Annotated in this window: 48 protein-coding genes and 4 tRNA genes (2 of these 52 only partly in view); 44 read left to right on the forward strand and 8 right to left on the reverse strand. The window is 33.6% G+C overall.

The window, feature by feature from the left end; translation table 11 throughout:
- The 10 genes from istA (Q1W72_RS12160) to Q1W72_RS12205 form a co-directional block, all read left to right on the forward strand.
- A protein-coding gene (gene istA / locus Q1W72_RS12160) for an IS21 family transposase (RefSeq protein WP_158730039.1) crosses the window boundary here: on the forward strand, positions 1-695 show its final stretch. The gene continues 853 nt to the left of window position 1, outside the view; only the last 695 of its 1548 coding nucleotides appear in the window; its start codon lies beyond the left edge, outside the window; it ends in the stop codon at positions 693-695.
- Positions 696-712: 17 nt separating this feature from the next.
- Positions 713-1450 carry an IS21-like element helper ATPase IstB gene (gene istB, locus Q1W72_RS12165; protein WP_113667236.1) on the forward strand — a complete coding sequence of 246 codons (738 nt, stop codon included), beginning with the start codon at positions 713-715 and terminating at the stop codon, positions 1448-1450.
- Positions 1451-1886: 436 nt separating this feature from the next.
- On the forward strand, positions 1887-2666 hold the full coding sequence (locus tag Q1W72_RS12170) for a ThiF family adenylyltransferase (RefSeq protein ID WP_302135563.1): 780 nt from the start codon (positions 1887-1889) through the stop codon (positions 2664-2666).
- The gene (locus Q1W72_RS12175; RefSeq protein ID WP_302135565.1) at positions 2663-3139 is read left to right on the forward strand and encodes a Mov34/MPN/PAD-1 family protein; all 477 of its coding nucleotides are present in this window, start codon (positions 2663-2665) and stop codon (positions 3137-3139) included. Before Q1W72_RS12170 ends, Q1W72_RS12175 begins: the two co-directional genes overlap by 4 nt.
- An 11-nt stretch (positions 3140-3150) precedes the next feature.
- A complete protein-coding gene (locus Q1W72_RS12180; RefSeq protein WP_302135567.1) occupies positions 3151-3783 on the forward strand; it encodes a hypothetical protein in 633 nt (210 codons plus the stop codon).
- Positions 3784-3789: 6 nt separating this feature from the next.
- The gene (locus tag Q1W72_RS12185) at positions 3790-4239 is read left to right on the forward strand and encodes a hypothetical protein (RefSeq protein WP_302135569.1); all 450 of its coding nucleotides are present in this window, start codon (positions 3790-3792) and stop codon (positions 4237-4239) included.
- Positions 4240-4256: 17 nt separating this feature from the next.
- Positions 4257-4967, forward strand: a complete 711-nt coding sequence (locus tag Q1W72_RS12190; RefSeq protein WP_302135571.1) for a DUF3800 domain-containing protein — start codon at positions 4257-4259, stop codon at positions 4965-4967.
- A complete protein-coding gene (locus tag Q1W72_RS12195; protein ID WP_302135573.1) occupies positions 4967-5452 on the forward strand; it encodes a hypothetical protein in 486 nt (161 codons plus the stop codon). The genes Q1W72_RS12190 and Q1W72_RS12195 overlap by 1 nt, the downstream gene beginning before the upstream one ends.
- 1634 nt (positions 5453-7086) lie before the next feature.
- Positions 7087-7509: a hypothetical protein gene (locus tag Q1W72_RS12200; RefSeq protein WP_302135575.1), complete on the forward strand. Its 423-nt coding sequence runs from the start codon at positions 7087-7089 to the stop codon at positions 7507-7509.
- Positions 7510-7538: 29 nt separating this feature from the next.
- Positions 7539-7718: a hypothetical protein gene (locus Q1W72_RS12205; protein ID WP_302135577.1), complete on the forward strand. Its 180-nt coding sequence runs from the start codon at positions 7539-7541 to the stop codon at positions 7716-7718.
- A gap of 245 nt (positions 7719-7963) precedes the next feature.
- Here Q1W72_RS12205 and Q1W72_RS12215 read toward each other — a convergent pair whose 3' ends face one another.
- From Q1W72_RS12215 to Q1W72_RS12225, 3 genes are read right to left on the reverse strand one after another with little or no spacing between them, the layout of a single operon-like run.
- Positions 7964-8191 (reverse strand): hypothetical protein, encoded by a 228-nt coding sequence (locus Q1W72_RS12215; protein WP_302135581.1) that lies wholly within the window; start codon positions 8189-8191, stop codon positions 7964-7966.
- Between the two features lie 9 nt (positions 8192-8200).
- Complete coding sequence (locus tag Q1W72_RS12220) at positions 8201-8596, reverse strand: DUF5675 family protein (RefSeq protein WP_302135583.1); 396 nt, start codon at positions 8594-8596, stop codon at positions 8201-8203.
- Between the two features lies 1 nt (position 8597).
- Entirely contained in the window at positions 8598-9353 is a 756-nt protein-coding gene (locus tag Q1W72_RS12225; protein ID WP_302135585.1) for a hypothetical protein, read from the reverse strand.
- Between the two features lie 708 nt (positions 9354-10061).
- On the opposite strand from Q1W72_RS12225, the gene istA (Q1W72_RS12230) reads away from it, so the two are divergent.
- Together istA (Q1W72_RS12230) and istB (Q1W72_RS12235) are read left to right on the forward strand one after the other, a co-directional pair.
- Positions 10062-11609, forward strand: a complete 1548-nt coding sequence (gene istA, locus Q1W72_RS12230) for an IS21 family transposase (protein WP_158730039.1) — start codon at positions 10062-10064, stop codon at positions 11607-11609.
- A 17-nt stretch (positions 11610-11626) separates the two neighbouring features.
- On the forward strand, positions 11627-12364 hold the full coding sequence (gene istB / locus Q1W72_RS12235; RefSeq protein ID WP_113667236.1) for an IS21-like element helper ATPase IstB: 738 nt from the start codon (positions 11627-11629) through the stop codon (positions 12362-12364).
- A gap of 145 nt (positions 12365-12509) precedes the next feature.
- On the opposite strand, the gene Q1W72_RS12240 is transcribed toward istB (Q1W72_RS12235), so the two are convergent.
- Positions 12510-12806, reverse strand: coding sequence for a DUF3874 domain-containing protein (locus tag Q1W72_RS12240; RefSeq protein WP_367881683.1), 297 nt, complete (start codon positions 12804-12806; stop codon positions 12510-12512).
- Between Q1W72_RS12240 and Q1W72_RS12245 the strand changes: the two genes are divergently transcribed.
- The 7 genes from Q1W72_RS12245 to Q1W72_RS12275 all read left to right on the forward strand — a co-directional run bounded on the left by Q1W72_RS12245 (position 12758) and on the right by Q1W72_RS12275 (position 25060).
- The gene (locus Q1W72_RS12245; RefSeq protein WP_170066872.1) at positions 12758-12907 is read left to right on the forward strand and encodes a hypothetical protein; all 150 of its coding nucleotides are present in this window, start codon (positions 12758-12760) and stop codon (positions 12905-12907) included. The genes Q1W72_RS12240 and Q1W72_RS12245 overlap by 49 nt on opposite strands.
- A gap of 1459 nt (positions 12908-14366) precedes the next feature.
- Positions 14367-17396, forward strand: a complete 3030-nt coding sequence (locus tag Q1W72_RS12250) for a SusC/RagA family TonB-linked outer membrane protein (protein WP_302135590.1) — start codon at positions 14367-14369, stop codon at positions 17394-17396.
- Positions 17397-17407: 11 nt separating this feature from the next.
- Positions 17408-18841: a RagB/SusD family nutrient uptake outer membrane protein gene (locus Q1W72_RS12255; RefSeq protein ID WP_302135592.1), complete on the forward strand. Its 1434-nt coding sequence runs from the start codon at positions 17408-17410 to the stop codon at positions 18839-18841.
- Between the two features lie 298 nt (positions 18842-19139).
- Positions 19140-20825 (forward strand): S8 family serine peptidase, encoded by a 1686-nt coding sequence (locus Q1W72_RS12260; protein WP_302135594.1) that lies wholly within the window; start codon positions 19140-19142, stop codon positions 20823-20825.
- 127 nt (positions 20826-20952) lie between these two features.
- Entirely contained in the window at positions 20953-22911 is a 1959-nt protein-coding gene (locus tag Q1W72_RS12265) for a putative porin (protein WP_302135596.1), read from the forward strand.
- Positions 22912-23116: 205 nt separating this feature from the next.
- On the forward strand, positions 23117-24478 hold the full coding sequence (locus tag Q1W72_RS12270) for a pyridoxal-phosphate dependent enzyme (RefSeq protein WP_302135598.1): 1362 nt from the start codon (positions 23117-23119) through the stop codon (positions 24476-24478).
- 99 nt (positions 24479-24577) lie between these two features.
- Positions 24578-25060, forward strand: coding sequence for a 3'-5' exonuclease (locus Q1W72_RS12275; protein WP_099714535.1), 483 nt, complete (start codon positions 24578-24580; stop codon positions 25058-25060).
- A 44-nt stretch (positions 25061-25104) separates the two neighbouring features.
- On the opposite strand, the gene Q1W72_RS12280 is transcribed toward Q1W72_RS12275, so the two are convergent.
- Positions 25105-26778 carry a GLPGLI family protein gene (locus Q1W72_RS12280; RefSeq protein ID WP_099714536.1) on the reverse strand — a complete coding sequence of 558 codons (1674 nt, stop codon included), beginning with the start codon at positions 26776-26778 and terminating at the stop codon, positions 25105-25107.
- 162 nt (positions 26779-26940) lie between these two features.
- Between Q1W72_RS12280 and Q1W72_RS12285 the strand changes: the two genes are divergently transcribed.
- Together Q1W72_RS12285 and Q1W72_RS12290 are read left to right on the forward strand one after the other, a co-directional pair.
- Positions 26941-28212 carry a DUF2851 family protein gene (locus Q1W72_RS12285; protein WP_099714537.1) on the forward strand — a complete coding sequence of 424 codons (1272 nt, stop codon included), beginning with the start codon at positions 26941-26943 and terminating at the stop codon, positions 28210-28212.
- A gap of 67 nt (positions 28213-28279) precedes the next feature.
- A complete protein-coding gene (locus tag Q1W72_RS12290) occupies positions 28280-28507 on the forward strand; it encodes a PspC family transcriptional regulator (RefSeq protein ID WP_099714538.1) in 228 nt (75 codons plus the stop codon).
- 73 nt (positions 28508-28580) lie between these two features.
- Here the strand turns inward: Q1W72_RS12290 and Q1W72_RS12295 are convergent, their stop codons facing one another.
- On the reverse strand, positions 28581-30032 hold the full coding sequence (locus Q1W72_RS12295) for an amino acid permease (protein ID WP_099714539.1): 1452 nt from the start codon (positions 30030-30032) through the stop codon (positions 28581-28583).
- A gap of 497 nt (positions 30033-30529) precedes the next feature.
- On the opposite strand from Q1W72_RS12295, the gene Q1W72_RS12300 reads away from it, so the two are divergent.
- The 20 genes from Q1W72_RS12300 (at position 30530) to Q1W72_RS12395 (ending at position 48621) form a co-directional block, all read left to right on the forward strand.
- The gene (locus Q1W72_RS12300) at positions 30530-31198 is read left to right on the forward strand and encodes a ComEA family DNA-binding protein (protein WP_367881661.1); all 669 of its coding nucleotides are present in this window, start codon (positions 30530-30532) and stop codon (positions 31196-31198) included.
- A gap of 17 nt (positions 31199-31215) precedes the next feature.
- Positions 31216-32358, forward strand: coding sequence for an acyl-CoA dehydrogenase family protein (locus tag Q1W72_RS12305; RefSeq protein WP_099714541.1), 1143 nt, complete (start codon positions 31216-31218; stop codon positions 32356-32358).
- A gap of 263 nt (positions 32359-32621) precedes the next feature.
- Positions 32622-32816 (forward strand): 30S ribosomal protein S21, encoded by a 195-nt coding sequence (rpsU, locus tag Q1W72_RS12310; RefSeq protein WP_035670421.1) that lies wholly within the window; start codon positions 32622-32624, stop codon positions 32814-32816.
- Between the two features lie 70 nt (positions 32817-32886).
- Positions 32887-33783 (forward strand): tyrosine-type recombinase/integrase, encoded by an 897-nt coding sequence (locus tag Q1W72_RS12315; RefSeq protein ID WP_302135604.1) that lies wholly within the window; start codon positions 32887-32889, stop codon positions 33781-33783.
- A 35-nt stretch (positions 33784-33818) separates the two neighbouring features.
- On the forward strand, positions 33819-34121 hold the full coding sequence (gene raiA / locus Q1W72_RS12320; protein ID WP_099716279.1) for a ribosome-associated translation inhibitor RaiA: 303 nt from the start codon (positions 33819-33821) through the stop codon (positions 34119-34121).
- Between the two features lie 90 nt (positions 34122-34211).
- A tRNA-Thr gene (locus Q1W72_RS12325) sits at positions 34212-34285 on the forward strand.
- Between the two features lie 33 nt (positions 34286-34318).
- Positions 34319-34399, forward strand: a tRNA-Tyr gene (locus tag Q1W72_RS12330).
- A gap of 79 nt (positions 34400-34478) precedes the next feature.
- Positions 34479-34550, forward strand: a tRNA-Thr gene (locus Q1W72_RS12335).
- A 54-nt stretch (positions 34551-34604) separates the two neighbouring features.
- Positions 34605-35792, forward strand: coding sequence for an elongation factor Tu (gene tuf / locus Q1W72_RS12340; protein WP_099714543.1), 1188 nt, complete (start codon positions 34605-34607; stop codon positions 35790-35792).
- Between the two features lie 59 nt (positions 35793-35851).
- Positions 35852-35922, forward strand: a tRNA-Trp gene (locus tag Q1W72_RS12345).
- A 17-nt stretch (positions 35923-35939) separates the two neighbouring features.
- A complete protein-coding gene (gene secE, locus Q1W72_RS12350) occupies positions 35940-36137 on the forward strand; it encodes a preprotein translocase subunit SecE (protein ID WP_039109059.1) in 198 nt (65 codons plus the stop codon).
- 11 nt (positions 36138-36148) lie between these two features.
- Positions 36149-36700: a transcription termination/antitermination protein NusG gene (gene nusG, locus Q1W72_RS12355; protein ID WP_099714544.1), complete on the forward strand. Its 552-nt coding sequence runs from the start codon at positions 36149-36151 to the stop codon at positions 36698-36700.
- 68 nt (positions 36701-36768) lie between these two features.
- On the forward strand, positions 36769-37206 hold the full coding sequence (gene rplK, locus Q1W72_RS12360; protein WP_035639405.1) for a 50S ribosomal protein L11: 438 nt from the start codon (positions 36769-36771) through the stop codon (positions 37204-37206).
- 13 nt (positions 37207-37219) lie between these two features.
- A complete protein-coding gene (rplA, locus tag Q1W72_RS12365; RefSeq protein ID WP_039111376.1) occupies positions 37220-37909 on the forward strand; it encodes a 50S ribosomal protein L1 in 690 nt (229 codons plus the stop codon).
- A 22-nt stretch (positions 37910-37931) separates the two neighbouring features.
- Positions 37932-38444: a 50S ribosomal protein L10 gene (gene rplJ, locus Q1W72_RS12370; RefSeq protein WP_099714545.1), complete on the forward strand. Its 513-nt coding sequence runs from the start codon at positions 37932-37934 to the stop codon at positions 38442-38444.
- Positions 38445-38534: 90 nt separating this feature from the next.
- A complete protein-coding gene (rplL, locus tag Q1W72_RS12375) occupies positions 38535-38903 on the forward strand; it encodes a 50S ribosomal protein L7/L12 (RefSeq protein ID WP_035670434.1) in 369 nt (122 codons plus the stop codon).
- Between the two features lie 274 nt (positions 38904-39177).
- Complete coding sequence (gene rpoB / locus Q1W72_RS12380) at positions 39178-42990, forward strand: DNA-directed RNA polymerase subunit beta (RefSeq protein WP_099714546.1); 3813 nt, start codon at positions 39178-39180, stop codon at positions 42988-42990.
- A 293-nt stretch (positions 42991-43283) separates the two neighbouring features.
- Positions 43284-47597, forward strand: a complete 4314-nt coding sequence (rpoC, locus tag Q1W72_RS12385) for a DNA-directed RNA polymerase subunit beta' (protein WP_099714547.1) — start codon at positions 43284-43286, stop codon at positions 47595-47597.
- A 3-nt stretch (positions 47598-47600) separates the two neighbouring features.
- Entirely contained in the window at positions 47601-47912 is a 312-nt protein-coding gene (locus Q1W72_RS12390; protein WP_073354716.1) for a DUF3467 domain-containing protein, read from the forward strand.
- Between the two features lie 349 nt (positions 47913-48261).
- Positions 48262-48621, forward strand: coding sequence for a hypothetical protein (locus Q1W72_RS12395; protein WP_099714548.1), 360 nt, complete (start codon positions 48262-48264; stop codon positions 48619-48621).
- An 83-nt stretch (positions 48622-48704) separates the two neighbouring features.
- Here Q1W72_RS12395 and Q1W72_RS12400 read toward each other — a convergent pair whose 3' ends face one another.
- Entirely contained in the window at positions 48705-50294 is a 1590-nt protein-coding gene (locus tag Q1W72_RS12400) for a peptide chain release factor 3 (protein WP_099714549.1), read from the reverse strand.
- Positions 50295-50481: 187 nt separating this feature from the next.
- The gene (locus Q1W72_RS12405) at positions 50482-51924 is read right to left on the reverse strand and encodes an alpha-amylase (protein WP_099714550.1); all 1443 of its coding nucleotides are present in this window, start codon (positions 51922-51924) and stop codon (positions 50482-50484) included.
- Positions 51925-52684: 760 nt separating this feature from the next.
- Between Q1W72_RS12405 and Q1W72_RS12410 the strand changes: the two genes are divergently transcribed.
- From Q1W72_RS12410 to Q1W72_RS12420, 3 genes are all read left to right on the forward strand, one after another.
- Positions 52685-54115 (forward strand): peptidylprolyl isomerase, encoded by a 1431-nt coding sequence (locus tag Q1W72_RS12410; RefSeq protein ID WP_099714551.1) that lies wholly within the window; start codon positions 52685-52687, stop codon positions 54113-54115.
- 119 nt (positions 54116-54234) lie between these two features.
- The gene (locus tag Q1W72_RS12415; RefSeq protein WP_302135632.1) at positions 54235-55188 is read left to right on the forward strand and encodes a MoxR family ATPase; all 954 of its coding nucleotides are present in this window, start codon (positions 54235-54237) and stop codon (positions 55186-55188) included.
- A 397-nt stretch (positions 55189-55585) separates the two neighbouring features.
- Positions 55586-57671: the 5' portion of a bifunctional aconitate hydratase 2/2-methylisocitrate dehydratase gene (locus Q1W72_RS12420; protein WP_099714553.1), read on the forward strand. The gene runs 686 nt beyond the window's last position; only the first 2086 of its 2772 coding nucleotides appear in the window; it begins with the start codon at positions 55586-55588; its stop codon lies off the right edge, out of view.

Raw genomic sequence — 57671 nt, forward strand, 5'->3', positions numbered from 1 at the left:
TAAACCAGCAAATATGGGATTTATTGGATGCTCATAACAGTCGAAAACTCACAGGACGTCCGTACTCTCGGATAGAATTATTTTTAGAAGATGAACAACAAAAACTAAGTCCATTACCACAAGAACGTTTTGAAATCAAATACCAATCCTTTGCAACAGTAATGCAAAATGGGCATGTTCAATTAAGTCAGGACAAAAATTACTATAGCGTTCCGTATCAATATGTCAAGAAAAAAGCGAAACTATTGTATACCAAATCAACGGTAGAGATCTATCACAAATACAATCGAATAGCCATCCATCCAAGGAATTACAAACCTTATATCTATACCACAATCCCGGAACATATGGCTAGCACGCATCAATTTGTAGCTCAGTGGAGTGCTGCCCGCTTCATTGATTGGGCCAGTAGTATTGACGAGTCAGTAGCAGAATATATTATGCAAATAATTGAAAGTAGAAACCATCCTGAACAGGCTTATAAAAGTTGTTTGGGAATATTAAACTTCGAGAAAAAGGTAGGGAAAGAGCGATTAATAAATGCCTGTAAGCGGGCACTTGATTTTAAAATTTACAATTTTAAGACCATTCAAAATATTTTAGAAAACAACTTAGATCATATCGAATTTGAACAAGAACCTGAGCAGGAACTTCCAATTCACGCTAACATAAGAGGAAAACAGTATTATAATTAAATTAAAACACAGTAATCATGAATGAATCCACAGTAACAAAAATGAAACAAATGAAGCTTTACGGCATGCACAATGCTTTTAAAACAGCCATTGAAAGCGGAAAAACAGACCATTACACGCTCGATCAGTTTGTATCGATGCTTATTGATGCCGAATGGGATGAAAGGCACAATCGGCGTATTGCCCGCAGTATCACCAACGCCCGATTCCATTACAAATCAAATATTGAAAGTATCAATTTTGACCAAACCCGTAATCTGGATCGAAATACCATACTGCGTCTGGCAGAATGTGAATTTGTCGAAAAAAATGAAAACATTTTAATAACGGGAAGCACTGGTGTAGGCAAAAGTTATTTAGGCACAGCATTAGGTTATCAAGCCTGTATCCAAGGTTTTAAAGTAAGTTATTTTAATACTTCGAAGCTGTTTGCTAAATTAAAAATGGCCAAAGCAGATGGTTCTTACCTGAGAGAATTGGCCAAAATAGAACGGCAAGATGTTATTATATTAGACGATTTTGGACTCCAAGCTTTGGATAGCAGTAACCGAATTACCCTTTTAGAGATCATTGAAGACAGGCATAATAACGGTTCTATCATTGTAACCTCACAAATCCCAGTGCAAGGCTGGTATGACATCATTGGAGAAAAAACCATAGCTGATGCAATTTTGGATAGGCTGATACATCAATCTCATCGACTCGAATTACATGGAGAATCTATGAGAAAAAAAAGAGGGATAAACAAAGGATAATATTTAAGTATATTTGAACACTAATTAACAGATGAAAAAGAGTAGTTTTTAATGAAAAATGGGGTGGTCATTTTGCCCCGGAATTGGGTGGTCATTTTGAATTGGAATCAGGTGCTCACTTTAAATTGGAATTGGGTGGTCAATATCACTGGAATTTGCAGACACATTAGCTATTTTAAAGAAAGACAATAACAACTACAATAAATTCAAAGAGTTATGCAGAAACAATGATTTTGATTGTGTTTTAGTAATTTTTATAAACAGTAATAATTCTTCTAATGAATATTATGGTTGGACATATCAGAATGCAGAGATATTATCAAGAAAAAAAGGAGGTAGCAGAAATATTTCTTCAAAAATAGATCATTTATCAAATCGCATTAATGAAAAAAAATATGCAACAAGATTAACATTTGATAATATTAGCATAAATAGATTGCAATTAAGAACAACTGGTTACACCGAAACGCAAAATAGTGTTGCAATAAGTGGTTTAGGTAGTGTAGGTTCAAATCTCGCTTTTTTTCTAAAGAACTTACCAATCAACAAATTCAATTTAATTGACAAGGAATCTCTATCTTCTGAAAACATAAAGAGACATCTCTCCGGATTCTCACTTTTAAAAAATAATAAAGTTGATGCCGTAAAAAATGAATTGAAAAACACAAATCCTTTAATTGAAGTCGGAAATAGAATAAAATCGGTAACTACAATTATTCAAACTGAAACAGATTTTATAAATGATTGTGATTTTCATATTGTAGCAATTGGGAAAACTATGATTGAAGAGTTTATACTCAATGCAGTAATTCAAGGAAAATTAATAAAACCAACATTCATTTTTTGGGTTGAACCTTTTTTAGCAAGCGGTCAAATGTTATTTATAATGCCTAATGATGCTGAAAGAGCTTTAGCATTTATTAAAAAAGAAAATTATGATTATAGTGTTTTGTCGAATTCAGAAAATCAACAAGACAAAACATATTTGATTGAAGGGAGTTGTCAAACAGGTTATTTTCCTTATTCGGCTTCATATTTAATTCAATTCCTTTCATCTATTTTCCCATATTTAAAAGAACATATTACTAATAATGATAATGTTTCAAGGGTTTATTCTTGGATTGGAGATAAAGAACTATTAAATAGTAAAGGATTAGTAATAACTGAATTTGGAACAAATAACAACTCATACCAACTAATAATAAATGATTTATGATAGAATTTGAGTTAGGATGTTTGTCATTCAAAATATCTGAAGAAGTATTCGAAAAAATGAAATCTTTTATTCAAGATGAAAACCACAAAGCTGAAGCTGGAGGAATTCTAATTGGTCATTATTTAGAAGATAATAATTATTCGATTACTGATGTTTCTTCTCCAAGTGAGCTTGACAAATCGAGTAGATTTAATTTTACTAGATCTAAAAAGAATGCTCAAAAAATAATTAATAAAATTTTTAAAGATAGTAAAGGGAAGAAAATATATTTGGGCGAATGGCATACACATCCCGAAGATTTTCCTACTCCTTCTGGACTTGATAAGAAATCCATATTAGAACAAATTAGAGGCAATATTCTCAATTCTGAAATAATCTTTATGCTGATAATTGGTAGAAAAGGACTTTATATTTCATATGTTGAGAAAATAGGAATTAAGACTGAAAAAAATATTAAATTTGAAGAATTTTAAACAATTTGATTTTGAATTTTAAATACTACAACACAAATCGATTAATAATATTTATACTGGTTTTATCAGTATTTTTTAATTATGTCTCAAAGTATATTGAAAGTATAATTATTAAATACAATCTATTAAACGAAGCTTACAGCTATATTGGCGTTTTTTCTACAATAGCACTAATAACATCAACTATAATTTTTATTGATTTAGTAGGATGGAAATTTAAAATCTTTAGTTGGCTCATTAATATTCCAAATTTAAACGGTAGATATACTGGAGAAGTAGTATCTAGTTATCAGAGTTCAGGTGTTCCTGTTAAAAAAGTATGCGTTATGGAAATTAAGCAAACAGCTTCAAAACTTCATATATTCACTTATTTTGGAGATATAAATACAAATTTAAATACCTCAAGTTCATTTAGTGTTATTGAGCAAATAATACCCGAAAACAATAACACTTTTAGCATCTTTTATATATTCTCAAATGAAACAGCACCATTATTCAATCTTAACAATCACGTTGGTACGGCCAAACTAAAATATTACAAGGATATTTTGACATTGGAGGGAGAATATTACAACCAAAGAAATAACAACGGAACGATCAAGATACAGTTTTCTCAAAAAAAATTGTTAGGGAGATTAATTTAAATCGTCATGATAAAAAAAATAATAAACCTTTGTAATGATATAAATAAACTTAAAAGTAAAAACTTTGAGGGTATTGGTTTGGTAATATATTCAGATATTAAAGAGTTACCTGTTGCATCGATGAATACAGAAAAAGCTACTTATGATTTACCAATAAGTAATTATGATGATATTTTAAAAACATTGATAGAAATTTCTTCGTCAAATAGCAAATTTCAAGATGGTTTTCACTTATTATCAAAAGAATTTAAACTAACACACATTTCTCAATATTTTTCAACACCCATAATTAAAAATTTAATAGTTACTAATATTTTTGGCAGCAGATATAGAACAGCATTATATGGCTCATGTTTGCCAAATGTATTATTCACAGCAGTGATAAGTAAAAACTACGGATTGATTATTTTTGAAAATGGAAAAGAAATTTACGTTGACAAACAAACTAGTAATTAATCTAGCTCTACTAAATTATGAACAATAAATATGATTTTTATATCGACGAAAGTTGTCATTTAGAACATGACGATATTCCGGTAATGTGCATCGGTTACATCAAAGTACCAATGGTAGATTATGTTGAATTACAAAAAGAATTCAATCGAATTCTAGCAAAACATAATCAAAAGTCAGAGCTAAAATGGAATAAATTTTCAAATGCTAGAACCGAATTATACAAAGAATTAGTAGATTATTTTTTTAGTTCATCGCTCCAGTTTCGTTGTATTTTAGTCAAATACAAAGAGCGCTTAAATCATATAGATTTCAATCAAGGTTCTCACGACAATTTCTATTATAAAATGACCTATTATTTGTTGCATCCTAATAATAGTAATGGCGATGAATACAGAGTTTTTATTGATGTTCAAAATACTCGTGGTAGAGAAAAACTAAAAAAAATCAATGAAGTATTTGATGCCGAGTACAACGGCAAAAGCCCATTCAAACAATTCCAGCATTTACATTCTCACGATAATAATTTCTTTCAATTAGCCGATTTTTTTATTGGAGCTATTACTTACAAAACAAGAGTAGTAATGAATAACATTGTAAATCCAACTCAAAACAGAATGGATTTCATTAAATATTTAGAAACTAAATCTGGTTTTAATCTTGAAGAAGGAACAGAACCTTGGGAAACAAAGTTCAATATTTTTGATCACCAACCTAAAATAAAACTATAATGGATTTATTAGACTTGGACGATCACATATCTAATTTAGGAATTGACCCATCACCTGAACATTTAGAAGAACTATTTCAATTATTCAAAGCCGATTTTATCGATAATGATTTTTATTTCGATGGTTGCAAAGTAAAAATAGATATAGCAGATTCAAAAGAAGAAGGATTCGAAACTTATCCGCACACTTTTGTAAAAATCATTACAAGAGGAGATAAAGGCAAAAGAAATTTTGATAAAAAAAGAGCAAACAAAATTCATTGGATAAAACCGATACTAGAAAATAAAGATACTGAAGATGTAACTTGCTTTCAATTTTTAGAAGCAGACGGTAAAATCAGAAATTACTTTTGGTTCAAAGAAGGAAACTTTTTAGTTGTAATGGAAAAAATCACTCCAGACTATATGATTATTTCTTGTTTCCATATTGATGATGCGAGAAATCAAAAATATTATGAAGACAAATATACAAAGAGGGTAAAATAAAAAAAGCCACAGGCTACGGTGCTGTGGCGTGCGCTTTCGCGAACCAGGTCCTTTTCCCTAGGGAAATGACTTTGCAAATATACAACTCTTGTACCAAAAAACAAATTTTCTGTCAAAAAACGTATTTTCGACTTATTTCAAGTAATGCTTTCATAACTATTTATAACAATAAATGTACCAAAAATGAAAATAGCTTTATCAACTCATTATCTCATTCATCTGCACAAAATCCTCGTCTAGTCCAAGTATTCCTATACTCACATCTTTGTTTGCTTCATTTCACTAATTACATTTTTAATAACGAGAATAATACTTTTCGTTCGGTGGTAAAAGGGAGTTTTACATTTCAGAAGCCACTCCTTTGCCAACGCTCCAAAAAAATTACTGGCACAGTTTTAGAAAAAACACGTATGCTTTGCAACTTGCGCCAGTAATTTTTTCTCCCAAGCTGTGTTACATAATTGAGTATTATAATTCATTACAAAGCTTTGTTATTGTTTTTTGGTTTTTGCAATGAAGTTATAATATCATTTATGTAAAACAGCCGCCACACCCAACGCGCTAGTGGTTTGCTCCAGGACAACTTTTTTGAGCAGCTCCAGAAATAATATCTTAACATTGATGTATTCGTAGAGAGATGCTCAAAAAAACCGTCCTTCACAAACCACTGTCATAATTCCGATGAACATTTTCTTTAATTTATAAGATTTCTTTTCGCAAGAACTTTACAACTGTTTTATCAGCTAGACGCTCAAATAGGTAGTATTTGCATTGCTTTTGTAAGTAGAAAAATGGCTTTAATGTATAGTAGATTTGCCTATGGTAAAAGCCATTTTTCTACCCAAAAAACCAAAAAGAGCCAGCAAGAGTATCTTTTTTATTTGCCAGAAACACTAGGTAAATTGATTTTCCATCGGCTTGATGCGTAGCGGTTTCAGATGAATGTTCACTTTAAAAATCATTTCCATCTTTTTATGAAAAGTGGGCATCAAGCCGATAGTAAAATCAATCACCACATCTCGTTAAGCAAATAAAAAAAGACACACTTGCCTGCGCTACTGCCACATCGCACTAGGTCATATTTGCATTGTTTTTGTAAGTGTAATAAATTGCTTTACAACTTCACTTCTAAAATTCACAATCTCGATAAAGCAATTTAGTACACCCACAAAATCAAACCGTAAGAAAGAGTATGAAATTTCAAAACAGAAAAATAATTGGAATGGAATTCTATCTCTTTTTTCTGTTTTGAAATTTCATACCCTTTCCGGTAGAACACCATCTTTTCAAATCAACATTTTTAAATCCGTCTTCAGCAGAAACTTCTCGGTAGAAAGAAAAATAAAAAAATAAATAAAAGAAAGTAAAGGTAAGTTCCGGTTTCAAGAAAAAAAAAGTTCAAGCCCTACGGGTTTTAGAAAAAAAATCTCCACCCATAATGGTTCGTAATAACATTTTTCTGTGCTATTATATCCTCATTTTCCGAAGATGTATCGGGTAGTATTTTTTTCTAAAAAACTTGTTTTTCTTGAAACCTTCACTTGAAGGACGACTTTCTTTTTTTCTTTTTTTTCTTTTAAAAATTTTATGTGTGGCTTCTGGTAACGAGGCACATCATCTTAAAAAACCGAAGTATGCCAAATTTTATTATCAAAACGCACCGAAAGGACACGTTATATGCCAAACCTCATTTATTCATACTTAACAAAGGAATGAACAGCGGAAAGCCACAAAAAGAGCCATTTACTAACAGTTTCGTAGTCATTTTTCAAAACGAAGAAGATTGCGAAAGTATTTATTTTGTGGCTTACAGCTTATGGAAAACCAAATTTTGGCATCAATATTTAGTAGGCTCTGTAATTCCATTTTTACGCCTTCCAGACTTCTCAAAAGAGTTCAATCCAAAGGCTAGTTTGCTGATGCAGGAACATGAAGAGCATCAAAAAAATGTAGCTAAACTGAAGTTTTTAGAGCAAAAAGAAAAACAATTTCATGAGAATATCAATTTAATCAACGATTTGAGAAGAGTGATTTTGTATCGTTATTGCAAAAAATAAACCCATTTATAAACCAAAAATCAATAAAAATGAAACTATTTATATTGTACCAAACCGACAATTGGAAAAGTAGAGCATCAAGAGTATGTTTTGGCGTTTTCGACACAAGAGCCAAAGCAATTGACAGTGCAAAATGGCAAGAATTATACACCCACAATTCCGAAGTAGTGGTTTTAGAAGTTACGTTAAACTTATTTGAAGAAGTTTAATTTTATAACGTAAAAAAGCCCATTCCTTGCGGTTTGGGCTTCATTATTGTCTAATCCAAAGGTCACCACAACTAGAATTAGACTATTTTTTGTGCTTTCTAATGAAAAATTTGAGAATCAAAGATATTGAAAAACTAACAACTGCACCAAGTGTGGCAAGAATTATAGTTTTTAAAACATCTTCCGAATGTAAATTCGGTAAAACACTCAAAAATGTACCGCCAGCGGTACTAATTACCGTTGAATTACTGTGCTGTAATGACATCTTCTTTTGTAGTTGTCAGTTGGCTAACCGCAGAAATAACGCCTCCTGCAACAGCAACATATCCACCAATTGTAGTAACCACGACAGGCAAAGCAATCGGAGCAGCCAAAATTGTTCCGCCTACAGCAGCTAAAACCAAACCAATATTTCGAAGCACTTTAAAAAATTTCGGAGTTGGAGCTTTCGCTCTATTTATTATTTTTTTCATAATCTTATTTTAAGATTGAACAATTAAAACAACACTTTCATTTTTGTCTAAAATTGGATTGACTAAATTTTTCAATTTAGAAAATGCTTTTCGAGACATAAGACCTAAACCTGGTCCAGAAAGTTTTGTTACTGGAGCAATACAACCATTCAATTCTTGCAGAGCATTATTGGCTGGATGAAACAAAATCAAACTTCTGTTTTTGACATCCAAAACCTCCAAATGCCATTGAAATTTCTTGCTGTACCGCTTTTTTATAAAATATTTCCCTTCAGGAATACAGGAAATTTTCGTTTCGTTCATCTTCCACGGCAATTCAATGGTTTTACAAATTAATTTGCCTTCGCATTCGAGTTTTCCGTTCGTTCCGTCAGGGAAATAAGTTCTCGATAGTATTAAAATCATCTTACAATCCGCTCACTTGCACCAATGCTAATGGATTAAACGCACCATTTTTCAATGGGTACATTTGACCATTTACTTGTTGATAAAACTCAACACCCAAAGCCAAAAACAAAGGTTTTACACTCGCAGGAGTTACTGTATTTGTTTGACTAATTACAGCAGTTGCAGTTGTGTCCCAAGGCAAAATTGCCGTTTCTGAATGCGCTTCCACAAATGTTTCCGCTTCAAAATCTACTTCTGCACCAGCAGAAATGATTTTGAAATGTGTTGTTCCAGAAGGTGCAGCAATCATATTTGATGGAATAAATGAAGCTAAATCAACAGTGATATTTCCAGTAACTCGGTCAATTGCTCCCACAAAAGGAGCAAATAAACTCGTACCTAGTTTCCCACGAATATTGAATTCAAAACCTGCCAAAAGCTCGGCTTCGCCATCAATCACATTTCGCAAACCTCTGACGCTGATTAAATCAGCTTGAATGACTTTCATCATTCTTTGAGTAAGTCTACTTACCATTCTACCGTCAGCAGAATTTAAAAGTAATGCTCTAAAAGCAGTTCGCAAAATCTTTCCAGCTTTTCCAGCTCGACCAAATTCCGATCCATTCTCACGCGTTCTTTGAAAAGCAGGATCACTCGCAATTCTGCTCGCATCTATGCCACCTTTTTCACGAGCCAAATGTCCGTCTTGGGTTTTGTAAAAAGTAATATCTCCGATAGTCCCTTTCAATTTAATTATGCCTTTCTGTCTTGCCATAATTTCTAAAATTTAGATTAAAATTTATTTTTAAAATCTCTAAATCATCTTTTCAGTTGCAACATCTTTTATCCGATTTCGAAACAAATTTTAGCCAATTAAACAGAATAAAAAAGCAAGGACAGTTCCATATGTCGCAAAGCGACACAAATGGCTTAAATCGACATAAATGCCTTATGAAAAGCATCCAAAAACATAATAAATTGCAGGGCAAAATTATATTTCAAAAAAACTTACTTTTGCATAATCTTAAACTTTACTAATCAGTGGGTTTAAGCTAATCAAAGCCTAGTCAAAGGCATAGATAGTGTATGAAATTTGAAAAACAGAGGGTGTGCATTTATCCTAAAGACATACAGCGCATAACAGGCAAAAGTTATCGCCAAAGTACCAGATTAATGCAAAAAGTGAAAACTGACCTTAACAAGCTCGAAAATGAGTTTTTAACTATCGAAGAGTTTTGTTCCTATGCAGGATTAAAATATGAACAAGTAGCTCACTTGATTTTTGGTTAAAATGAGGATAAATGGAAAAACCAGTCAAATTGACCATCCTATTCCAGTGCAAATTGACCACCAGTTTCGGAGCAAACTGACCACCACTTTCCAGTTCAAATTGACCACCTAATTTTGGGGTACAATTGATCATCAAAAACTACTTACTTTTTCATGTTGTTAGCACCATACATTCGTTAAAAAAAGACGGATTATGGCAAACAAAATAACAGACATGAGTAAAATTAGAAAAGCAATTAAGTTCTACTGTAACGGAAAAAGTAAGTTATTCATAAGTAAGTACTTATCTCTTTCTAGAAATACGGTAAAGAAGTATATTTCTTTATTTGAAGTGCTAGGATTAAGTTTTGAAGTAATTAGTGAAAAAACTGATGCTGAGTTAGAACTTTTGTTCTCACACACTACCGTGGAATCAATCAGTCCCAAACTGCAGCTTCTTTATGATTTTTTTCCTAAAATGGAACGCGAACTAAAAAAAGTTGGCGTTACCATACAGCACATGTGGGAGCAATATATTGTCCTAAATCCTAATGGTTACCGAAGCTCGCAATTTGGACATCATTATAAAATATGGAGCAAACGAGTCAATCCAGTGATGCACATGAATCACAAAGCGGGTGATAAAATGTATGTGGATTATGCTGGAAAAACACTCTCCATCATTGATAAAGACACGGGAGAAATTAAAGAAGTACAATTTTTTGTAGCCATATTAGGAGCCAGTCAATACACCTATGCCGAAGCTTCCATGAGCCAACAAAAGGAAGATTTTGTTACATCGGTAGAAAATGCTATGCGTTTTTTTGAAGGTACTCCTGCGGCAATTGTTCCGGATAATTTAAAATCTGCAGTGATAAAAAGCAGTCGTTTTGAACCCACCATTAATGAAACCTTGGCTGATTTAGCCGAACATTACCAAACTACAATCTTGCCTGCCAGGGCTTATAAACCCCGAGACAAATCATTGGTTGAAGGAGCTGTTAAGATCTTGTATCGAAGGATTTATGTAAATCTAAAAGAAACTAAATTCTTTTCTCTGGAAGAATTAAACCAGCAAATATGGGATTTATTGGATGCTCATAACAGTCGAAAACTCACAGGACGTCCGTACTCTCGGATAGAATTATTTTTAGAAGATGAACAACAAAAACTAAGTCCATTACCACAAGAACGTTTTGAAATCAAATACCAATCCTTTGCAACAGTAATGCAAAATGGGCATGTTCAATTAAGTCAGGACAAAAATTACTATAGCGTTCCGTATCAATATGTCAAGAAAAAAGCGAAACTATTGTATACCAAATCAACGGTAGAGATCTATCACAAATACAATCGAATAGCCATCCATCCAAGGAATTACAAACCTTATATCTATACCACAATCCCGGAACATATGGCTAGCACGCATCAATTTGTAGCTCAGTGGAGTGCTGCCCGCTTCATTGATTGGGCCAGTAGTATTGACGAGTCAGTAGCAGAATATATTATGCAAATAATTGAAAGTAGAAACCATCCTGAACAGGCTTATAAAAGTTGTTTGGGAATATTAAACTTCGAGAAAAAGGTAGGGAAAGAGCGATTAATAAATGCCTGTAAGCGGGCACTTGATTTTAAAATTTACAATTTTAAGACCATTCAAAATATTTTAGAAAACAACTTAGATCATATCGAATTTGAACAAGAACCTGAGCAGGAACTTCCAATTCACGCTAACATAAGAGGAAAACAGTATTATAATTAAATTAAAACACAGTAATCATGAATGAATCCACAGTAACAAAAATGAAACAAATGAAGCTTTACGGCATGCACAATGCTTTTAAAACAGCCATTGAAAGCGGAAAAACAGACCATTACACGCTCGATCAGTTTGTATCGATGCTTATTGATGCCGAATGGGATGAAAGGCACAATCGGCGTATTGCCCGCAGTATCACCAACGCCCGATTCCATTACAAATCAAATATTGAAAGTATCAATTTTGACCAAACCCGTAATCTGGATCGAAATACCATACTGCGTCTGGCAGAATGTGAATTTGTCGAAAAAAATGAAAACATTTTAATAACGGGAAGCACTGGTGTAGGCAAAAGTTATTTAGGCACAGCATTAGGTTATCAAGCCTGTATCCAAGGTTTTAAAGTAAGTTATTTTAATACTTCGAAGCTGTTTGCTAAATTAAAAATGGCCAAAGCAGATGGTTCTTACCTGAGAGAATTGGCCAAAATAGAACGGCAAGATGTTATTATATTAGACGATTTTGGACTCCAAGCTTTGGATAGCAGTAACCGAATTACCCTTTTAGAGATCATTGAAGACAGGCATAATAACGGTTCTATCATTGTAACCTCACAAATCCCAGTGCAAGGCTGGTATGACATCATTGGAGAAAAAACCATAGCTGATGCAATTTTGGATAGGCTGATACATCAATCTCATCGACTCGAATTACATGGAGAATCTATGAGAAAAAAAAGAGGGATAAACAAAGGATAATATTTAAGTATATTTGAACACTAATTAACAGATGAAAAAGAGTAGTTTTTAATGAAAAATGGGGTGGTCATTTTGCCCCGGAATTGGGTGGTCATTTTGAATTGGAATCAGGTGCTCACTTTAAATTGGAATTGGGTGGTCAATATCACTGGAATTTGCAGTAAACTGCTATTCCGTTTTTTTTAAGTCTAATGAAATTGTGTTTTTTTAATGCTTTCCCCAGTTTGTTGATTGTACGATCGGTAATGTTTATTTTAGCTTTTTCAGCCAGCTTTGCCGCTATTTGAGAAGCATTGAAATATGTATTTGCCTTTTCTCTTTCGCAAGGTTCAAACCACGTTAAAAGTAATTCTTCTTCTGGGCTGTGTAGTTGGGCACTAATCCTAAAAACAGATGAAAAATAAGCTAGATATTCTAAATGTTTCTCTGTTTTTTTGTAAATTTGCTATTGATTTACAAGGAATTTGGTTGAAAATGAATGCAATGAGCACCATTACTAAATCGTTACCGATAGTGTTTATGAATCTTGTAAACTACTCTTAATTAGCTGTTTTTGGATTTGCTAATTTTTTTTTTGTAAAAAAAACCTGCCTCAAAAGGGCAGGTTTTTTGCATTTATCTTAAAAAAATATCCAACGCAAGTGGATGTTTTTATAATTTATTATACTTGGTGAACTTATTTCCAATTGATTAATTTGATTATTGCTTAATGAGAAAATTATTTTTATTCTATTTATAGAAATGCAATTTATATTTGTTTCTCAAGAAAGTATAGGCGTTAGTAATAAGTTTAATAATTCTTATTCAATTAAATAAGACAATTAAAAAAAAAGCGCACCATTGATATGTGTCATTTAATTATAGTAAATAATGATACAACTTAAAAGAATGCTTCACTTACCGCCAAAAAAATAGTAGAACTACTTACGAAAAGATATTTTTCGATTTTTACCTTTGGCAATTTATGGGAGAAGTATAATAAGCAGCAGTATAGTTTAATTAATTTTCACCTTCTGCGGAGTTTTGTTTATCAAAATATTTAGATTTTTTAGAGGTAAACCAAATAAGGTATACTTCTTTGGCTACTCTTATTAACCGAGCGGTATACTACGACTAGTTTTTCTTCTATACTATTAGGCACTATATTGAAAGAAAGAATAATCTAGTTTTTTTGGAACGAAGTAGTTGAACTGATATTCATAGATAGTAAAAAGACTCTAATTTTCCGGGAGTTGATGTTGCTGCAAAAGCTACTAATGGAGGTTTTGCAGGTGCTTCAATAGTTTTAGCTGTGTATGTATTATAGTTTCTGTATGAGGTGCTTTATTTGTTAATGCAATTACTTATGATTGCTTCAAGTTTTTGTGGCTTATACGTAATTGGAATCGGATTCTAATCTAGCTCTAAGTGCTCAATAAAATCATATTTATTAAATAGACTATTTGTAGTGTATTGAATAATGCAGTGAGCTGATTTGGTTTGTCAGCCTTGAACAGAATTGTATAAGTTAAATTAATTGCCATTTAAAAAGGGTGATATTTTTTATACAACTGTTTTTTAATATCCTCTAATCTGATACGTTTATTTTTTGAGTCTTTTAATGTTCTCTGCCTGGTTGCTATTCAAGTCGCATTTTGCAAAAAAAAGTTTCTTATTTGGCGTCTTTTTCTTAATTTAACTGCTCTTTTGGATGTTAATTGGCGATATTATAGATGTGTTTTTAGTTTCTAGTCGTTGCTATTTTGGGTTGATTCATTGGTTCTTTTTTTTAAAACGTTATGTTAATATAAAATGATTTAGATTTAAATTAGTTTTAATAAAAATATAAGCATCTGTGGTGATATTTGTAAACAATATGGCTTGAATATGAAAAATGATGAAGGAACCTGATGTTTTGAGTAAAAAAATTAACAAATGTTAATTGTGTTAATTTTTCTAAAAATTTGTTTCTTTAAGAAATTATTATGATTTTTGTGAAATAACTAATTCAAAACAAATTAATATGAGATCAAAATTCAAATGGATTTTTTCGTTGCTGTTGGCATTGTCAATGCAATTTGCATTTGCACAAGAAAGAACTGTTACAGGTGTAGTTTCAGATGCCTCTGGTCCTGTTCCGGGTGTGAATGTTTTAATTAAGGGTACTAAGTCTGGAGTACAGACCGATTTCGATGGTAAGTATTCTATAAAAGCTAAAAGTGGAGACGTATTGGTTTTTTCTTTTGTGGGTATGGCTGAATCTACTAAGGTAGTAGGTTCCTCAAATACAATTAATGTTACAATGCAAGATGGAGTAAGTTTGAATGAAGTTATTGTTCAAACTAATCTAGGTTACTTTTCAAAAGATTCAAGAAAAGTGTCTTCCTCTGTTTCAACAGTTTCAGCAGACGAAATTGCAAAACAATCTCCGGCTTTAACTATCCAAAATGCATTACAAGGACAAGCTGCTGGGGTGCAGGTCACTGCTCAAAATGGTAAGCCTGGAGCTGCGGCTTACGTTACTGTCCGCGGTGCGGTAAGTATTACAGGTGGTACGGCTGAAGCTATTTATGTGGTTGATGGTGCATTTGTGAGCGGAACAGAAGCTTCTGCTTTGAGTTCAAATGATATCGAATCTGTTTCTATATTAAAAGATGGAGCTTCTGCTGCAATTTATGGGGTTCGTGGTGGAAATGGAGTGGTGGTTATTACTACTAAAAAAGGTAAAAATGCAAAAGGTAAATTTCAGTTCAACAATTCGCTTGGATTTACACAAAAAATTGCTGATCCATTTGACATGATGAATGCGGATGAAAAAATCCGATATGAAGGTTTAATTGGTCAGGGAGGTTCTATAGGTAAAACTCCAGCTGAGTTGGCGTTATTACGTTCTTATGACCACAACTGGCAAGATGATTTGCTAAGAAAAGGATTTGTGCAAAATAATAATTTTTCTTACTCAGGTGGTAATGATCAATTTACTAATTTCATGTCTGTTGGTTATACTGAGGATAGTGGGATTATAGATAAACTTAAAGGGTTCAATAGAATTACTGCTAGATATAATAGTGAGTATAAGGCAAACGACAGAGTGAAGTTTGGTTTCAATGTTGGTGGATCGTATGAGAAATTTAATGATTCAAGAGATCGTAACAATGCACAAAGTCCAATTAGAGCAATGTACGACTATAATCCATATGAGCCATTTTTTGCCAGAGATGCTAATGGTAATGTGATTAATGATGTTTTGGGGAATCCGGTTTATAATACAAATTTAGCCGCAGGTTTTCCTATTCAAGAGGCGATTGTTAATAACACAGAGCAACGTCGTTTTTTTAGATTATACGGACGTCCTTACGTAGAGTTAGGAATAGTGAAAGATTTGACATTCAAAACTCAAATGAATATGAATTATGAAAGATATCAGAGAGAGTCTTTCACAAAACCTTTTTCATTTTTGGATTTAATTGTTGGAGACCCTACAGCTAGAGGTTCTAAGACTGATAATGGATGGGATTCATTAGAGTATCAATTAACTAACAGTTTGAATTATAAATATAGTATCAATGGCAAGCACAATTTTGAAACGACTGTCTTGTACGAATATTTTAAATCAAATTTTAGATCGTATACTTTAACTAGAAAAGGATATGTTAATGGTGATTTACCTACCGCAGGAACAGCAGTTGTTGGAGTACCTGCAACTACAAGAACTGAAAATGCGACTGTTTCTATTTTTGGTAATATCGATTACGATTTTGATGGGAAATATTTAGTGTCGTTATATGGTAGACGCGATGGATCATCTGTTCTAGGAACTAACAATAAGTACGAATTTGCTAAGGGAATCTCTCTAGGATGGAATGTTACGAGTGAATCTTTTATGAGTGATGTAAAATGGTTGAATAATTTGAAGTTGAGAGCTTCTTATGGTGAATTAAATTCAACTAACGGTATTGGTAGTTATACTGCTCAAAGTCTTTTTAGTACTTCACAATATGGTGGAGGTATCGGAACTGTATTAACAGGAAGCACTGTTGGAAATAATAACTTAAAGTTTGAAAAAGCAGAGAAATACGAAATTGGTATTGAAACTGCAGTATTAAATAATTGGTTGACCTTCTCAGGTTCGGTATTTCAAGATAAAAGAAATGATTTTATCTATAGTGATAACACTACTGTTGGTACGTCTTTTTCAGCGCTTATTAATGCAGGTGACTGGACTTCTAAGGGAGCTGAAGTTGAGCTTAAGGCTTTTGCAATCAAAAACGCAAACACTACTTTGTCTTTTTATGTTAATGCTGCCACTTTTGACAGAGAAATTAACGAGTTAAACCGTCCTGGTGATCCAAATAACCAACTTTCAAGAGGGTTAACATGGAATAAAGTGGGTCGTTCTCCTGATGATTTCTTCCTTGTACCTTACGCAGGAGTTAATCCTACTAATGGTCATGCCATGTACACTAAATTAGATGGTACAGTTACTGATGTTTATAGTGCTGGTGATAGAGTTTTTACTGGTAAAACTCCATATGCTAAATACGAAGGTGGTTTTGGTATGCAATTTGCTTATAAAGGATTTGATATCTCTACTGATTTTGTATTCAAAGAAGGTAATTATACATACAATTATATGTGGCAAAATATGGTTGCTGATGGTTCTGCTCCAACAAGGAATCAAGCTGTAGCTGCTTTTGATTTTTGGACTGCAACTAACACAACTGCATCTTTACCTGCTCCAAGACAATTGTCAGGTATTAACTCTAACCTTGAATCTGATCGTTTCTTAGAAGATGCAAGTTATATTAGATTTAGAAACCTAAATATTGGGTATAAGTTTACTAAAAAAGCTTTTACTAATTTACCTGTAGATGATATTAGAATATACACTCAAATGCAAAACTTATTTACATGGAGTAAGTTCAATGGTGATCCAGAGGTAGGAATAGGTAGTGCTGAGAGCCAAACAGGGTTATTAGTTCCTGGACAATTTGCATTGTATTCTTATCCTAGTGTTCAAACATTCCTTTTTGGAGTATCAATTAATTTATAATTAAAAAAATTATGAAAAAAATAATATATATTGTTGCTTTATCTTTCGCATTAAATTCTTGCGACGATGAAGATATCACATTCGCTCCATACAATGCCATCAGTGAGACTATTGTTTTGCGTAATGCGGCTGATTTTGAGAATATGCTAACTGGAGCATACTCCTACATGATTAAAAATGGTGGTGACGGAGGTTACGGTTCGGAGTTTGTAATAGACTCTGAGGTAATGACTGATAATCTAATTCTTAAAGTTGAAGGGCGCCAGTCTAATGCTGGTGGTTTTAGATTGCAATCAGTGCCTAATAGCTCTCATTTTAATTATTATATTAGTGCCTATAGAGCTGCAGAAACAGCAACTAGAGTTATCGACAATATTAATGTTATACCTCAAGATGCGGTTAGAGATAATATCGAAGGGCAGGCTCGTTTCATTAGAGCGTTAAACAACTTTGACTTAGTTAGAATTTATTCTAAAATTCCTACTCAGGCGGCTGATGCAAATGCTTCTTTAGGTATGTATTATTTAGATGTTGTTGCTCCTTTTTCTAAACCATCAAGACCAACTGTTGAAGATACCTATAAAAAAGTAGTTGATGATTTACTTATTGCTGCAGATAAAATTGGTACAGCTAATACGAATGCATCAGGAAAAGCCTCAAAATCAGCAGTTTATGCTTTGTTATCTCGTGTGTATCTTTATTTAGGAGATTTCCCAAAAGTTATTCAATACGGAAACCTTGCTATTGCAGGTAATACTGTTTGCCCTAGAGCAAGTTTTGTTAATCTTTGGAAAGATGCAAATGCTTCTGGTGTTTTATTTAAACTTAGAATAGATCAAGTTGATGGTGTTACTCCAGGAGTTGTTTACAATCAGACAGTAGCAAGTGGTATTCGTTCAGAGTATGTTGTGCCTAAAAGCTTTTCAGATTTGTTTCAAACCACAGATATTAGAAAAGCTGCTTACATTCAGACAAGTGCATATAGTACCATACCTTATAATCACGTTATTAAATACTATAGTCGTTTAACGGGTAATCCAGCTATTGTTGATATCAAAGTATTGCGTATTGAAGAAGTATATTTAAACATGGCTGAGGCTCAGTATCGAATCAACGGTGGAGGTTTAGCATTTCTTGATGCGGTAAGATCTCAAAGATATTCTCCTTTTGTTTCAGGTAATGAAACTGGAGCTGCGTTACTAAATGCTATTTTACTTGAACGAAGATTAGAACTTGCTTTTGAAATGGATCGTTTCTTTACATTAAAAAGATTAGGCTTGTCAATGGTAAGAAATGCTGTTGAAGGTGACTACGCTAGTGGTGCTGGTACCAAAGTTGAAACTACAGCTTTGACAATTCCTGCGGGTGATTTTAAATGGCAACTTCCTATTCCGCAATCTCAAAGAGATTTGAATAGTAATTTACAGCAAAATCCTGGTTACTAGTTTGTAAATCAAACAATTTAAAACAACCTCCCTTTTTTAAATATTTGGGAGGTTTTTTTATTTTATGTAGATTGCATAACCGGTTATTAATCTAAACTAATTGCTAATTTTTTATAAAATGAAAAAAATATTATGTTTTATATTTATATTTCAACTGTCTATGGCTCAAACTCAACAAGAGCGAAATAAGATTAAACAATCTTATAACAAAGAAAAGATAAATGATTTCTTAGTTGATTTAATAGAATCTCAAAAAGAACAAAAAAGAAGAATCCAAGCTTATAAACTTAAATATAGGTTGATTGACTCAGAGACGAAATCTCTCCAGCGTATTTATGATGGATTGCCTTTTTTTTATACTATTGAAAACGATGAGTCTGCGGCTACAATTCGAGCAAATTCGTTACAACCTAATGGGGTTTTAGGTCTTAGTTTGACGGGTAATGGTATTACTGCAGGAGTTTGGGACGGCGGAAAAGTAAGGGACACACATCAGGAATTAGCAGGGTCAAAGGTTACGTTTGGTGATGGAGCAATATCTCCTAGTGCTCATTCCACACATGTAACTGGTACGATAGTTGGATCAGGTATTGTACCGAGAGCTAGAGGGTTTGCATATCAAGCGAAGGCAAAAACGTATTTTTGGGATAGTGATGTTGAAGAAATGACAAATTTTGCTAGTGAAGGTTACTTAGTGTCAAACCATTCATACGGATATGGGATTTCAAATTCTTTTGCTAATGCCCGATTTGGTTACTATGACCAGACTTCGGCTGATTTTGATAAAATTTCAGAGGTATTTCCGTATTATCAAATTGTTGTTGCTGCAGGTAATTCAAGAAACAGTACCCATTCACAAATAAATGCTAAAGGTGGTTTTGATATGCTTACTGGAAGTGCTGTAGCTAAAAATACGATTGTCGTTGCGGCTGTTAATTCTGTTCCAAATTATGCAGGTCCAGCGAGCGTTACAATGAGTTCGTTTAGTAATTATGGACCTACCGATGATGGAAGAATTAAGCCAGACATTAGCGCAAAAGGCGTTGGGGTATACTCCTGTAATGGACCAAATGACAATACGTATGAGACGCTAAGTGGCACCTCAATGGCGGCTCCAGCAATCACAGGCTTAATTGTTTTACTTCAGCAGCATTATAATAATTTGAATACCAGATTCATGAAAGCTGCAACAGTTCGTGGTTTGCTTTGCCATACTGCAGATGAAGCGGGTTTTTCTATAGGACCTGATTATGAATACGGGTGGGGCTTAGCAAATGGGGAAGAAGCCGCGAGAATTATTAGTTCAAATGGAAATACCTCGTTGGTTCTAGAAACTACTTTGACAGATCAAGTGGTATTTATTAAACAGATAGCTATTTCTTCGCCAAGAGCAGTAAATGTTTCGATTGCTTGGACTGATCCAGTTAAGATGGGCGCCGTTGTTACTCCTATTGTTGAAGATAATAGGAACACTAATCTGGTGAACAATCTAGATCTTAAAATTATTGATGAAGCAGGTACTGTGTACTATCCTTGGAAATTGGATCCTTCTTCGCTAAATAGCCCGGGAACGCAAAATTCTGACAATAATGTCGATAATATTGAAAAAGTATCAATTGCAAATGCTGTTGCAGGTAAGTATACTATTCAGGTCACTAATAAAGGTAGTTTATTAACAGGGGTTCAAGATTTTACGTTAATTGCTAGTGGTTTAGATAATGTGTCTTTAAATAGTGTAGATTACGAAAAAAATAATTCTATGAGAGTTTACCCTAATCCAGTACAAGAAAATTTATTTTTTGATTTACCAGATTCGTTTTCTCCATCAGATGTTATATTTTACGATATTTCAGGAAAATTAATTAGAAGTTTTAGATACGAAGGAAAGAATAATGTAAAGGTAGGGGACCTAAAATCAGGAGTTTATATTGTCAAGTTTGTTAGTCAAGATAAAAGCCTTAACTTCAAGTTTATTAAGAAATAGAAACTCTGGTTTAATCTCACACTTTAAAAAAACATCCACGTACGCTGGATGTTTTTTTATTTATATCTCTTAATAATATATCTTTGCTTGATTATTTTTTTTAATCGACTAATTAGATTTCTTTCAAATGAGAATATTATTTTTGTTTTGTTTCTTAACATTTCCGGTTCTATTATTTTCTCAAGAGAAAAAGATTCAAAAATTGAGAATTGATAATAAATATAATAGTTCTGATTCGATTAAAAAGATAAGTGAAAAAATCGCTACCATTGACATGTATCGTTTTATTACAATCGAAAATGATACAACTTACATAGATACTTCTCTTACCATTCAAAAAGAATACAGTCATAATTATTTGCGAAAAGATATTTTTGGGCTTTTACCTTTTGCAAATGATGGGCAAACCTATAATACATTACAATATAGTTTAACCGATTTTTCACCTTATCCGGAATTTGGTTTTAAAGCAAAACATTTCAATTTTTTAGAAGCAAACCAAATAAGGTACAGTTCTGTAGCTACTCCTGTGACCGAATTGTATTTTAAAACTACTGTTAGAAAAGGACAATCTGTAGATGCATTTATAACCTTGAATACTTCTGAAAATCTTAATTTTTCTATTGCATACAAAGGTTTGCGTTCAGAAGGAGAATATATTAATCAGTTATCCAGTACTGGTAATTTTAGATTCACCACTAGTTATAACACCAAGAATAAACGCTATTTCGCTAAAGCACATTATACTTTTCAAGATATTTTGAATGAGGAAAATGGTGGAATAACAACAATAGATGATTTCGAAAGTGAAGATCCAAACTATAATAATCGCCAAAGATTTGAAGTTTATTTTTCAGACGCGAAGTCCTTTCTTAAAGGGAAAAGAATATTTCTGGACCATAATTTCAGGATAAATTCAGAAAAAGGGAATAATAACTTGTATTTAACCCATCAGTTTAATTATGAAAATAAATTTTTTGAATACAACCAAGCTACCGTTCCATCAACAGTAGGAAACACAATTGTATATAGATTTGGGGAGTCTTTTAAAAGTAGCGGGATAAATGACCAAACGCGTTATAACAAAATGTATAATAGAGTTGGGCTGGTTTATGAGAATACTATTTTAGGTAAATTCCAGTTTTTTGCAGATGATTTTAGATCGAATTATTATTACGACCAGATATTGATTTTTGATAATCAAAATGTGATACCTAGTTCATTCAGTCAGGAAATTAATAGTGTTGGTGGTCAATATGAATATAGAAAAAATAAATGGAATGGTAAATTTTTATACTCAAGATCAGTAACGGCGCAGTCTTTGTCAAATCTTGATGCTAAATTAGATTATGATCTTAATGACGAAACCCAATTTTCATTTCAATACCAGAACATAAATAAACTGCCAAACAGTAATTACAATCTACATCAAAGTAGTTACGTTAAGTACAATTGGTCAAATGATTTCAAGAACGAAAAAATAAATACAATTAGCGCTAATGCAATTACTCCATGGCTAGATGCAGAAGTACAATTTTCAGTTTTAAAAGATCATTTGTATTTTAATGATGCGTCAACTTCTGAACAAGCACTCGCAAAAACACAAATAGTGGCTCCGTCACAATACGATGGGACTATAAATTACTTATCTGTAAAATTAAGTAGAGAATTGACGTTTGGAAACTTCGCTTTAGACAACACTATTTTATATCAAAAAGTAGAGCAGCAAGATGCTATTTTAAATGTTCCTGAAATAGTAACAAGAAATACGTTTTATTACTCTAATTATTTATTCAAACGTGCTTTATTTTTGCAAACAGGAATTGTATTGAATTATTTCACGAAATATTATGCAAGTGATTACAATCCGGTTATTGGAGAGTTTTTTGTTCAAAATGATAAACAAATTGGAAACCATCCAAACTTTGATTTTTTTATAAACGCAAAAATTCAAAGAACACGTATTTATTTCAAGGCGGAGCATTTTAATTCGTCTCTAATGGGTAATAATTTTTATTCCTCACCAAATAATCCATCGCGTGATTTCACGATTCGTTTTGGGTTAATTTGGAACTTCTTTAATTAATTTCGGGCAATAATATACCTTTTAAATGTTTTTTCTTGGGCGTTTCCCGCGCTGTCCACTGTATCTTTACTTGCTTAAAGGAAGCAAGTAAAGGATGTCGCTACCATCACTAACGCAAAATTCCGTAAACCAGAATATTTTTATAACAAAATACTATCTTTGTATTAGTATTTACAACAAATCACAATCTTAAATTCAACATAAAATGCGCTACGCAGAAAATATATTAGGCACAATAGGGAACACACCTTTAGTAAAACTGAATAAAGTAACTGCAGAAGTAGATGCTTTGGTACTTGCTAAGGTAGAAACTTTCAATCCGGGAAATTCTGTAAAGGACAGAATGGCAGTAAAAATGATTGAAGATGCAGAGGCTGATGGACAATTAAAACCGGGCGGAACCATTATTGAAGGAACTTCTGGAAATACAGGAATGGGATTAGCATTAGTAGCCATCATAAAAGGATACAAACTTATTTGTGTGATTTCTGATAAACAGTCTAAAGAGAAAATGGATATACTTCGTGCTGTTGGTGCTAAAGTAGTGGTTTGTCCTACTGATGTTGAGCCTACTGATCCACGTTCCTATTATTCTGTTTCCAAAAGATTAGCCAAAGAAACACCTAATTCTTGGTATGTGAATCAATACGATAATCCTTCAAATGCTATTGCGCATTACGAACAAACAGGACCGGAAATTTGGGAGCAAACAGGAGGTAAAATCACTCATTTTGTTGTTGGTGTAGGAACTGGCGGAACAATTTCTGGTGTGGCTAAATATTTGAAAGAGAAAAATCCAAACATTAAAATTTGGGGAATTGATACGTATGGTTCAGTATTTAAAAAATACCATGAAACAGGAATTTTTGATGAAAATGAAATCTATTCGTATATCACAGAAGGAATTGGAGAAGATATTCTTCCCAAAAATGTTGATTTTTCTTTGATTGATGGATTTACAAAAGTAACTGATAAAGATGCAGCGGTTTATACCCGTAAAATTGCACTTGAAGAAGGAATATTTGTAGGTAATTCAGCAGGAGCAGCAATAAAAGGATTGTTGCAGCTTAAAGAACATTTTAAGCCTGAAGATGTTGTTGTCGTTCTTTTCCATGACTCAGGAAGTCGTTACGTAGGTAAAATGTTCAACGATGATTGGATGCGTGAACGTGGTTTTCTTGACGAAGAAATTACAAAAGCCGAAGATGTAATCAAAGATCATATCGATAAACCATTGATTGTTGTGCGTACCGAGGAATTAGTTTCGCACGCTATTGAAAGAATGCGTAAATACAAAATTTCTCAAATTCCGGTGATTGATGTTACAGGTTTTGTAGGTTCTGTTGATGAAAGTGATTTGTTTCAAAGTTATGTTGCCGATAAAAATGTTGCTGATAAGCCTATAAAAGAAGTTATGGGGAAACCATTTCCAATAGTGAAATTTGGAACTTCAATAGAAGAAGTTTCTCGATTATTTACTAAAGAGAATGAAGCAGTTTTGATTGAATTAGAAAATGGAAGTCACCATATTATTACCAAATATGATATTATTGGATCTATAAAGTAAAAATTTTAGAATCAAAATATTAAAATTTTTAAAGCCATGAATTTGACGAGTTTATTTCGTTAAATTTGTGGCTTTTCAGATTTATAACAAACATATAATATGACTTTCACTGCCATAGATTTTGAAACCGCAACTGCATTCCATCCATGTTCGGTAGGAATTGTTACCGTTGAAAACGGAATAATTGTAGATGAGTTTGTTAGTTTAATTAAGCCTCCAAATAATCTGTATTCTCCTTTTACGATTCAAGTTCACGGGATATATCCACGTGATACGGTGAATGCAAAATCATTTGCACAAGTGTATCCTGAAATTCAAAAACGTTTGCAAAATAGAGTAGTTGTGGCTCATAATGAAAGTTTTGACAGAAATGTCCTTGCTAAATCAATGGCGCTTTATGGTTTTGATTATGCCGATTTGAATATCGCTTCGCGTTGGGAATGCACTGTAAAAATTTACAAAGCCAAAGGATTGAAACCAACTAAATTAAGTGATTGTTGTCGAGAAATGAATATAGCTTTAAACCATCACGAAGCATTATCAGATGCTCGGGCTTGTGCCAAATTGTACATTTTGAGATAACTTACCGGTTTTTTATATTGGCAAAAAAATCCGAATTCTATTTTTTATTCTCCTATTAAACAACCTGAAACATTCCACGAGCTAAAGCTAGATCCTTCTGGTTTGCCTTGAGGTATTTTAATTTGTATCGTATGTTTTCCAGGTGAAAGATTTCCTAAATCAATATAAATAGGATTAGTTACTGTTCCTGGACACCAGTTGGAACGACTTAAATCAGAAGAAGATAATCCGTCGCTGAAATTTCCAGATGCGGGATTACTCAATCGATAGGAACCGCAATCCGTTCGCCATGGCGTAAATGCAAAAACTTCTTTTTCATCAACGAGTATGGTGTTTTTCTTAGGTACAAATTCATCTCCGTTTTCCCAGCCGCCGTGACCTGTGGTGATGTAGCGTAACTTGAAATTCTTAAAACCTTCGGGAACATCAAAAGTCACTTCCAATCCTTTATCGGTGTTGAACATGGTTGCGTATTGCTGGCCGGCCATTTCCATTACATTATTAGTGTTAAAAAGAGGTAATAACCATGTGTTTTTTGGCTTATTTTCTTCTTCTGGATGTATAGAAATATTCAAACTTGCCTTGTGTCCGCCTTTGTCATAATTGCCAATATTCATACCAATCCAGACCTCTTTATTGCTCAAAGCAGGAAGCATTTCTGAAATATCTTGACGGTAATATACGCTGTCTTGCCACACTTTGTTCTTCAATTGCAGCGTATTGAACTGCTTTACGCCAAAAGGAGTAAAAAAGCGCATCAATTCTAAAAGAGGAGCGTAATTTTCTGTTCGAATCACACCTTGATATTTTTCACCATTTCCATTTTCGTATATAGGCAACGTTTTTACTCCATTTTTCAAGCCATCAAGAAATGAAATGTTTTTGTCTGTAGGAATTAAAAATACGGAACCGGTTCTATCATAAGCGTCACCGTTTGATTGCTCTGTTACATCGACAAAAATTCGATTTCCTTTTTTGATTTCTGGGATTTTTACTTTTTTGAGAATTATAGTTCCATTGGCAAAGCGTAAGATGCTGTCATTTGATTGGGATGTATTCGAAAAGTTGATGATTTCTTTGTCAAAAACAGCAATATTGGTAAATCGACTTTTCCAGATTAAATCCTTGTACGTTAATAAATCTACTTTTCTTTGTGGAGTTTCACTTTTTCTTATTATTGGAAATTCTTTTAGGACTTCAATTTTTGTGGCAGCGGTAATATAATTCCCATTTCTAACCATTTCGAGCACTAAACCTAGATTTTGTCCTAAGATTGTTGGTGCACCTTTTACTTTTAAATCATTGGTAAACCATAATTCAATGGTATTTGAGTTGATTACTGTTTTTGCTTTTTTGCAGGCATAACCTAAAATAGTTTTGGTTTCATTGGTAATCTCAAAATTTTGTTTTGCTAATGAAAGACTATCTGTTGTGTAAATAATTTTGTTCTCATTTAGATTTGCAAACTGGTCATATCTATTGTTTTCTCTATAGATGTTGTAGTATTCGAAAGGGTATGAGGCTTTTTTATTGAATATGGATTCAGAAGTGATTTGTGTTTTTAGTTCATTGGTAAAAACTAAAATGGGATCTTGGTTTTCAATAAGGGTTCCGTTTGAACTTCTGGTATAAGTTATTTTTATTGATTTGATATTTTTTTGAGCCAGAGCTGAAAAGACAGAACAAAAAACAAAGAATAAAATGAAGTGGTTTTTCATGGTAATAGAGTTAGGAACGCAAATATAAAAAATTAGGATAAGATTTTTAGCCGATGTTTCTTTATATTGGAGATGAAAAATATTTTTTTGTCATAGCATTTAGATGCTTTTATTTGTAATAATTTTCGTTACTTTAGTATCTGATTCTTTAAATTTAAACAAATGAAAGAAGATTTTCTGCATTACCTCTGGAGATTTAAGAAGTTTGACACTTTGAATTTAAAAACGGTCAACAACGAGGAAATTACAATTGTCAATGTAGGTCAATATCTTGAATTGGCAGGTCCTGACTTTTTTAATGCTCAGATAGTTATTGGTGCTCAAAAATGGGCAGGAAATATTGAAATTCATATAAAATCTTCTGATTGGTACGTGCATCATCACGAAAAAGATGCGGGTTATGAAAACGTAATTTTGCATGTGGTTTGGGAGCATGATGTAGCAGTTTTTAGAAGCGACAATTCTGAAATTCCTGTTTTAGAATTAAAAGAATATGTCGAGAAAGCGACTCTGGAAAACTACCAGTCTTTAATGACTCCAAAATCATGGATTTTTTGCGAAAAGCAGCTAAAAGATGTTGACGAGTTTGCATTGAAAAACTGGCAAGAACGGTTGTTTTTTGAACGGTTAGAAAGAAAATCCCAACCCATATTTGATTTATTGGAACAAACCAATCAAGATTGGGAAGGAGTTTTGTTCTGTTTGTTGGCTAAGAATTTTGGTTTAAATACAAACGGAGAAATCTTTTATAAAATGGCGCAATCTATTCCTTTTTCGATAATTAGAAAGGAAAGTTTTGAAGTGGAAAATATAGAAGCATTAATTTTTGGCACTACCGGATTATTGGACTCCGAAAAAGAAGATAACTATTTTAAGGATTTAAAATTCAGGTATTTCTACTTGTTGCATAAGTATCAAATAGAGAAAGTTTGTATAGAACCAGTACAGTTTTTCAAGCATCGTCCAGATAATTTTCCGACGATACGACTCTCACAATTAGCTAATTTATACCATAGTCAGCAGAATTTATTTTCGAAAATAAATAGTTTAAGTTCATTAAAAAGTACTTACGAATTGTTTCAGATTACGGCTTCGGAGTATTGGCAAAACCATTATCAGTTTGATAAAGAAAGTCCGATGAAACAGAGAAAACTATCTAAATCTTTCATTGATTTAATTGTCATAAATACTATAATTCCAATTCAATTTGCTTTTGCTAAAAGTCAGGGAAAAGAAATTTCGGAGGATTTAATACAGCTTTTAAATGAAGTTGTTGCAGAGAAAAATGCTATTATTGAAAAATTTACTTCTTTTGGAATACAGTCAAAAACTGCTTTTGAAACGCAATCTTTGTTGCAACTGAAGAATGAGTATTGTAATAAAAGTAAGTGTTTAGAATGTGTTATAGGTTCGGAATTGATGAAAAAATGTTGATTTGTTGATTCGGTCATTTGTTTATTCGAAAAAATCGTAATTTTGCTCATAATTCATAACTCATAAAATGTCAGTAGTAATTAAACTAAAGTTCTTTTTTGAAAAACATGGTTTTCATGTTTCCTCTCGTTTAGCTGATACTTTGGGAATGCGTGCCAGTAGTGTGCGATTGTTTTTTATCTATTTGTCTTTTGTTACTGTAGGGTTGTGGTTTGCGGTCTACCTCACGTTGGCTTTTTGGATTCGTTTGAAGGATTTAATTCGCGCCAAGCGGACTTCAGTTTTTGATTTGTAAATAGCTATAAACAAAAAAAGGGATTATAAAGTAGTTGATACTTTATAATCCCTTTTTTATTTATGATGAAATTTTATTTGTCTGGATTGTTCAATTTACTGTTTTTCTTTCCGTAAACAAAGTAAATAGCAACACCTAATGCCATCCAAATAACAAGTCTCGCCCAGCTTTCATTTGGTAATGAATACATCAAGGCTAAACAGATTAGGATTCCTGCAATTGGTACAAATGGTACTAAAGGTGTGCGGAAAGATCTTGGTGCATCTGGCATTTTTTTACGCATTACTAAAACTCCGATACATACTAAAACGAAGGCTAATAATGTTCCAATACTTACCATGTGACCTAAATCACTTACTGGTACAAAACCTGCAAAAAGGCTTACAAATACCATGAAGAAAAGATTCGTTTTCCAAGGTGTTCTGAATTTTGCATGAATATCACTGAAGAAAGAAGGTAATAAACCATCTTTACTCATTGTATAGAAAACACGACTTTGTCCCATTAACATCACAAGCATTACCGAAGTATAACCTGCTAAAATAGCTACGATTAAACCAGTTTGTAAAAAGGTATATCCGGTTCTTGCAAATGCAGTTGCTGCTGGTTTAGCATCTCCTGCAAATTCATTATAAGGAACAAGTCCAGTCATTACGTGAGCAAATAATACGTATAAAATAGTACAAATAATAAGAGATCCTAAAATACCAATTGGCATCCCTTTTTGTGGATTTTTTGCCTCTTGAGCAGCTGTAGAAACAGCATCAAAACCAATGAAGGCAAAGAATACAGTTCCAGCTCCTGCAGCAATTCCTGACCATCCAAATTCTCCAAAAACTCCTGTGTTTTCAGGAATGTAAGGTGTGTAATTAGCAGTGTCAATAAAGCTCCAACCTAAAACAATAAACATGATAACCACTATTACTTTTACAACAACTAGAAAGTTGTTTATAGACGCAGATTCTTTAGTTCCTCTTATCAAAAGTAAAGATAGCATCGAAACGATAAAAATAGCAGGAAGATTAATGATTCCACCTTCTATTATAGTTCCGTCGCTTAATTTTAATGTTTCCCAGGGCGAACATATCAAATCATGTGGAAGATGTATTCCGTATTTATTTAATAATTCGAGTAAATAGCGAGACCAACTTACCCCTACTGTAGCTGCTCCTAATGCGTATTCAAGAACTAAATCCCAACCGATAATCCAAGCCATAAATTCTCCCATAGTTGCATAGGAGTACGTGTAAGCACTACCTGCTACTGGTATCATTGATGCGAACTCAGCATAACAAAGTCCTGCAAAAGCACATCCTACGGCGGCTAAAATAAATGAAAGTGTAACTGCTGGACCAGCATGTTCTGCGGCAGCAATTCCTGTTAACGAGAATAATCCTGCTCCAATAATTGCTCCAACTCCAAGTGCTACTAATGAACGTGAAGACAAAGTCCTTTTTAATCCTTTTTCGGATTCTGATGCTTCATTTAGCAATACCGACAGTGGTTTAGTTTTCCAAATTGACATGGGTTATATGGTTTTGTTTGTTATTAAGCTCCAAATGTATAGTTTTTTATAAAAAATAAAAACAATAATTGAATTTTAAGTTATAAAAAAGTAATTTACCTGTCTTTATTTGGGGTTTAGTATGAGAAAAAACTTTTTTTGGCATTAGGTGTGCTGAATTTCACTTTGTTTTTGAAATAAGTTTTACTTCTTTCAAATATTTTTTCTTAGAAAGTGATAGGTCTTGATTTAATTTATAAATTTAGGAATCTTAATTTACTACACTAATCCTGATATTATAAATGAATTTTAAAACACTGCGAAGTTTCTTCAATTTTACTCGAGAGCAACGTACGGGTATTTTTGTTTTATTCGCAATTATTATTCTTTTGCAAATGATTTATTTTTTTGTGGACTTTGGTTTTGAAACAAAAGAATATCCTGATAAACAAAAATGGCTTTCCCTTCAATCTGAAATTGATTCCATGAAAAGGGAGTCCGAAAAAGAGTCTCCAAAAATGTATCTTTTTAATCCTAATTTCATAACTGATTATAAAGGATATAAGTTAGGAATGTCAGTGGAAGAAATTGATCGCTTGCTAGTTTTTAGAAAAGAAAATAAATACGTTAATTCACCTAAGGAGTTTCAAAACGTAACTAAAATTTCGGATTCATTGTTAAATGTCATAGCTCCTTATTTTAAATTCCCTGATTGGGTAAATAATAAGAAAGAATTTAAAGAGTATAATAAATATCCAAATAAGGCTTTCGCCAAAAAAGAAAAAATTATTATAATCGATATCAATCAGGCAACCAAAGAGGATTTGATAAAAATTTACGGAATAGGTGAGGCGATTTCTTTGCGAATTTTAAAACAAAAAGAAAATTTAGGTGGGTTTGTTTCCATGGAACAAATGAAAGATGTTTGGGGATTATCACCTGAAGTGATTGAGAACTTAAATTCTCATTTTAAAGTTTCGGTACTTCCGAATATTAAGAAAATAGATGTTAATAATGCCTCTTTAAAAGAACTTTCTCAATTTTATTATTTCAGATATGCTTTGGCAAAAGAAATTGTTACCTATAGAAGTATGAGAGGAAATATTAACAATATTGAGGATTTAACAAAAATTAAGGGATTTCCTGTTGATAAAGCAAAAATAATTGGCTTATATTTGGACTTTTAAAACAAAACACTATTACAATGAACTTTGACTACAACGAAACGCAATCAATGATTGCGCAATCTATAAGAGATTTTGCTGAAAAAGAAATTCGACCAAACATAATGGAATGGGATGAAGCTCAAACATTTCCTGTGCCGTTATTTAAAAAATTAGGTGAAATGGGTTTTATGGGAGTTTTAGTGCCGGAAGAACTAGGTGGTTCGGGGTTAGGATATCATGAATACATTACTATAGTAGAAGAAATATCAAAAGTTGATCCTTCAATAGGGTTATCTGTTGCTGCGCATAATTCGTTGTGTACCAATCATATTTTGACTTTTGGAAGCGAGGAGCAGAAGAAAAAATGGATTCCAAAGCTGGCTACTGCTGAGCATATTGGTGCTTGGGGATTGACGGAACACAATACAGGTTCTGATGCTGGAGGAATGAATACTACTGCAAAAAAAGACGGAGATTTCTGGATTGTAAATGGAGCTAAGAATTTCATTACGCATGCTATCTCTGGAGATATTGCGGTTGTAATTGTTCGTACTGGTGAAAAAGGAGATTCAAAAGGAATGACAGCTTTTGTTTTTGAGAAAGGAATGTCAGGTTTTACATCTGGTAAAAAAGAAAATAAATTAGGCATGCGTGCCAGTGAAACTGCTGAATTGATTTTTGATAATTGTCGTATTCCTGATGCAAACAGATTAGGAGAAGTAGGACAAGGTTTTATCCAGGCGATGAAAATTTTAGACGGTGGAAGAATTTCTATTGGCGCATTGTCATTAGGAATCGCAAAAGGAGCGTATGAAGCAGCTTTGAAATATTCGAAAGAAAGACATCAGTTTGGACAGCCAATTTCAGAATTTCAAGGTATTTCATTCAAGTTAGCTGATATGGCAACTGAGATTGAAGCTTCGGAATTATTGTTGCATAAAGCAGCTTTCTTGAAAGAGAAACACAGGCCAGTTACCACATTGGGAGCGATGGCTAAAATGTATTCTTCAGAAGTGTGTGTGAAAGTAGCAAATGAGGCAGTGCAAATACATGGAGGTTATGGTTATATCAAGGATTATCCGGTAGAGAAATTCTACAGGGATTCTAAATTATGTACTATTGGAGAAGGAACTACCGAGATTCAAAAAATAGTGATTTCCAGAAATTTATTGAAAGGATAGTTTTTGAAAATTTGAATATAGTAAAAAGAGCCAAAATGCATTAAATTGTAGCTTGGCTCTTTTTTTTTGCGTGAAGGATAGAAGAGGAAAGCCCGGAATGCAATGAGGACTTGAAACGGACAGCCTGACGGTGGACGAATTGACGTTTTGTGAATGATAAAAGAGGTGTCCACCGGCACGCCCAAAAATAATCTATAATTCATGACTCGTAATTCAAAATAATGTTTACTTTTGCACACTTAAAGAAAGGGGGTGTCTATATTATGTTAATTATACCAATTAAAGACGGAGAAAATATCGATAGAGCGTTAAAACGTTACAAAAGAAAATTTGATAAAACAGGAACTGTTCGTCAATTAAGAGCACGTACTGCTTTTATTAAGCCTTCAGTAACAAATAGAATCAAAATTCAAAAAGCGGCTTATATCCAAAATATGAGAGATAACTTAGAGAGTTAGTCAATATCTATTAAAATAAAATACCGTTAGTCATTAAAAGTTTTATAACTTTGATGCTAACGGTTTTTTTATGACTACTAATAAAGACGCATTTCGGGATTATCTACAGTTGGAGAAAAAATATTCTTCACATACCGTTACGGCATATTGTAATGATATTACTTCTTTTGAATCATTCAATACGATACATTTTGACCAACAAAATATTGAGCAGGTTAATTATAGTCAAATTAGAAGTTGGATTGTGTCTCTTGTTGATAATGACATATCAAATACCTCAGTTAATAGAAAAATTGCATCCTTAAAAGCATTTTATAAATTTCTATTAAAAACAAAGCAAATAGAAGTAAGCCCGTTGTTGAAACACAAAGCGTTAAAGACTCCAAAGTTGTTGCAGATTCCTTTTTCTGAAAAGGAGGTTATTGATGTTTTGGATATAGCGCAAAGTGCAGCCGGCTTTGAAGGAGTTAGAAATAAACTTGTCATTGATTTGTTTTATACTACAGGGATACGTAGAGCAGAACTGATAAGTTTAAAAATAACAAATGTTGATTTGTCTGGCAGTACAATAAAAGTGTTAGGAAAGCGAAATAAGGAGCGAATTATTCCTGTTTTGCCAATAATAAAAGAGCAGTTCGCTTTGTACTTGAAAGAGCGGGAGAGTTTGTTGTCTATTGAAGATCATGATTATTTATTTCTCACAAAAAAAGGGTTAAAATTAAATGATTCCTTTGTGTATCGATTAATAAATTCTTACTTTAGTACTGTCTCTGAAAAAGTAAAAAAGAGCCCCCATATATTGAGACATACTTTTGCAACGCATTTGTTAAATAATGGAGCGGATTTAAATTCAGTCAAGGAATTATTAGGTCATTCTAGTCTGGCATCGACGCAAATATATACGCACAGTAGTTTATCAGAACTGAAAAGTGTGTATAAAGAAGCGCATCCACGGGGTCGGAAGTAATTTTGAGAAATGTTTAACTATTAAAAAAAATGATTATGAAGGTAAGTGTTCATGCAGTTAACTTTACTGTTGACAAAAAGCTAGTAGATTTTGTTCAAGAGAGAATGGACAAGTTGGAAAAGTATTATGACAAAGTAGTATCAGCAGATGTTTTTTTGAAGGTTGAAAAGACAAGTGATAAAGAAAATAAAATTGCCGAGGTAAAAATCAATGTTCCAGGAGATGATTTTTTGGTAAAAAAGCAATGTAAAACTTTTGAAGAGGCAGTTGAGCTTTCGGCAGAATCCTTAGAGAGAATGTTAGTAAAAAGGAAAGAAAAAATAAGTTCGCACATTTAATATGAATTTTTTTTAAAAAATGTTTTGATTGAGAGATAAAATCTCTACATTTGCAGTCCGTTAGAAATAGCGGACTTTTTTTATTGATTCGCCAGCGTAGCTCAGTTGGCTAGAGCAGCTGATTTGTAATCAGCAGGTCGTGGGTTCGAGTCCCTCCGCCGGCTCAAGACTGTAAAGGTTTGACGATAGAAAAAGTAGGGGAGATACTCAAGCGGCCAACGAGGGCAGACTGTAAATCTGCTGTGTGAACTTCGCAGGTTCGAATCCTGCTCTCCCCACAAGAATTAATTTTAGATTGCGAATTTTTAGATTGAAAAGTTTAAAATGAGGAATCTAAGCTCTTTAATCAAGGGTTCTGCCGACTTAGCTCAGAGGTAGAGTGCTTCCTTGGTAAGGAAGAGGTCACGGGTTCAATTCCCGTAGTTGGCTCAAGTAAGTAGGAAATTGAAATAAATATATAAACTAGATTAAAAATTAAGTAAAATGGCAAAAGAAACCTTTAACCGTTCGAAACCACACTTAAATATTGGTACGATCGGACACGTAGATCACGGTAAAACTACTTTAACAGCAGCAATCACAAAAGTGTTATCTGATGCTGGTTACTGTCAAGCAAAATCATTTGATCAAATTGATAATGCTCCTGAAGAAAAAGAAAGAGGTATTACAATTAATACATCACACGTTGAGTACGAAACTGCTAACCGTCACTACGCACACGTTGACTGTCCTGGTCACGCGGATTACGTAAAGAACATGGTTACTGGTGCTGCTCAAATGGACGGTGCAATTTTAGTTGTAGCTGCAACTGATGGACCAATGCCACAAACACGTGAGCACATCCTTTTAGGTCGCCAGGTTGGTATTCCTAGAATGGTAGTTTTCATGAACAAAGTGGATATGGTTGATGACGCTGAGTTATTAGAACTTGTTGAAATGGAAATTAGAGACTTATTGTCTTTCTACGAATATGATGGAGATAATTGTCCAGTTGTTCAAGGGTCTGCTCTTGGAGGATTGAATAATGATCCAGCTTGGGTACCAAAAATCATTGAATTAATGGAAGCTGTTGATAGCTGGATTGAAGAGCCGGTTCGTGATACAGAAAAACCATTCTTGATGCCGGTTGAGGATGTATTTACAATTACTGGTCGTGGAACTGTTGCTACAGGTCGTATCGAAACTGGTATTGCTAATACTGGAGATGCTGTTGAAATCATTGGTATGGGAGCTGAAAAATTAACTTCTACTATTACAGGAGTTGAGATGTTCCGTAAAATCCTTGATAGAGGTGAAGCAGGAGATAACGTAGGTTTATTGTTGCGTGGTGTTGATAAAGAATCTATCAAAAGAGGAATGGTTATCATTAAGCCAGGTTCAGTTAAACCACACGCTACTTTCAAAGCAGAGGTTTATATCTTGAAAAAAGAAGAAGGTGGTCGTCACACTCCATTCCATAATAACTACCGTCCACAGTTCTACGTTCGTACAACTGACGTAACAGGAGTTATTACTTTGCCAGAAGGTGTAGAGATGGTAATGCCAGGAGACAACTTAACTATTAATGTTGCTTTGTTAAGCCCAATCGCAATGAGCGTTGGTTTACGTTTCGCTATCCGTGAAGGTGGTAGAACAGTAGGTGCTGGACAAGTAACTGAAATTGTAGGATAATCTACTAAAAATAAATTCAAAAAGTAGTGTCGTTTAACGATGGCACTACTTTTTATTCTACGGGCGTAGTTCAAGGGTAGAATAGCGGTCTCCAAAACCGTTGATGGGGGTTCGAATCCCTCCGCCCGTGCAAAAAAATAAATCATAATGACAAAAGTTGTTAATTACATATCAGAAGCATTTGAGGAATTAAAGTCAAATGTAACTTGGCCGGCTTGGGCTGAGGTGCAACGTCTAACGATTGTTGTTGCTGTTTTTTCAGTATTATTCGCTTTGGCAACTTGGGGAGTAGATGAAATTTTCGCAAAAGCTTTGGCTGGATTTTTTAACTGGATAAAAGCATAATTTTTTTTGTTATGGCAGATAATATTATTAAGAAGTGGTATGTCGTTAGAGCGGTAAGCGGGCAAGAAAATAAAGTGAAAGCTTATATTGAAACCGAAATCGCGCGACTAGGAATGGGAGATTATGTTTCGCAAGTTTTAGTGCCTACTGAGAAAGTAGTTACAGTAAAAGAGGGGAAAAAAATAATCAAAGACAAAGTTTATTTTCCTGGTTATGTTATGATTGAAGCTAATCTTATTGGAGAGATACCTCATATTATTAAGTCTATAACAAGTGTTATTGGTTTTTTAGGTGAAATCAAAGGTGGAGAGCCTGTGCCATTGAGAATTTCTGAAGTAAACAGAATGTTAGGTAAAGTAGATGAGTTGGCTGTGAATACAGATACTCGTTCTATTCCTTTTAACATTGGAGAGACTATTAAGGTTGTTGATGGACCTTTTAATGGTTTTAACGGTACTGTTGAAAAAATCAATGAAGAAAAGCGTAAGCTTGAAGTAATGGTTAAGATTTTCGGAAGAAAAACTCCATTAGAGTTAAGTTTTATGCAAGTTGAAAAAGTATAATTTTTTGTTACATCTATAATATCCATTACAATCGCTTCCAATGATTGTAGTGTTAAATTTTTTAAAAAATGGCTAAAGAAATTAGTAAGGTAGTTAAACTACAAGTTAAGGGAGGTGCTGCGAACCCGTCGCCACCGGTTGGACCTGCTTTAGGAGCTGCTGGGGTAAACATCATGGAATTCTGTAAGCAATTTAATGCTAGAACTCAAGATAAACCCGGCAAAATATGCCCAGTACAAATTACTGTGTATAAAGACAAATCATTTGATTTTGTTGTAAAAACTCCTCCAGCGGCAGTCCAGTTATTGGAAGCTGCAAAGCTAAAGTCAGGATCTGGTGAACCAAATCGTAAAAAAGTAGCTAGCGTTACTTGGGATGTTATCAAAGCAATTGCTGAAGATAAAATGGTAGATTTAAATGCATTCACAATCGAATCTGCTATGAGCATGATTGCTGGAACAGCTAGATCTATGGGTATAACTGTATCAGGAGATTCTCCTTTTTAATTAAGAGAAAGACATGGCAAAATTGACAAAAAAGCAAAAAGAGGCTGCTTCAAAAATTGAAAAGAACAAATTATACTCTTTAAAAGATGCAGCTGCATTGATAAAAGTTATTGCTTCTGCAAAATTTGATGAGTCTGTTGATATCGCAGTTCGATTGGGTGTAGATCCAAGAAAAGCGAATCAAATGGTAAGAGGTGTGGTAACATTACCTCATGGAACTGGTAAAGATGTTAAAGTATTAGCATTGGTTACTCCGGATAAAGAAGCGGAAGCTTTGGCAGCTGGTGCAGACTATGTAGGTCTTGACGATTACCTTCAAAAAATTAAAGACGGTTGGACAGATGTTGATGTTATCATCACTATGCCTGCTGTTATGGGTAAATTAGGTCCATTAGGTCGTATTTTAGGACCTAGAGGTTTAATGCCAAACCCTAAAACAGGTACTGTAACTATGGATGTTGCAAAAGCTGTTCAAGAAGTTAAAGCTGGTAAAATCGATTTCAAAGTTGATAAAACTGGTATCGTACATGCAGGAATTGGTAAAGTTTCTTTTGGAGCTGAGCAAATTTATGACAATGCACACGAAATTATTCAAACATTAATCAAACTTAAGCCAACTGCTGCTAAAGGTACCTACATTAAAGGTATTCACCTTACAAGCACTATGAGTCCTGCAATTGCATTGGATCCAAAAGCAGTATAATTGGTAGTTAATAATTTTTAGTATGACTAGAGAAGAAAAATCAATCGCGATTGAAGATTTAACTGCACAGTTAGCTGGTACAAATATCATTTACATATCTGATATTTCAGGACTTAATGCAGAGACTACTTCAAGCTTGAGAAGAGCTTGTTTTAAAGCAGGTATAAAATTAGAGGTTGTAAAAAACACTTTGCTTGCAAAAGCAATGGAAGCTTCTGATAATGATTATGGTGACTTACCTTCTGTATTGACAGGTAATAGTGCTATATTTATTTCAGATGTTGCAAATGCACCTGGAAAAATAATTAAAGATTTTAGAAAAAAATCAGCTAAACCTGTATTAAAGGGAGCTTATATTAACTCTGAAATTTATATTGGAGATGATCAATTAGATGCATTAGCAACTATTAAATCTAAAGAAGAGCTTATCGGCGAAATCATTGGATTACTTCAATCACCAGCTCAAAGAGTTATTTCTGCTCTTCAAAACCAATTCGCAAAAAGCGAAGAGGCTACAGAAGAAGTAGAAGCATAATAAAACCGACTTTATAGTCTAAGTTTTATTTTAAAAAGCGCACAATAAATAAATTATATTTTTACAAATCATTTTAAAACGATAGAAAAAATGGCAGATTTGAAACAATTCGCAGAACAATTAGTTAACCTAACGGTAAAAGAAGTTAACGAATTAGCAACAATATTAAAAGATGAGTACGGAATCGAACCAGCTGCTGCAGCTGTAGTAGTTTCAGGTGGTGGAGAAGCTGCTGCTGAAGAAGTACAAACAGAATTCACAGTTGTATTGAAAGAAGCTGGTGCTTCTAAATTAGCTGTTGTGAAATTAGTAAAAGAACTTACAGGTTTAGGTTTGAAAGAAGCTAAAGATGTAGTTGATAGCGCACCAAGTAATGTAAAAGAAGGTGTTTCTAAAGAAGAGGCTGAAGGTCTTAAAAAATCTTTAGAAGAAGCTGGAGCTGTTGTTGAGCTTAAATAGTTAAACTCAGTTTAAAGAATAAGGTTTAGGTCTTGGGTTTAGTCACCCAATGACCTAAACCATTTTTCGTATAACAAAAGTCTAGCTTGTATTCTTACAATTTATACTTTTTAATACAATAATTTTGCCCATTACGAGAAAATAAATCAATAGATAATAAGAAAGTAGTTATCTTAAATTGATTTTTTAAAGATGTAATGGTTGTAAAATTTAAATGTAAATAAATTATTATTTACACCAAAAATTACTTTTTTAATCAAAATTTTGTCCATTGATGATAACAAATCAGACTGAAAGATTGAATTTTGCCTCAACAAAAAATATTCCTGATTATCCAGATTTTCTTGATGTTCAGGTTAAATCGTTCAAAGATTTTTTTCAATTAGAAACTAAATCTGACGAAAGAGGCGACGAAGGGCTTTACAATACCTTCATGGAAAACTTCCCAATTACTGATACAAGAAATAACTTTGTATTAGAATTCCTTGATTATTTTGTAGATCCACCACGTTATACAATTCAAGAATGTATAGAAAGAGGTCTTACCTATAGTGTGCCTTTAAAAGCTAGGTTAAAACTATATTGTACAGATCCAGAACATGAAGATTTTGAAACTATTGTTCAAGATGTTTATCTTGGTACAATACCTTATATGACACCAAGTGGTACCTTTGTTATTAATGGTGCTGAGCGTGTAGTTGTTTCTCAATTACACAGATCTCCAGGTGTTTTCTTTGGTCAATCATTCCATGCAAATGGAACAAAATTATATTCTGCGAGAGTAATTCCTTTTAAAGGTTCTTGGATAGAATTTTCTACAGATATTAATAGCGTAATGTATGCTTATATCGACAGAAAGAAAAAATTACCAGTTACCACTCTTTTTAGAGCAATTGGTTTTGAAAGAGATAAAGATATTCTAGAAATTTTTGACCTTGCTGAAGAAATTAAGGTTTCTAAAACAGGTTTAAAAAAATATATCGGTAGAAAATTAGCTGCCCGTGTATTGAATACATGGCATGAAGATTTCGTAGATGAAGACACTGGTGAAGTAGTTTCTATCGAACGTAACGAAATAATCCTTGATAGAGATACAATTATCGACAAAGATAATGTAGAAGAAATCATTGATTCTAACGTTAAATCTATTTTGTTACATAAAGAAGATGCTAATCAAGGTGATTATGCCATCATTCATAATACATTGCAAAAAGATCCAACAAACTCTGAAAAAGAGGCTGTTGAACATATCTACAGACAATTACGTAACGCTGAACCGCCTGATGAAGAAACGGCTCGTGGTATTATAGATAAATTATTCTTTTCTGACCAACGTTACAACTTAGGTGAAGTAGGTCGTTATAGAATAAATAAAAAATTAGGTTTAGATACTCCAATGGAAAAGCAAGTCTTGACCAAAGAAGATATCATAACTATTGTGAAATATTTGATTGAATTGATCAACTCTAAAGCAGAGATTGATGATATTGATCACTTATCAAACCGTCGTGTAAGAACAGTTGGAGAACAATTGTCTCAACAATTCGGTGTTGGTTTAGCACGTATGGCTAGAACTATTCGTGAGAGAATGAACGTTAGAGATAACGAGGTGTTTACACCAATAGATTTGATTAATGCTAAAACATTATCATCTGTTATCAACTCTTTCTTTGGAACAAACCAGTTGTCTCAGTTTATGGATCAAACGAATCCACTTGCCGAGATTACGCACAAAAGAAGATTATCTGCACTAGGACCAGGTGGACTTTCGAGAGAAAGAGCAGGTTTTGAGGTACGTGACGTTCACTATACGCATTACGGACGTTTATGTCCAATTGAAACTCCTGAGGGACCAAACATTGGTTTGATTTCATCTCTTGGTGTTTATGCTAAAGTAAACGGAATGGGTTTCATCGAAACACCTTACCGTAAAGTAACTAATGGAACTGTAGATTTAGTGTCTACTCCAGTGTACTTAAGCGCAGAAGAAGAAGAAGGAATGATGATTGCTCAGGCAAATATTCAAATGGATGCTACTGGAAAAATTACTGCCGAAGACGTAATTGCACGTCAAGAAGGTGATTTCCCGGTAATTGAACCAACAAAAGTTGATTATACGGATGTTGCTCCAAATCAAATTGCTTCTATCTCGGCTTCTTTGATTCCTTTCTTGGAACATGATGATGCGAATAGAGCCTTGATGGGATCTAACATGATGCGTCAGGCGGTACCATTAATTCGTCCTGAAGCTCCAATTGTTGGAACTGGTTTAGAGCGTCAAGTAGCTTCTGATTCTAGAGTATTGATTAATGCTGAAGGAGATGGAGTTATAGAATATGTAGATGCAAATATCATCACTATCAAATACGACCGTTCTGAGGAAGAAAGAATGGTGAGTTTTGAGCCAGATGAAAAAACATACAATCTAATTAAATTTAGAAAAACCAATCAAGGTACAAGTATCAACCTTAAACCTATCGTAAGAAAAGGGGACAGAGTGATTCCTGGACAAGTATTATCAGAAGGATATGCGACTCAAAATGGTGAATTAGCTTTAGGTAGAAACCTTAAAGTTGCATTTATGCCATGGAAAGGATATAACTTCGAGGATGCGATTGTAATTTCTGAAAAAGTAGTTCGTGACGATATTTTCACCTCTATTCACGTTGATGATTATTCATTAGAAGTTAGAGATACTAAATTAGGTAACGAAGAATTAACGAACGATATACCGAACGTTTCTGAAGAAGCTACTAAAGATTTAGATGAAAATGGTATGATTAGAATAGGAGCTGAAGTTAAACCTGGCGACATTCTTATCGGAAAAATTACTCCAAAAGGGGAATCAGATCCTACTCCGGAAGAGAAATTGCTTCGTGCAATCTTCGGGGACAAAGCAGGTGATGTAAAAGATGCTTCATTAAAAGCGTCTCCATCTTTACATGGTGTTGTTTTAGACAAAAAATTGTTTGCAAGAGCAGTAAAAGATAAACGTAAGCGTACTCAAGATAAAGATGCTTTAGGAGCACTTGAAATGGAGTTTGAAGTTAAATTTGTTGAATTAAAAGACAAATTAGTTGAAAAACTTTTCTTGATCGTAAACGGAAAAACATCTCAAGGTGTAATGAATGATTTGGGTGAGGAAGTTTTACCAAAAGGTAAAAAATACACTCAAAAAATGCTTTATGCTGTTGAAGATTTTGCTCACTTAAGTAAAGGTCAATGGGTTGCTGATGATGCAACTAATAAAATGGTTAATGATTTAATTCATAACTATAAAATTAAATTGAACGATTTACAAGGTGCATTACGTAGAGAGAAATTCACTATTACTGTTGGAGATGAATTGCCAGCAGGAATCTTGAAACTAGCTAAAGTATATATTGCCAAAAAACGTAAACTGAAAGTTGGGGATAAAATGGCTGGACGTCACGGTAACAAAGGTATTGTTGCTCGTATCGTTCGTCATGAAGATATGCCTTTCCTTGAAGACGGAACGCCAGTTGATATCGTGTTGAACCCACTTGGGGTACCTTCACGTATGAACATTGGTCAAATTTATGAAACTGTTCTTGGTTGGGCTGGTATGAACTTGGGTAGAAAATTTGCTACACCAATTTTTGACGGAGCAACTCTTGATCAAATCAATGAATTGACTGATGAAGCTGGAATACCACGTTTTGGACATACACATTTATATGATGGTGGTACAGGAGAGCGTTTCCATCAAGCGGCAACAGTAGGAGTTATCTACATGTTGAAACTTGGACACATGGTTGACGATAAAATGCACGCACGTTCTATAGGTCCATACTCGTTGATTACACAACAACCACTTGGAGGTAAAGCTCAATTTGGAGGTCAACGTTTTGGAGAGATGGAAGTTTGGGCACTTGAAGCTTATGGAGCATCAAGTACTCTTAGAGAAATCTTGACTGTGAAGTCTGATGATGTTATCGGTAGAGCAAAAACTTACGAAGCAATCGTAAAAGGTGAATCTATGCCAGAACCAGGATTACCTGAATCATTCAATGTATTGATGCATGAATTGAAAGGTCTTGGATTAGACATTCGTTTAGAAGAATAAAAAAAGTTTAGTAATCAGTCCCGATTTTTTCGGGGCTGATTACTCATTTATATAAGTTTTTAGGATTTATACCCGTAACCCGTTCCGATTTTTTATTTAAACCCAAAGGTTCAATAAATAGCACTTCAAAAATTTGTTGAAGTTTAGAGAAGTAATCCGAGGTAATGTTACAGTCATAAAGTCAAATGTCTTAAAGTTTTAAAGTCTAGTGTGACTTTCGACTTTCGACTTTCAAACTTTCGACTTAAACAAGAATCAATTTTTTAATTGCAAATAAATCAATAGTAAAAACTATGATGAATAATAGAAATAATAATAGTAAAGATAAAAACCCTGTAAAAAGGTTTAATAAAATCTCAATAGGACTTGCTTCTCCTGAATCTATCTTGAAAGAATCAAGAGGTGAAGTATTAAAGCCGGAAACTATCAACTACAGAACGCACAAACCAGAGCGTGATGGTCTTTTCTGTGAACGTATTTTCGGACCAGTAAAAGATTTTGAATGTGCTTGTGGTAAGTATAAAAGAATACGTTACAAAGGAATCATCTGTGACCGTTGTGGTGTTGAAGTAACTGAGAAAAAAGTACGTAGAGACAGAGTAGGTCACATCAATCTTGTTGTGCCAATTGCTCATATCTGGTATTTCCGTTCTCTTCCAAACAAAATTGGTTATATCCTTGGTCTTCCATCTAAGAAATTAGATATGATTATTTACTACGAAAGATACGTAGTTATCCAAGCTGGTATTGCTAAAAATGCAGATGGTGAATCATTACAAAGATTAGACTTTTTGACAGAAGAAGAATATTTAAATATTTTAGATACACTTCCTGCTGACAATCAGTATCTTGATGATTTTGATCCTAATAAATTTGTTGCCAAAATGGGAGCAGAGTGTATTATGGATTTATTGGCAAGAATTGATCTTGATGCATTGTCTTACCAATTAAGACACAATGCTAACAATGAAACGTCTAAGCAACGTAAAACGGAAGCGTTAAAAAGATTACAAGTTGTTGAATCTTTCCGTGAGTCTAACTTGAACCGTGAGAATCGTCCAGAATGGATGATTATGAAAGTGGTACCAGTTATTCCACCAGAATTACGTCCGCTTGTGCCACTTGATGGAGGTCGTTTTGCAACTTCAGATTTAAATGATTTATACCGTCGTGTAATTATACGTAACAACCGTTTGAAAAGATTAATGGAGATTAAAGCTCCAGAAGTTATCTTAAGAAACGAAAAACGTATGTTGCAAGAATCTGTAGATTCACTTTTCGATAATACTCGTAAAGCTTCTGCAGTAAAAACAGAATCAAACAGACCATTAAAATCATTATCTGATTCCCTTAAAGGTAAACAAGGACGTTTCCGTCAAAATTTACTTGGAAAACGTGTGGATTATTCTGCTCGTTCGGTAATTGTTGTTGGACCTGAATTGAAATTATCTGAATGTGGTATCCCAAAAGATATGGCAGCAGAATTATACAAACCTTTCGTTATCCGTAAATTGATAGAAAGAGGAATTGTAAAAACTGTAAAATCAGCTAAGAAAATAATAGATAAGAAAGAGCCTGTAGTTTGGGATATCCTTGAAAATGTAATCAAAGGTCACCCAATATTACTGAATCGTGCTCCTACTTTGCACAGATTAGGTATTCAAGCATTCCAACCAAAATTAATTGAAGGAAAAGCAATCCAATTGCACCCTTTAGTTTGTACTGCATTTAATGCGGATTTTGATGGGGATCAAATGGCAGTTCACTTACCGTTAGGACCAGAAGCTATTTTGGAAGCTCAACTTTTAATGTTGGGTTCTCACAATATCCTGAATCCTGCAAATGGAGCTCCTATCACGGTACCTTCTCAGGATATGGTTTTGGGTCTATACTATATGACCAAAGAACGTTTATCTACTCCAGAGCTTAAAATTTTAGGAGAAGGAATCACTTTTTATTCTGCTGAAGAAGTAAATATTGCTTTGAATGAAGGAAGATTAGAATTGAATGCTAGAGTAAAAATTAGAGCAAAAGATTTTAATGAAGCTGGTGAATTAGTATACCAAATTATACAAACAACTGCGGGTCGTGTATTATTTAATGAAGTAGTACCGGAAGCAGCTGGATATATCAATGATGTATTGACTAAGAAAAACCTTAGAGATATTATCGGTCACGTTTTGAGTTCTACTGATGTACCTACAACTGCGGCTTTCTTGGATAACATGAAAGACATGGGGTACAAATTTGCCTTCAAAGGTGGTTTGTCATTCTCTCTTGGGGATATTAGAATTCCAGATCAGAAACCTAAATTAATTGCCGACGCAAGAGAGCAAGTAGGAGGTATTTCTGCAAATTATAACATGGGTCTTATTACCAATAACGAACGTTACAACCAAGTTATTGATGTTTGGACTTCAGCAAATGCTCAATTGACAGAGTTAGCAATGAAAAACATTAGAGAAGACCAACAAGGTTTCAACTCGGTGTACATGATGCTTGATTCTGGGGCAAGGGGTTCCAAAGAACAAATTCGTCAGTTAACCGGTATGCGTGGTTTGATGGCTAAGCCTAAAAAATCGACTGCTGGTGGTGGTGAGATTATTGAAAACCCGATTCTTTCTAACTTTAAAGAAGGTCTTTCTATCCTTGAGTACTTTATCTCTACTCACGGTGCGCGTAAAGGTCTTGCGGATACGGCATTGAAAACTGCCGATGCAGGATATTTAACAAGAAGATTGCATGATGTATCTCAAGATGTTATTGTTAACATCGAAGATTGTGGGACATTAAGAGGTGTTGAAGTATCAGCATTGAAGAAAAATGAGGAAATTGTTGAATCATTAGGAGAAAGAATTTTAGGACGTGTTGTTTTACAAGACGTAATTAATCCTTTAAACAATGAAGTTTTAGTTCAATCTGGACAACAAATCACAGAAGTTATAATGAAAGCAATTGACGCTTCTCCAATCGAGAAAGTGGAAGTGCGTTCACCATTAACTTGTGAAGCGTTAAAAGGTATTTGTGCAAAATGTTACGGTAGAAATTTAGCTACTGGTAAAATGACACAAAGAGGAGAAGCAGTTGGTGTTATTGCAGCACAATCTATTGGAGAACCTGGTACACAGTTAACATTGCGTACATTCCACGTTGGTGGGGTTGCGGGTGGTATTTCTGAAGAATCAAGCATCATTACCAAATTTAATGGTAAACTTGAAATCGAAGATTTAAAAACTGTTAAAGGAGAAGATAGCGAAGGTAATGCAGTTGATATTGTTGTATCTCGTTCTACTGAATTGAAATTAATCGATGAAAGAACAGGTATCTTATTAAGTACAAATAATATTCCTTACGGTTCAAGTATTTTCGTTAAAGACGGTCAATCTGTTGCTAAAGGAGATGTGATTTGTAAATGGGATCCATATAATGGGGTTATCGTTTCTGAATTTACCGGTAAAATTGCTTACGAAGATTTAGAGCAAGGTCAATCATTCATGGTTGAAATTGATGAGCAAACTGGTTTCCAAGAAAAAGTAATTTCTGAATCTAGAGCTAAAAAATTAATTCCAACTTTATTGGTTTACGGTAAAGAAGGGGAACTAATCCGTTCTTATAACTTACCAGTTGGAGCCCACTTGATGGTTGAAAATGGTGAGAAAATTAAAGCAGGTAAAGTATTGGTAAAAATCCCACGTCGTTCTTCTAAATCAGGAGATATTACAGGAGGTTTACCTAGAATTACAGAGTTGTTAGAAGCTCGTAATCCTTCAAACCCAGCTGTTGTTTCTGAAATCGATGGTGTTGTTTCTTTTGGAAAAATCAAAAGAGGTAACCGTGAGATTGTTATCGAATCTAAATTTGGTGACGTTAGAAAATACTTGGTTAAATTATCAAGCCAAATTCTAGTTCAAGAAAATGACTTCGTAAGAGCAGGGGTGCCTTTATCTGATGGTGCAATTACTCCGGATGATATTTTAAGAATACAAGGACCAGCTGCTGTTCAACAGTATTTGGTAAATGAAATTCAAGAAGTATACCGTTTACAAGGGGTAAAAATCAACGACAAACACTTTGAAGTAGTGATACGTCAAATGATGCGTAAAGTAAGAGTTCAGGATCCAGGTGATACTTTATTCTTAGAAGATCAATTAATTCACACTAAAGATTTTATCGTTCAAAATGATAAATTATATGGTATGAAAGTAGTTGAAGATGCTGGAGATTCTAGTGCATTAAAAGAAGGTCAAATTATTACGCCTCGTGAGTTACGTGATGAAAACTCTTTATTGAAACGTACAGATAAAAATCTTGTTGTAGCTCGTGATGTTGTTACTGCAACAGCAACACCAGTTTTACAAGGTATTACAAGAGCATCGCTTCAAACTAAATCGTTTATTTCTGCTGCATCTTTCCAAGAAACTACTAAAGTATTGAATGAAGCTGCTGTTGCAGGTAAAATTGATTACTTAGAAGGATTGAAAGAAAATGTAATTGTTGGACATAGAATCCCTGCCGGAACAGGTATGAGAGAATATGACAATACAATTGTAGGTTCAAAAGAAGATTATAACGACATGATGGCTAACAAAGAAGAATATATTTATTAAAATATGAGTAATTCTAATCAACAACAAGAGCAAATTAATATTGAGCTAGATGAAAAAATTGCTGAAGGAATTTATTCCAACTTGGCAATAATAAATCACTCTTCATCAGAGTTTGTTTTAGATTTTGTAAGCATCATGCCTGGTATTCCTAAAGCTAAGGTGAAATCAAGAATTGTCTTGACACCACAACATGCTAAAAGATTGTTGAAAGCAATAGGAGAAAATATTCACCGTTTTGAAGTCGCTCATGGCGAAATAAAAGACACTGAACAAGCACCAATACCGCTTAACTTCGGTCCGGCAGGACAAGCATAAATTATAAAGAAAAAAAAGGCTCCAGAAATGGGGCCTTTTTTTGTTTATATATTAGTCACTTAATTAGTAACTATACGTTTTGATTTAAATATGTATTTCAGAACAATTTCAATATTCTCCAGCAATCGTTCTTGAAATTTTGTATTTCTGAAAAAAAATCTAACAATACTTTTTATTTGATAAATTGATATTAAGAAACTATTAAATTCAGGGTCTTGATAACAAGTTTGTGTTTTAAACGATTATTAAGGTGCTTCATCGAAAATATTTTTTGCTCGTAAATAAATGATATACTTTCGTTCTCGAGATAGGGAATTAAATCCTATCCATCATAAAAAAACGAATTGTTATGAAATATTTTTCTTTAAAAGCGGACACTAAAGGGATTTCTAATCTCTTGATAATGTTTGTTTTTGTATTAATGTCAAACGTATCTGTATTTGGTCAATCTGCTCAAAAGCTAGTTGATGGTAATACTGTTGAAGTTAACAGTAATTCAAAAAAAGAAAGTGTTTCAGCAGTTTCATCTTCAAATAGTATGAATTTCGTACTATGGTTTATGGGGACAAAACAAGATCCAAACGGTACAATCTCTAAAGAAAGTACAAATACAAAAATACAGGTTATAACATCTGGTTCTGCTCCAAACCGTTTGTTGATCAAAGCTTTTTTAAAGAAAGCCGTAGATTCTGACAGTATGATTTCTTAAGTGGAGGTTTATTTTAAAAGGTATATAAAAAAAACGCTAATTTTTAATTAGCGTTTTTTTTTGTAATTATTTTAAAAAATATTTTATTCAAATTCTGAAGTAAAGTATAATTTTACATTCGGATATTTATTCTGTGTCATCTGGATTGTAAAATCAGAATCGGCTAGAAATACTAATTGTCCGTACTTATCATGTGCTAAGAACTTTTGTTTGATTCTTCTAAATTCTTTAAATTCATCGCTTTTTGGATCGTTAGGTTTTACCCAACAAGCTTTGTGAACAGGGAAATTTTCATAGGTACATTTTGCGCCATATTCATGTTCCAAACGATACTGAATCACCTCATATTGAAGTGCACCAACCGTACCAATTATTTTTCTGTTGTTCATTTCCAGTGTAAATAACTGCGCAACACCTTCGTCCATCAACTGATCAATTCCTTTGTCCAATTGTTTGGCTTTCATTGGATCAGCATTATTAATATATCTAAAGTGTTCCGGTGAGAAACTTGGAATTCCCTTGAAGCTCATGATTTCCCCTTCGGTCAACGTATCTCCAATTTTGAAATTTCCGGTGTCATGTAAACCAACAATATCACCAGGATAGGATATGTCTACAATTTCTTTTTTTTCTGCAAAAAAAGCATTCGGACTCGAGAATTTTAAATTTTTCTTCTGGCGAACGTGATAATACGGTTTATTTCTTTCGAAAGTTCCAGAAACAATTTTTATAAAGGCCAGACGGTCTCGGTGTTTTGGATCCATATTGGCGTGGATTTTAAAAACAAATCCAGTCATTTTTTCTTCTTTTGGATCTACCAATCGTGTCTCAGAATCTTTTGGCCTCGGTGATGGAGCAATCTGAACAAAACAGTCCAATAATTCTCTTACACCAAAATTATTCAATGCCGAACCAAAAAATACAGGTTGTAGTTTTCCGTCTAAATAATCCTGACGATCAAATTTTGGATACACTTCGTCAATCAGCTCTAGTTCTTCTCGAAGTTTATCAGCAGGTTTCTGCCCGATGATTTTCTCTAATTCTGGATTTTGAACATCAGAGAAAGCTATAGTTTCTTCAATGTTTTTACGGCTGTCTCCACTAAATAAGTTGATGTTTTGTTCCCATAGATTATAAATACCTTGAAAATCATAACCCATTCCTATTGGAAAACTTAATGGCGTAACGGTTAAACCCAGTTTTTGTTCCACTTCATCCATCAAGTCAAAAGCATCTTTCCCTTCACGGTCTAATTTGTTGATGAATACGATTATTGGAATTTTTCGCATTCTACAAACAGCTACTAATTTTTCCGTTTGTTCCTCAACACCTTTGGCAACGTCAATTACAACAATAACGCTGTCAACAGCAGTTAATGTTCTAAAAGTGTCCTCTGCAAAATCCTTGTGTCCGGGAGTATCGAGAATATTTATTTTTTTGTCTTTATAATTGAATGCTAAAACCGAAGTAGAAACCGAAATTCCTCTTTGGCGTTCAATTTCCATAAAGTCACTGGTAGCACCTTTTTTAATTTTATTATTCTTTACGGCACCTGCTTCTTGAATTGCACCACCAAAAAGGAGGAGTTTCTCAGTAAGTGTTGTTTTTCCGGCATCAGGATGTGAGATAATCCCGAAAGTTCTTCTGCGTTGTATTTCTTCTAAAAAGCCCATATTTGTATAAATAGTTTGCAAAAGTACTATTTATAAATGCCAATTAAAAAAATTGTATACTCTAAATGGAGTAGGTGAGTTTTGAAGTTGCAATTCATGTGATTTTAAATCAATATTAGTGTTGTGAAGATTTACTAACTGATAAAAAAAGGCTGCCTTTTCAGACAGCCTTGATGGTATTTATGTGTTACATATTGATTGACCAAACAGAATATCCATTTGGCGGACACTGAATTTTAACCCATTTATCGCCTTGGGTTGTTGGAAACCAAGTTGAATTTCCTGTGAAATCTTTGATTTGTGCATTAGCCCAATTCGTTTGAATCCATCTTTCTTGCCAAGTTGATGAGTTGTTAATGTAAACCACTAAACCTGGATTTCCATTATAACCATTTCTTCGAGCGATATATTCATCAGTATCGGTGTATAAAATAGAAGTTGTTCCCGTTCCTTTATTGTTGTGTATCCAAATAAGATTATCCATTTTCGCTTTATTCAACCATTCTTCATAATCTCTGTAAAAAATAGTTGGATATCCTTCGTGAGTCAAAATATAAGCATACGCTAACTCTTTTTTCCAAATTTCATCGGTGTCATGATTAGAAACGAAAGTAACTGCTTTGTAAGGATTTCTCTTCCACATCATGTCATCATTCAAAAGATTTAAATTGTTTCCGTCGAATGCATCGTTCATTTTATAATAACAGGCAAAGTCAAAAACAGAACTATTGGCATTATTTGCCCAATCATTCAGTATGTTTACGTTAGAATCCCATAACTCACCAACGGAGAATCCACCCACGTTTGCATTCCAATCTTTTATGACCCAAGGTGCAAAACCTTTAACGTAATCAAATCTCCATCCGTCAAATTTCATCGTATTTTTGTAATATTTACCAACTCCGTCTGCTCTTTTCCAAAGCCAGTCTTGAACATTTGGTACCACGTGAGCTAAGTCAGGAAAACCTCCAAAAGCACCTTCATCATTATTTCCGTATGCATTTTTATAAAAATCAGCACTGGTTCTAGGGAATTTGCCAGAAGCGACACCGGTAAAATTAGTATAGGTTTGCGTTCCAGTAAAAGGATTGTTTTCTAATTGCCCGCCGCTATTGTGATTTAAAACCATATCAGCATATACTTGCATGTTTTCGGCGTGCACTTTTGTTATCAGACTTTCTAGTTCTGTACGGGAACCGAATCTTGTTTCTACAGTTCCATTTTGATTGTAATTACCAAAATCAAAATAATCTGTAGGATCATATCCCATTGAAAAAGCACCATTTTGTGCTTTGGATACGGGAGGAAGCCAGATAGAACCAATCCCGGCATTTGACCAAGCCGTTATTTTGGCGTTAACAGTATTCCACCAGTTGCCGCCGGCAGGAACGTCCCAATAGAATGCTTGCATCATAACACCACCGCCAGGATTTGCAACATATCTTCCGGTTGTGGAATTAGCAGATTTTCCGGTGCTGAATGGTTGTCCGTCGTGATGCGTAACATTGATTACTTTGAATTGTGAAGCTGCAGCAGCAGAATCAGTTGTCAGATCGTCATTCGAATTACACGAATACATACCAACTAATAAGGCTGATAATAGATACGCTTTGAAATTTAGTTTTTTCATAAAAGGAATAAATTTGGTTAAATAATAGATTTTGGAGTATTAATTGAAAATAGTATACAATATGAATTTTAGATTTTTTTTAAGGTTAGGAATTAAAACTCATTTTATTAAAATCAAAAAAATAAATCGAATAATTATTATAAATTTATTTTTAAGTTTAATTTTTTAATAATAAATCACTTTTTTAGCTAATTTATACAAATTCTTACGTGATGAGTATGCGAATTTTTTTAATTCTTAACGAAAACGTTGTAGTGTTTACAACTTTTTGAATATACTGCTAAAAATGAGAAATTTAAGCCCTGTTTTTTAATGCTTTTTCTGTTTTCGGAATGTTTTTAAAGCAAAACTCGATTTGGAACAAATGAAATAGTAGAAAAAAGAAAAGTAGATTTTACTAAAAAGTGTAATGTTTGAAAAAGGGAAATAAAATGATACTGTTACAATTTAATAATGCACAACGGTGATTTTAATTTCGCCACTTCTAATGTTCAGTTTCTTTACGATTTAGGAGCTGAATATCGCAATCAATAAATGCGTTTATAATTTTTTGTTAATAGTAGGTAGGAAACTTGTATTATGTAATTGAATTGTTATTTTTGTTCGTTTTAAATTTAAAGAATGGTAAGAAATTGTATTATAAATTCAATTCGCTTCTTGATTCTTAAAGTGTATATTTGCCAAAATTATTCTGGCCTTTATAAAACAGGTTTAAAGACAGTTGAATAGGGATGTTTTACAATAAATACAAATTATAATAATGCCAATAAATAAAATACAAATGAGATCCATCAATAATAGAATTGCACTTACTTTTTTTGTTTTGCTTTTTTCCAGTGTTGTAGCAAGTGCTCAAGAAATTATTAAGGATAGTGTCATTACTCCGGTTAAAAAAATCCAATCCAATCAAAAACAAAAAATTGACGGTGTAATTGCCACGGTTGGGGATTATATCATACTTGATTCTGATATTGATAAGTCGTATCTTGAAATTTCGACTCAAGGTGGATCTGTAAAAGACATTACAAGATGTCAAATGTTAGGTAAATTATTGGAAGATAAATTATATGCACATCAAGCTATTCAAGATAGTATCGTAGTTACAGATGCTGAAGTGAAAGGTATGATGGAAGATCGTTTGAACTATATGGTAGAGCAAATAGGATCTTTGGACAAAGTGGTTAAGTATTACAAAAAAGATTCTGAGGAAGAATTCAGAACTTACTTCTCTGATATTTTAAAAGAAGGTAAGTTAAGTTCAGAAATGCAAAAGAAAATTGTTGATGCTGTAGAAATCACTCCTGAAGAAGTGCGTAATTATTTCAAAACAATACCTGCCACTGATCTTCCTTTCTTTGGTGTAGAATTAGAAGTAGCGCAAATTGTGGTTACTCCTAAAGTTTCGGATGCCGATAAACAAAAAGTAATTGATAAACTGAATGGTTTTAAAAAGGAAATAGAAGAAGGTTCTAGTTTTTCTACAAAAGCGGTTTTATATTCTCAAGATCCGGGTTCAAGATCGAATGGAGGGTTTTATAAAATGAATCGTAAAACTCCATTTGTAAAAGAGTTTAAAGATGTTGCGTTTAGTCTTGCTGAAGGAGAAATTTCTGCTCCTTTTCAAACAGATTTTGGATATCATATCATTTATGTAGAAAAAATTAAAGGGCAAGAAATAGAATTACGTCATATATTATTGACACCAACAGTTACTGAAGAAGCGTTGAATGAAGCTAAAGAGAAAATTACTTTGATTAAAAAAAGAATCGAAGATAAAGAAATCACTTTTGCAGATGCAGCCAGAACATTATCTGATGAGAAAGAAACTAGAGCCAATGGTGGAGCTTTAATCAATCCAAAAACACAAGATACTCGTTTTGAGTTGACTAAGCTGGATCCTACTTTTTATAGTCAAGTTTCTAATTTAAAAGAGGGTGAAGTTTCTGCTCCAATATTAGAACAAGGTGAGGAAGGAAAGAAAACATTCAAACTAATTACTGTTACAAATAGAATAGATGAGCATGCAGCAGATTATGCCAAAGATTACATCAAGATAAAAGACTTGGCTTTAAAAAGCAAACAAATTACGACTATTGGAAAATGGTTTGATGAAAAGATTAAAGAAACGTACATCAAAATCATTGGAGAATATAGAGATTGTGATTTTACAAACAATTGGCTTAAAAAATAGTTTTCTTAATCATTTACCAGATTGGAATTAGGAATAAAAATTTTTCAATAAATAAATAAAAAGAGTTAGTTTTATGATTTCATAACGCTAACTCTTTTTAATTTTAAAATACTTAATACATGTCAGACGTAGCAGCAATACATAACTTGGTTCAAAAAAGGAATGAGCTAAAAACGGAGATAGCAAAAATCATTGTAGGTCAGAATGATGTGGTAGATCAAATTTTGCTTTGTATATTTTCTGGCGGGCATGCATTATTGGTAGGAGTTCCAGGATTGGCCAAAACATTGATGGTAAACACGCTTGCGCAAGCATTAGGACTTGATTTCAAAAGAATTCAGTTTACTCCGGATTTGATGCCTTCAGATATACTTGGAAGTGAAATACTAGATGAAAATCGTCATTTTAAATTTATAAAAGGGCCTATTTTTTCCAATATTATTCTGGCCGACGAGATAAACAGAACGCCGCCAAAAACTCAGGCTGCTTTGTTGGAAGCGATGCAGGAGCGTTCGGTTACTATTGCAGGTGAAAACTATAAATTAGATTTGCCTTATTTTGTTTTGGCAACACAAAATCCAATTGAGCAGGAAGGAACGTATCCTTTGCCCGAAGCTCAGTTAGACCGTTTCATGTTTGCCATAAAATTAGAATATCCTTCTTTTTTAGAAGAAGTTCAAGTAGTTAAGCAAACTACTTCTGATATAAAAAACACTATAAATCCATTATTTACTGCTCAAGAAATAATTGATTTTCAACAATTAATCCGTAGAATGCCAGTTGCAGATAATGTAATTGAGTATGCAGTGACATTGGTCAGTAAAACAAGACCGGATAATCCGCTATCTAATGAGTTTGTGAAAAATTATTTAGATTGGGGAGCTGGACCTAGGGCTTCACAAAATTTGATTTTAGCTGCCAAGGCAAATGCTGCTTTTAATGGTAAATTTTCTCCGGATATTGAAGATGTGAAAGCTGTGGCTACCGGAATTTTACGCCATAGAATTATTAAAAATTATAAAGCTGATGCCGAAGGAATTACTGAAGAAGCTATTATTCAGAAGCTGATGTAATAATTTTTAATATTGAGAAAAAAGCCAAACAAATTTCTAAAATCTGTTTGGCTTTTTTGTTTTCACTTAATAGTACAGTTTGACCAAAAAGAGCGTTTGAAAACACAACTACAACGTTATAAGTGATAATTTAGAAAGGTTCTTAGCTGAAAACGGTGTAAAATCTCGCTCCCTAAGTATCGTTAAATTTCAACTTTCTCAAAGAAAAGATTTTAAATTGTTGATAATTCATTATTTTAATTTAAAATTGAATTTTTGACAATAAAAAGTAGTGAAACTCTTTATTTTGTAATAATAATTTTTGAAAAAGCTACATCTATTATATTTTTTTTAATTCTCGGCATTAATTCCTAAATTTGCGTACAAAAAATAAAAATACCAAGAAAAGACTTCTATTATGAATACTTATAAGGATTACATTCAAGAAATTGAAGAACGAAAAGGCCAGGGACTTAACCCAAAGCCAATTGATGGAGCCGAATTATTAAGCGAAATCATTGAACAAATTAAAGATTTGAATAACGAGTACAGAGAGGATTCTCTTAAATTCTTTATTTACAATGTTGTTCCAGGAACTACTCCTGCAGCTAATGTGAAAGCTAAGTTTTTAAAGGAAATCGTTTTAGGTCAATCAGTAGTTGCTGAAATTACGCCTGCTTTTGCTTTAGAGTTATTATCACATATGAAAGGTGGAACTTCTATAGCCGTTTTACTTGATTTAGCTTTAGGTGATGATGTTGCTATTACAAAAGATGCTGCAGCTGTTTTAAAAACACAAGTTTATCTTTATGAAGCAGATACAGATCGTTTAGCTGAGGCTTTCAAAAACGGTAACGAAATTGCCAAGGATATTCTAGAAAGCTATGCTAAGGCAGAGTTCTTTACTAAATTACCTGAAATTGCAGAAGAAATTAAGGTAATTACTTTTATTGCAGGTGAAGGAGATATTTCAACAGATTTACTTTCTCCAGGAAACCAAGCGCACTCTCGTTCAGATCGTGAATTGCACGGTAAATGCTTAATTTCTCCAGAAGCACAAGCTGAAATCAAAGCGTTAGCAGAAGCGAATCCTGATAAGAGCGTGATGTTAATCGCTGAAAAAGGTACTATGGGTGTGGGATCTTCAAGAATGTCAGGTGTAAACAACGTGGCACTTTGGAGTGGTAAACAAGCTAGTCCTTATGTTCCATTTATTAATATTGCTCCAATCGTTGCAGGAACAAACGGTATTTCTCCAATTTTCCTAACAACTGTTGATGTTACTGGTGGTATAGGTTTGGACCTTAAAAACTGGGTAAAAAAATTAGATGAAAATGGTAACCCTATTCGTAATGAAAGTGGTGATCCTATTCTTGAGGAAGTGTATTCTGTTGCTACTGGTACGGTTCTTACAATCAATACAAAGACAAAGAAATTGTATAGTGGAGATAAAGAATTGATAGATATTTCTAAAGCATTCACTCCTCAGAAAATTGAATTTATAAAAGCGGGAGGTTCTTATGCAATTGTGTTTGGAAAAAAATTACAAACATTTGCATCAAAAACTCTTGGTATTGCTATTGTACCTGTATATGCTCCGTCAAAAGAAGTTTCTATTGAAGGGCAGGGTCTTACTGCAGTAGAAAAAATATTTAATAAAAATGCGGTTGGAACAACTCCAGGTAAAGTGTTACACGCTGGTTCTGATGTTCGTGTTACCGTAAATATTGTTGGTTCACAAGATACAACTGGTTTGATGACCTCTCAGGAATTAGAGTCTATGGCTGCAACTGTGATTTCTCCAATTGTTGACGGTGCTTACCAATCAGGTTGTCATACTGCTTCAGTTTGGGACAATAAATCTAAGGCAAATATTCCTAGATTAATGAAATTTATGAATGACTTCGGTTTGATCACGGCTCGTGATCCGAAAGGCGTTTATCATTCCATGACGGATGTAATTCATAAAGTACTTAATGATATTACTGTAAACGAATGGGCTATCATCATTGGTGGTGACTCTCATACCAGAATGTCAAAAGGTGTTGCTTTTGGTGCTGACTCAGGAACAGTTGCTTTGGCTTTGGCTACAGGTGAAGCTTCAATGCCAATTCCAGAATCTGTGAAGGTGACTTTCAAAGGAGATATGAAAGGATACATGGATTTCCGTGACGTGGTTCATGCTACACAATCTCAAATGCTTAAAACATTTGGTGGAGAGAATGTATTCCAAGGAAGAATTATTGAGGTTCACTTAGGAACGCTGAATGCAGATCAAGCATTTACTTTTACGGATTGGACTGCAGAAATGAAAGCAAAAGCTTCTATCTGTATTTCTGAAGATTATACCTTGATTGAATCTCTTGAGATGGCAAAAGGTAGAATTCAGATCATGATTGATAAGGGAATGGATAATAAAAATCAAGTACTGAAAGGATTGATTGCTATAGCTGATAAGAGAATTGCCGAGATTATTTCAGGAGAGAAACCAGCGCTAAGACCGG

It is taken from the genome of Flavobacterium sp. ZE23DGlu08 (assembly GCF_030505335.1).
GTDB classification, from domain to species: domain Bacteria; phylum Bacteroidota; class Bacteroidia; order Flavobacteriales; family Flavobacteriaceae; genus Flavobacterium; species Flavobacterium algoritolerans.

Bases quoted from the DNA above. Each gene is read 5' to 3' on its own strand.
- istB (WP_113667236.1), top strand. From the start codon at position 713: ATGAATGAATCCACAGTAACAAAAATGAAACAAATGAAGCTTTACGGC.
- Q1W72_RS12175 (WP_302135565.1), top strand. From the start codon at position 2,663: ATGATAGAATTTGAGTTAGGATGTTTGTCATTCAAAATATCTGAAGAA.
- Q1W72_RS12185 (WP_302135569.1), top strand. From the start codon at position 3,790: ATGATAAAAAAAATAATAAACCTTTGTAATGATATAAATAAACTTAAA.
- Q1W72_RS12190 (WP_302135571.1), top strand. From the start codon at position 4,257: ATGAACAATAAATATGATTTTTATATCGACGAAAGTTGTCATTTAGAA.
- Q1W72_RS12195 (WP_302135573.1), top strand. From the start codon at position 4,967: ATGGATTTATTAGACTTGGACGATCACATATCTAATTTAGGAATTGAC.
- Q1W72_RS12200 (WP_302135575.1), top strand. From the start codon at position 7,087: ATGCCAAATTTTATTATCAAAACGCACCGAAAGGACACGTTATATGCC.
- Q1W72_RS12205 (WP_302135577.1), top strand. From the start codon at position 7,539: ATGAAACTATTTATATTGTACCAAACCGACAATTGGAAAAGTAGAGCA.
- Q1W72_RS12215 (WP_302135581.1), bottom strand. From the start codon at position 8,191: ATGAAAAAAATAATAAATAGAGCGAAAGCTCCAACTCCGAAATTTTTT.
- Q1W72_RS12220 (WP_302135583.1), bottom strand. From the start codon at position 8,596: ATGATTTTAATACTATCGAGAACTTATTTCCCTGACGGAACGAACGGA.
- Q1W72_RS12225 (WP_302135585.1), bottom strand. From the start codon at position 9,353: ATGGCAAGACAGAAAGGCATAATTAAATTGAAAGGGACTATCGGAGAT.
- istA (WP_158730039.1), top strand. From the start codon at position 10,062: ATGGCAAACAAAATAACAGACATGAGTAAAATTAGAAAAGCAATTAAG.
- istB (WP_113667236.1), top strand. From the start codon at position 11,627: ATGAATGAATCCACAGTAACAAAAATGAAACAAATGAAGCTTTACGGC.
- Q1W72_RS12245 (WP_170066872.1), top strand. From the start codon at position 12,758: ATGAAAAATAAGCTAGATATTCTAAATGTTTCTCTGTTTTTTTGTAAA.
- Q1W72_RS12250 (WP_302135590.1), top strand. From the start codon at position 14,367: ATGAGATCAAAATTCAAATGGATTTTTTCGTTGCTGTTGGCATTGTCA.
- Q1W72_RS12255 (WP_302135592.1), top strand. From the start codon at position 17,408: ATGAAAAAAATAATATATATTGTTGCTTTATCTTTCGCATTAAATTCT.
- Q1W72_RS12265 (WP_302135596.1), top strand. From the start codon at position 20,953: ATGAGAATATTATTTTTGTTTTGTTTCTTAACATTTCCGGTTCTATTA.
- Q1W72_RS12270 (WP_302135598.1), top strand. From the start codon at position 23,117: ATGCGCTACGCAGAAAATATATTAGGCACAATAGGGAACACACCTTTA.
- Q1W72_RS12275 (WP_099714535.1), top strand. From the start codon at position 24,578: ATGACTTTCACTGCCATAGATTTTGAAACCGCAACTGCATTCCATCCA.
- Q1W72_RS12280 (WP_099714536.1), bottom strand. From the start codon at position 26,778: ATGAAAAACCACTTCATTTTATTCTTTGTTTTTTGTTCTGTCTTTTCA.
- Q1W72_RS12285 (WP_099714537.1), top strand. From the start codon at position 26,941: ATGAAAGAAGATTTTCTGCATTACCTCTGGAGATTTAAGAAGTTTGAC.
- Q1W72_RS12290 (WP_099714538.1), top strand. From the start codon at position 28,280: ATGTCAGTAGTAATTAAACTAAAGTTCTTTTTTGAAAAACATGGTTTT.
- Q1W72_RS12295 (WP_099714539.1), bottom strand. From the start codon at position 30,032: ATGTCAATTTGGAAAACTAAACCACTGTCGGTATTGCTAAATGAAGCA.
- Q1W72_RS12300 (WP_367881661.1), top strand. From the start codon at position 30,530: ATGTATCTTTTTAATCCTAATTTCATAACTGATTATAAAGGATATAAG.
- Q1W72_RS12305 (WP_099714541.1), top strand. From the start codon at position 31,216: ATGAACTTTGACTACAACGAAACGCAATCAATGATTGCGCAATCTATA.
- rpsU (WP_035670421.1), top strand. From the start codon at position 32,622: ATGTTAATTATACCAATTAAAGACGGAGAAAATATCGATAGAGCGTTA.
- Q1W72_RS12315 (WP_302135604.1), top strand. From the start codon at position 32,887: ATGACTACTAATAAAGACGCATTTCGGGATTATCTACAGTTGGAGAAA.
- raiA (WP_099716279.1), top strand. From the start codon at position 33,819: ATGAAGGTAAGTGTTCATGCAGTTAACTTTACTGTTGACAAAAAGCTA.
- tuf (WP_099714543.1), top strand. From the start codon at position 34,605: ATGGCAAAAGAAACCTTTAACCGTTCGAAACCACACTTAAATATTGGT.
- secE (WP_039109059.1), top strand. From the start codon at position 35,940: ATGACAAAAGTTGTTAATTACATATCAGAAGCATTTGAGGAATTAAAG.
- nusG (WP_099714544.1), top strand. From the start codon at position 36,149: ATGGCAGATAATATTATTAAGAAGTGGTATGTCGTTAGAGCGGTAAGC.
- rplK (WP_035639405.1), top strand. From the start codon at position 36,769: ATGGCTAAAGAAATTAGTAAGGTAGTTAAACTACAAGTTAAGGGAGGT.
- rplA (WP_039111376.1), top strand. From the start codon at position 37,220: ATGGCAAAATTGACAAAAAAGCAAAAAGAGGCTGCTTCAAAAATTGAA.
- rplJ (WP_099714545.1), top strand. From the start codon at position 37,932: ATGACTAGAGAAGAAAAATCAATCGCGATTGAAGATTTAACTGCACAG.
- rplL (WP_035670434.1), top strand. From the start codon at position 38,535: ATGGCAGATTTGAAACAATTCGCAGAACAATTAGTTAACCTAACGGTA.
- rpoB (WP_099714546.1), top strand. From the start codon at position 39,178: ATGATAACAAATCAGACTGAAAGATTGAATTTTGCCTCAACAAAAAAT.
- rpoC (WP_099714547.1), top strand. From the start codon at position 43,284: ATGATGAATAATAGAAATAATAATAGTAAAGATAAAAACCCTGTAAAA.
- Q1W72_RS12390 (WP_073354716.1), top strand. From the start codon at position 47,601: ATGAGTAATTCTAATCAACAACAAGAGCAAATTAATATTGAGCTAGAT.
- Q1W72_RS12395 (WP_099714548.1), top strand. From the start codon at position 48,262: ATGAAATATTTTTCTTTAAAAGCGGACACTAAAGGGATTTCTAATCTC.
- Q1W72_RS12400 (WP_099714549.1), bottom strand. From the start codon at position 50,294: ATGGGCTTTTTAGAAGAAATACAACGCAGAAGAACTTTCGGGATTATC.
- Q1W72_RS12405 (WP_099714550.1), bottom strand. From the start codon at position 51,924: ATGAAAAAACTAAATTTCAAAGCGTATCTATTATCAGCCTTATTAGTT.
- Q1W72_RS12410 (WP_099714551.1), top strand. From the start codon at position 52,685: ATGCCAATAAATAAAATACAAATGAGATCCATCAATAATAGAATTGCA.
- Q1W72_RS12415 (WP_302135632.1), top strand. From the start codon at position 54,235: ATGTCAGACGTAGCAGCAATACATAACTTGGTTCAAAAAAGGAATGAG.